Source organism: Geodermatophilus sp. URMC 65 (assembly GCF_053502545.1).
The window spans coordinates 3,569,177-3,626,708 of record NZ_CP199954.1; the positions used below are offsets into that span (position 1 = coordinate 3,569,177).

Consider the following 57,532-nt stretch of genomic DNA (forward strand, 5'->3'; position numbering starts at 1 on the left):
ACGACATCGCCGAGCGGCACGAGGCCGGGCAGCCGGTGCTGGTCGGCACGGCGAGCGTGGAGAAGTCCGAGGTCCTCTCCACGCTGCTGCTGCGCCGCGGCATCCCGCACGAGGTGCTCAACGCCAAGAACCACGCGCGTGAGGCGCACATCGTGGCCCAGGCCGGGCGGCTGGGCGCGGTCACCGTGGCCACCAACATGGCCGGCCGCGGCACCGACATCCAGCTCGGCGGCAACCCGGAGTTCATCGCCGACGAGCAGCTGCGCGCCCGCGGCCTGTCGCCGTCGGAGACGCCGGAGGAGTACGAGGCCGCCTGGGACAGCGCGGTCGAGAAGGCCAAGGAGCAGGTCCGGGCCGAGCACGAGCAGGTGACCGAGGCCGGTGGTCTCTACGTGCTGGGCACCGAGCGGCACGAGAGCCGGCGCATCGACAACCAGCTGCGCGGCCGCTCCGGCCGGCAGGGCGACCCCGGTGAGTCGCGGTTCTACCTGTCGCTGGGCGACGACCTCATGCGGCGCTTCAACGGCCCGATGCTCGAGTCGATGATGACCACGCTGCGGGTCCCCGATGACCAGCCGATCGAGTCGAAGATGGTCAGCCGGGCGATCCTGTCGGCGCAGACCCAGGTCGAGCAGCAGAACTTCGAGGTCCGCAAGGACGTCCTGAAGTACGACGAGGTGCTCAACCGGCAGCGCACCGTCATCTACGCCGAGCGGCGCAAGGTGCTCGACGGCCAGGACCTGCACGTGCAGGTCCGGTCGATGGTCGACGACGTCATCAGCGCCTACGTCGACGGCGCCACCGAGATGGGTTACGCCGAGGACTGGGACCTCGAGCAGCTGTGGACCGGCCTCAAGGCCCTCTACCCGGTGGGCCTGGACCGCGACGAGCTGATCGACCGCGTCGCCGACGGCGACCAGGCCGGACTCTCCGCCGACGTCCTCAAGCGCGAGCTGCTCGACGACGTGCACCGCGCCTACGAGGAGCGGGAGTCCTCGCTCGGCGCGGAGGTCATGCGCGAGCTCGAGCGGCGGGTGCTGCTGAGCGTGCTCGACCGCAAGTGGCGCGAGCACCTCTACGAGATGGACTACCTGCGGGCCGGCATCCACCTGCGCGCGATGGCCAACCGCGACCCGGTCGTGGAGTACCAGCGCGAGGGCTACGACATGTTCATGTCGATGCTCGACGGCATCAAGGAGGAGTCGGTCGGCTTCCTGTTCAACCTGGAGGTCAAGACCAAGGAGCAGCAGGACGCCGAGGCCCGGGCCAAGCAGGCCGAGGCCGAGGCCAAGGCGCTGGCGGCGGCCCAGGAGGGGACGGCGCGGGTGCTGGCCCGGCAGGCGGCCGCTGCCCGGGCGGCGCAGGCCGCGGCGGCTCCTGCTCCGCCGGTCGCACCCACCCCGTCGGTTCCGGCCCCGTCGGCCCCGGCCGCACCTGCTCCGGTCGCCGCCGCTCCGGCTCCGAGTGCGCCGGCCGCCCGACCGGCCCCCGCTCCGGTCGAGGAGAACGGGGCCGCCCCGGCACCCGCCGCCCAGGCCCCGGTCCCGGCGGCGCGCCGGACCTCCTCGGCACGGCGGGGGCGGCACGCCGCACCCGAGGTCGAGGCGTCGGCACCCGAGCTGGCGGAGCCGGTGTCCTCGGGCACCGGGCCGGAGCTCTCGGTCAGGGGCCTCGACGACCCCCACCGCAGCGACCAGCTCAGCTACTCCGCTCCCGGCCTGGACGCCTCGCCCAAGGAGAGCGGCCGGACCAAGGCGGCGAAGACCGCGACCGTGACCGGCACCAAGGAGCCGTCGCGCAACGCGCCGTGCCCCTGCGGCTCCGGGAAGAAGTACAAGTTCTGCCACGGAGCGGCTCACTGAGCCGCTGAGCTGCGGTCCGTTGCGGGGTCGTGGTCCATCGGTCGATCCCGCCGGGCTGACCACCGGGGTGCACCCGCCCACCGACAGCCGGGAGCGGGAGCTGGTGGTGCAACCGTCGAGCGGCCGCAGGCTGCCTCACTCGGCACCAGCCGGGACGCCAGGTCTCGCCACTCGGCTCCGGGACACAGGTGGATGGGCGGTAGCTCCCGCACCCGCACCGGCAGTCGTGCGCCGGATCACGCCGGCGTGCTCAGGAGGCGTGCAACGGCTCTACGGACCGGGTCCGTGATCGCGGGGACGCTCAGCGCTGCGTCGGACAACAGCAGGAAGGCGCCTGGGGGGAGGTGGGACTGGACTGCGGATCGGCGTCGCAGGAGGAGGTCACCGAAGCGGTCGTGGTCGACGTGGCGCGGCAGGTGCTCGAACCAGCGGGCGCTGTTGGCGGCGCTGCGCAGAGTGGTGCGCAGGGCCGCTCGGCGGCGCCGGCCATAGCTCTCCAGGGCCCGGTCGAGGTCGTCGCAGTCGGTGAGTGCGTCGGCGAGCGCCATCGCGTCTTCCAGGGCGAGGCGCGTTCCTGATCCGATGGTGAAGTGGGTGGTGTGCGCGGCGTCACCCATCAACACGACGGGGCCGCTGTGCCAGCGCTTGTTGGTGACCCCACGGAACTGCAGCCAGGGAGCGACGTCGCGTGTGCCCGCCTGCGGCTGCAGGGGGTGGCCCTCCAGCGGGTCGGCGAAGATCTCCTCCAGCCGACGCAGGGTCGTGTCGGCGGCCATCCGGTCGAACCCCAGGCCTCGCCAGGTCTCCGGGGTCGTCTCGACCACGAAGGTGCTGGTGTCGCTGTTGAACCCGTACGCGTGGGCCCAGATCCAACCGGCTCCGGTGCGCGTGAAGGGGAAGGTGAAGGAGTCGAACACGCGGCTCGTACCCAGCCACATGTACCTGTTGCTGCCCTGCACCACGGTCGTGCCGAAGCTGTCGCGGCCGCGAGCGCGCAGGGCGCTGTTGACCCCGTCGCAGGCGATCACCAGGTCGACGTTCCCCACGTCGGAGGGATCGCGGACCTCGTGCTCGTAGCGGATGTCGACGCCGAGGTCGGTGGCCCGTTCGGCGAGGAGCTCGAGCAGGGTCTGCCGGGCCATGCTGTAGCCGTGGCCGGGTGTGCGCACCAGGGCACGGCCGGAGACGTCGAGGAGTTGGTCCTCCCAGCGGTAGGCCCGAGCGCGGACCGCCTGCGCCGTCAGCGGATCGCGTGCATCGAGTTGGGCCAGCAGGTCGTTCCAGAAGACGACGCCCCACCCGTACGTGACTCCCGCCGGGGAGCGTTCGTAGACGGTGACCTGGTGGCCCTTGCCTAGTCGACTGGCCAGGATGCTGAAGAAGAGCCCGGCCGGGCCGCCTCCCACGCACGCGATTCGCATTGGTGATCATGCTGCCAGATCCCTGGCTCCAGGACCATCCCCGTGCTGCTGGGCGGGTGGAGCAGTGGGGTCGCCGTCCCCCCGCCTCCCTGGTGGACCTGCCTCCGGCGACCGCGTGTGACCTGCCGCGACCGGGGCCCGTGCGCCGCTCGCGTGCCGATTCCGGTGGAGACTCCCGGACTACTCCCCTCGGCGGGCTGCCGACCCGGCGCCGGACCCCCGGTCCGGACCGGGGTGCGACCGGCTGAGCGCCCGCACCGCGAGTTGCAGCCCTGTCGTCCTCGTTCGTCGGACGAGCCTGGCGGCTGGGCGCTCGATCCTGAGGTCCACCACTCGTCGAGGTGTGCCGCCGAGTGAGCGCTTGTAGGCCTCCAGGCCGGGCTCTCCACCGGTTTGTCCGAGGTCGAAGACCCGGCATCCGTAGGCTGCAGCGTCAGCAAGGGCTCGTGCTTGCACGAGGGTGTTCGCAGACACCGGTGCCGCGAGCTCCTTGATGCTGTAACTGCGCCAGCCTATTGCGTGGTCGCCGTGCACCAGGGTGATGCAGCCGGCCACCGGCACGCCTTGGTGCCAGGCGATGAAGGTACGGCACCGCTCACCCAGAGCCGTCGCGACAGTTGCGAACTTGTCGAACGATTCTTCGCGCAGCGCCATGTAGCGCGCCAGCGGGCGGGGGAGTTGCGAATGGCGGACCCAGCGGTCCACCCAGTCGCGGTAGAGGTTGTGGAACACCGGCACCAGTCGACCAGTGGTGTCGAGTTCGACGCTGACTCCGCGACGCTCTGCCTTCCTGAGGTGGTAGCGGACGCTGCGGGCGACGCGTTCGCGGAGATGCGCGTCCCAGCCGCGACTGAGGTCCACCACGTGCACCGACCGAGGTTCCTCGACCGTTCCTGCTCCTCGGAGGCCGGCCGCCCACTGGTCCACCGTGTGGTGCCCTCCACCGATGCGGATGGACAGCGCGCCGCGACACCGCAGGTCCTCCACCAGCGTTCGGACGTCCGATGACCGGAGGCCGCCGGAGGCGAGTGCGCTGCCGTGCCCGAGCCCACCCGGGTAGCCGGCCAGCACCTGCGCTCCGGGGATGGACTCGTGCCGAACGAGGGGCAGGACGATGCTCCGGCCGTCCGCGAGCTGGTACAGGAGGCTCGCATCGTGACCACCGGTGACCTCGCGGACCGCCGAGAAGTACTCCGGGGTCTGGAGCGCGGTTGCGCCGGGATCGCTGTCCAGTACGTCCCGCCATGCCCGCGGCGGTACCGGGGTGACGATCCTGACCGGTCGCGGGTGTGTCCCGACCCCGGAGTTCGCAGCTGCGTCCAACGTGTCAGCTTCTCCGTTCTGTGCCTCAGCGGTCGGAACTGCCGATGTCGCCAATGCAGGGCGCCGATTTCGGGGGCGTGACTGTACCTGGGCCTGTCAATCCGAAGGAGTCGGCCGAGCGGAGTCGTCGGTACGGGCCCTCCTGGACAGGGCGGTGGTCGGTGGCTCGTGGTCCTGTTCCCATCGGAGCTGGCCTGCTCCACGACCGCAGTGCTCCGGTGCTGCGGGCCACGCGGGAGGATCGACCGGTCGACCCGTTCCAGGGTCGCCGGCTCCATGTGATCGAGCCCGCGCCAGGCGCCCCGGTCGCGGATCCCTGCGCGAGCCGACGGAGGTTGCCACCCGATCCGGGTGAGCCGGAGTGCCCTCCCGCGCCCGGGTGCCGGCGGGTGCGGCCGGTCCCGGGTCGGCCCCGGCAGCGGCCCGCTGCGGATCTGCGAGTGGTGGGGGCGGGCGGTCGTTCACCCGATCTGGAGCGCGGTGCAGCGCCACCGGCCGTCGATGCCCTCCAGTCGCGCGGCGACGGCGTGCGCCCGGCCCGACCGGCGGGCCACCGCGCTCACCTCGGCGACCCCGTCGACCGGCTCGCAGACGCGGACCGGGCCGAGCAGCACCGGGGCGGTGCCGCCGGCGCACCACCGGGGTCGGCGGCCGCTGGTGAGCGCCGCGTAGACGCCCGGGGCGGTGAGCGGCTGCACCTGGCTCAGCGGACGGCGGCCGGCCAGCCCCTCGAGGGTGAGCAGCAGCAGCCGGCGTCCGGCGACGCGCGGGTCGGGGAGGTCCGCCCGGGCCGACCAGGTCGGCTCGGAGCCCGGCACGAACCCCGCGAGCGGCTCCTCCGGACGCGGCCGTGGACCCGGCCGGTGCGGTGCCCGCGGGACGGCGACACCGGGGAGCACCAACCGCAGCACCGGCTGCGGGTCCAGCGGCGGCTGCGGCGTCGGGACGACGGTGAGGCGCAGCGGGGCCGCGCACAGCGGCTGCGGGCCGGCCTCGGACGTGGTGTCGGGGGCGGCGGGTCGGACGGGGGCGGCGGGCGCGGTCATCACGGGCTCCGGGGTCCGGGGTGGGTGAGGGGCGGGCGGCGTCAGGACGCCGGGGGCGGGCGCAGCACCTGGCCCGGGAGCAGGAGGTCCGGGTCGGGGCCGATGACGGCGGCGTTGGCGTGCCACCAGGCGTCGACGGCCGTGGCCACCTCGTCGTCCGCCGGGCTTCCGCCGGTCCGCCGGGCGAGGTCGGCGGCGGCGATGTCCCACAGGCACTCGCCGCGCAGGACGACGTGCTCGTCCCGGACCGGTGCCGGCCAGTCGGGCACCGCAGCGGGGGCGCTCGCTGCCGGTGGGACCGGTGTCGGCGCGGGCGTCCCCGGCCAGTCGGCGACGGGGCCGGGTGCCGGAGCGGCGGGGCCCTCGGCGGAGGCGACGGCGACCGCCCGGGGGAGGGCGCCGGACGCCGGGGCGCAGCTGGTCACCAGCGGGGCGCTGGTGACCAGCCCGATGCCCAGGGCGAGGGCCGCGGCCCGCCGGGCGCCGGCGGGCAGCAGGAACCGTGTGAGGGCCCGCGCGATCGTGCCGGCGATCCCCGGCAGCGCGGAGAGCGCGGTGAGGGTCAGGCCGAGAGCGCCCCACAGCCAGACGGCCCAGGCGAGCGCCGCGACGCCGGCGAGCAGGACGGTCTCGGCGCCGGTCGTGTCGACGACGCGCTGCAGGTCCAGGCCGGCGTCGGCGACCTCCCCGAGGTCGGGGGTGACCGCGCGGAGGCCGGCGGCGGCAGCGGCCATCGCCGTCGCCGTTCCGCACAGACGCCGGATCGACATGTCTCCTCCTCGACTGGTCGACGATCGCCGCGTGACTAAATCAAGCAAACGCAAGCAAACGCAAGAGACAGCACCCAGTAGTGTGGAAACCGAGGAGGTGGCCGATGCGGTGGCAACGGCTCTTCGCCGACCTGCAGGCGGAGTTCGACGAGGCGGAGGCCGCGGCCGAGCGGGCCGAGGACGCCTCACGTCGGCGGGTCGAGACGGGCGCCGTCCGGCTGGCCGACCGGCTGGCCGGCGCCCTCGACCGGCCGCTCACCTTGCGGTGTGCCGGCGCCGGCGACGTGACCGGTGTCCTCGTCGAGGTGGGCGCCGACTGGCTGCTGCTGACCGACGACAGCCGGCGGGAGGTGCTCGTGGCGCTGTCGACCGTGCGGACGGTCGCCGGGCTGGGACGCGCGACGGCTCCGGCCGCGGACGCCGGTCAGGTGCGGGCGCGGCTGGACCTGCGGCGGGCGCTGCGCGGGCTGGCCCGCGACCGCAGCGTCGTGCAGGTCGTCCTGGACGACGGCGCGGTGTACGTCGGCACCGTGGACGGCGTCGGTGCCGACCACGTCGAGCTGGCCGAGCACGCCGCCGACCAGCCGCGCCGGGCGGCAGCCGTGCGAGGGGTGCGGGCGATCGCCCTGCCGGCGGTGGCGGTCGTGCGGACGCTGGTGCCGGGGCTGGATTGACCGCGCGGCTCCGGTCGGGGACCACGAGCCGGGTCTACCCGGGCGCCGTGCGGGGTCAGGCTCCGCCCGGCGCCGTGCGGGCTCAGCCCCGGCTGCGCCCTCCGGGGCCGGTCGACGCGTCGTCCTGCTCGGCCTGCTCCTCGGCGGCGGACTCCGCGGGCACGGTACCGGCGCGCGCCTCGGCGTACTTCTGCGCGATGAAGCGCTCGAGTTCCTCGTTCTCGACCCGCCACTGGCCGCGACCACCGATCTGGATGGCGATCAGCTCCTTGCGGCGCACCAGCGCGTAGGCCTGCGACCACGAGACGTTGAGGATCTCGGCGACGTCGTCGAGGGTCAGGAACCGCGGTGTGGGCATCAGGTCTCCGTCCGGTCCCGGACAGTCTGGCAGCCCCGTCCGGGTGGCATGCGCGCTGTCCACAGCCCCGAACGTGTGGACAGCGCCTGCACGCAGCGGCGTACCTGTCCCATCATCTCCGTCCGACCGTGGGCCCATCCGGGCCGTCCACGGCTCCCGCGCAGATGGAGGACCGCCGGCTGTGAGCGCCACGCGCACCGTGCCCACCGCCCCGGGGGCGACCACCCCGGGCCCCGCCGCCCCCGTGCCGGGGTCGGCACCGCGACGGGTCCGGCCGCCGCGCTGGCTCGACCTCCGGCTGGTGCTCGGCGTCCTGCTGGTGCTCGGCTCGGTCCTGCTCGGGGCCCGCGTGGTCGCCGCCGCCGACGCGACGGTGCCCGTGTGGTCGGCCGCGGGCGACCTCGCGGCCGGCACGGTGCTCACCGCCGGGGACCTCGTGGCCGTCGACGTCCGGCTGGACGACGTCGCCGGCGCCTACCTCGCGACCAGCACGCGACCTGACGGCCGGACCCTCGCCCGTGCGGTGCGCAGCGGGGAGCTGCTGCCCCGGACGGCGCTGGAGGAGCCGGCCGAGCTGGTGCAGCTGGCGCTGCCGGTGCAGGCCGGCCACGTGCCGCCGGGGCTGGATCGCGGACAGGTCGTCGACGTCTACGCCGTCGCCGATCCCGCGGCCGGTGCCACCGGGGCCGGTGACGTCAGCGTGGCCCTCGTCGTGGCCGCGGCTCCGGTGCAGGCGATCTCGGGCCGCACGGAGGGGGTGCTGTCGACGGCCACGACCACCGTGCAGGTCGTCGTCTCGGTGCCGGCCGATCGGGCAGCCGCGGTGCTCGGCGCGATCGGTGGCCGCCCCCTGGTCGTCGTCGTGCACGGTTCGGTGGATGGCACCGGCGGTGCGGCGTCGGGCCCGACGACCGCCGCGCCGTCCGTCACACCGTCGACCTCCACGCCCGCGCCGTCGACCTCCGCCCCCGCGGCGACCCCGTCGGCCGCCGCGCCGGCCCGGTCCGCGGCCGGGTCCGCGCCGGCGGCTGGAGCTGCGGGGCCGGCCCCGGGCGTGGCTGTGCCGTCGGCCGCGTCCTCCGCCGCCCCGCCGTCCCAGCAGGGCGCGCAGGCGGGCAGCGTCCCGACGGCCGGGACCCCCTGATGGCGCTGCAGGTCTTCACCGCCGTCACCGGTGCCGGGTGGGAGTCCGCGCTGGTGGGCGCCCTCGACCGGGCCGACCACGGCGTCACCGTCGTCCGCCGGTGCGTGGACGTCTCCGAGCTGCTGGCCGCTGCGGCCACCGGGACCGCGCAGGCCGCGCTCCTGTCGGCCGACCTGCGCCGCCTCGACGGGGACGCCGTCGCCCAGCTGGCGGCGGTCGGCGTGGCCGTCGTGGGACTGGTCGACCCCGGCGACGAGCGCGCCACCGACCGGCTCCACGGCTTGGGGATCGGCCGGGTCCTGCCGGCCGACGCCGAGCCCGAGGCCATCGCCCGGGCCTTGCGCGAGGCGGTGGCCGGGGGGCCGTCCGCCGGCCGGGACATCGCCGACCCGCGGGCCGCCCTGCCCGCGCACGGGCTGCCGGAGCCGGCGCCGGAACGGTCGGCGGGCCGAGGCCGCGTGATCGCGGTCTGGGGTCCGACCGGCGCCCCCGGCCGCACGACGGTCGCCGTGGGGCTCGCCGACGAGGCCGCCCGGCTGGACGTGTCGACCCTGCTCGTCGACGCCGACGTCTACGGAGGCGTGGTGGCCCAGGTGCTCGGCCTGCTCGACGAGTCGCCCGGGCTGGCCGGCGCGGCGCGGCAGGCGGCCGCCGGGACCCTCGACGAGGCGGCGCTCGGCCGGCTGGCCTGGGCGGTGCGCCCGCGGCTGGGCGTCCTGACCGGGCTGGCGCGCGCGGACCGCTGGCCCGAGCTGCGGCCGCACGCCGTGGCCGCCGTCCTGGAGGAGGTGCGCCGCAGCGTCGAGCTCACCGTGGTCGACTGCGCCTTCAGCCTCGAGGAGGACGAGGAGCTGTCCTTCGACACCGCGGCGCCCCGGCGCAACGGCGTGACGCTCACCGTCCTGGAGGCCGCGGACACCGTGCTCTGCGTGAGCGGGGCGGACCCCGTGGCGCTGCAGCGCAGCATCCGGGCCCTCGGCGAGCTGCGCGACGTGCTGCCCGACGTCGAACCGGTCGTGGTCGTCAACCAGGTGCGGCGTGGACCGGTGCCCGGCGACCCCCGCCGCGAGATCGGTGACGCGCTGCAGCGCTTCGCCGGCCGCCAGGTGGGCTTCTTCCTGCCCGCCGACCGTCCCGCCACCGACGCGGCCCTGGCCGATGGACGCGCGTTGGCCGAGGTCGCGCCGAGCTCTCCGCTGCGCACGGAGCTGCGGGCGATGGCCGCCGCGCTCACCGGCGTGCCGGTGCCGGCGTCCGGCCGGGGGCGTCCGCGGCTTCGCCGACGTGCCGGGTGAGACGACGGGCGCCACTGCACGCGGGGCTGTCGGTCTGGCGGTGCCGCGCCGTAGCGTGAGCGCACCGACCGGGAGGAGACCGAAGGTGGAGCGCCTGACCACCCTGGACGCGTCGTTCCTCTACCTCGAGAAGCCGGACAACCCGATGCACGTGGCCGGCGTCCTCGTGCTCGAGCCGCCGGCGGGCGGTCTGGACGCGATCGCCGCTCTGATCGAGGCCCGGCTCCCGCTGGTGCCGCGCTATCGGCAGCGGGTCCTCGAGGTGCCCGGGCACCTGGCCAACCCGGTGTGGGCCGACGACCCGGACTTCGACATCGAGTACCACGTCCGCCGGTCCGCGGTACCCCGGCCGGGGACGCAGGCCCAGCTGCTGGACCTCGTCTCCCGGGTGGTCGCCCGCCCGCTGGACCGGGGGCGGCCGCTGTGGGAGGTCTACCTCGTGGAGGGCCTGGCCGAGGGCCGGGTCGCGGTCATCACGAAGACGCACCCGGCGCTGGTCGACGGACTGGGCACCGTCGACATCGGCCAGGTCCTGCTCGACGACTCGCCGGACGCGACGGTCCCCGCGCCCGGCCCGTGGCGACCCCGCCGGCTGCCCGGCGCGCTGCAGCTGGTCCGCGAGGCCGTGGCGGAGTACGCGGCACGCCCGACGGCGGTCGTCGAGACGGCGCGGCACGCCGTGACCGACGCGCGGGCCACCGGCGCCCGACTGACCAGCGCGGCCGAGGACGCCGTGCGGGCGGCGCGGTCGGCGTTGTTCCCGGCTCCGCACACGCCCCTCGACGCGACGCACGGCAGCCAGCGCCGGGTCGCGGTGGCACGGGTCGATCTCGACGACGTCAAACGGGTCCGCAAGGCACACGGCGGAACGGTCAACGACGTGCTGCTGACCGTGGTGACCGGAGCACTGCGGGACTGGTTGCTGTCGCGGGGGCAGGCCGTCGTGGGGTCGACCTCGGTGCGGGCGTTGGTGCCGGTGTCGGTCCAGGGCGAGGAAGAGGAGGCGTCGGGCAACCGCGTGTCGAGCTACCTGGTCGACCTCCCCGTCGGCGAGCCCAACCCTCGGGTGCGGCTGACGCGGCTGAGCTTCGCGATGCGCGGCGTGAGCCAGCACGGCCGGTCGGTCGGCGCGGACGCGCTCATCGCGCTCACCGGCTTCGCCCCGCCCACGCTGCACGCCCTCGGCGCGCGGGCGGCGCGTGGCCTGTCCCGCCGGATGGCCAACCTGGTGGTCACCAACGTGCCGGGGCCGCAGGTCCCCCTGTACGCCGCCGGCGCCCGGATGCTCGAGGTCTTCCCCGTGGTCCCGCTCGCGCCGGGGCAGGGGCTGTCGGTGGGCATCACCAGCTACGACGGTCGTGTCTTCTTCGGCCTGAACGCCGACCGCGACGGCGTCGGGGACGTCGACGTGCTCGCCGACCTCATCGAGCAGGAGCTCGCCGTCCTGGTCGAGACCGCGGGCTGAGCCGCGGCCCGCGGGGCCGTGGCCGCGCCGGGATACCGTCGTGCGTCCCCTCGGCGCGAAGGAGCCAGCCCGGTGCGTGTGTACCTGCCCGCCACGACCAACGTCCTGCGGACGCTCGTGGACGAGGGGAGCCTGACCGGGCCGCTCACCGCCTTCGCGGTCACCCTGGGCCTGCGCGAGTTCTACGCCCTCAGTGACGCCGGGGCCGACGAGGAGGAGCTCGAGTACGCCGCCCTCCTCGCGGCGGCGCGGGCCAGCCTCCGGCTGGTCGACGTCGACCCCTCCGCCGCTCGACGCCGCGTCGTGCTGGCCGCCGACGTCCCCGACTCCGCGGTCAGCGAGGTCGAGGACCCGGACGCCGACCGCGGTGCCGTCCGCATCACCGGGGACGTCACCCTGGCCGCGGTCGCCAGCGCGCACGTCGACGGTGCGGAGGCCGAGGACGACGTCCGGGCGGCGGTCGGCGTCGTGCTCGAGGCCGACCTCGGCAGTGAGGACGCCCAGTTCGTCGTGGACCAGGCCGAGGGTCACGAGCTCGCCTGGTACGCCACCCAGGAGATCGGGACGCTGCTCGAGCTGCTGTGATCCCGGGACTGGCGGCCGGTTCACCACGCTGCACCGCAGGTTCCGGTGCCCACCGCGGCCGGGACCCGGTCCGGGGGCGGGTCACGACGGGCGACCTGCACCCGCTCGGCCGCACCGGCCACCACCAGCCAGCCCGAGCCGGGGCGTGCGGGGACCGGTGTGCGGGGGAGCCGGATGCCCAGCAGGTCGGCGTCCCCCTGCCCCGGCGACAGCAGCAGGCCGCTGCGTCGCCGCCGCAGCGCGGGCACCGGGCCCCGGTAGGCCGCTGACAGCTCGGCCGCCGTCCCGGCCACGAGGAGGACGACGTCCGACCCGGCCTCGGCCGCGGTGAGCGCGCCGAACACAGCGGAGTCCGCCAGGTCGGCGGAGTCGTCGACGACCACGGCGCCGGGGGTACCGCGCAGCCCGGCGAGCCACTCCTGCCAGCCGGCGAGGTCCGTGGCGGCCAGCCGAGACAGGGCGGGGGTGCTCCCCGCGGAGGCGCGGTCGGGGTCCCGGACGACCTGCAGGACGGCGGCCCCCGCAGCGGCGAGGTGGCGCGCCGAGCACGCCAGCGCCGTGGTCCGTCCGCTACCGGGCGGCCCGGCGACGAGCAGGCCGCCGGTGCGGGCCAGGTCGACGGTCAGCACGCCGCCGTCGTCACCGCCGGGCCCGACCGGCAGCAGCAGCGGGTGCCCGCCGCCGGTCGGCCTGGGCAGCGGCAGGACGGGGGCGGTCGGGAGCTCGGGGATCGACAGCGGACCCCCGTGGCGGGGTGCGCCGAGCCCGGTCCTCGGCAGCTCCCGGGGCAGGACGAGCTGGCACTCCCGGGCCTCCTCCCCGACCAGCGCCCGGCCGGGTGGCCGGTGTCCGGGCACGTCGCGGGCCGGGATGCCGGCGACGGCGTAGTCGGCGCGGTCGGGCAGCGGCAGGACCAGCCGGGTGCCGACGGCGGTGGCCAGCCTGCCGCCCGGGACGGCGCGATCGGCAGTCAGCAGGCACGTCAGCCCGGCCGCCCCGCCGTCCCGGACCAGGCGCAGCAGCGCCACCGACCCCCGGCCGGGATCGGACTCGTCGAGCTGCGTCATGACCGACTCGACGCCGTCGACGAGCAGCAGCAGGTGCGGGCGAGGCCCACCGGGCGGTGCCGCGCGCCGTGCCGCGACCTCCTGCGTCAGCCGGTCCAGCAGCCGCACGGTCCGCAGGGCGTCGTCCCCACCGACCGCGGTGCCGGTGTGCGGGAGGCCGGTCACCGCCGCGGCCAGTCCGCCGCCGCCGTGGTCGAGCACGTGCACGTGCAACCGGTCGGGGCCGAACGCGGTGACCGCCTCGGCGAGCGCGGACCGCAGGAACGTCGTCCGCCCGCTGCGCGGACCGCCGACCGCGAGCCAGCCGCCGGCTCGGTCCAGGTCCAGCTCCAGCGGCTCCTGTGTCTGCGCGTCCGGGCGGTCGAGCAGTCCCAGCCGCAGTCGGGGGCTCGGACCGCCACCCGCGAGGTCCCGCAGGTCCACGGCGGACAGGCGGTCGGGCAGGGCGGGACGCCACGGCCGGTGCGGCCGCGGCAGTCCCGTCTCGTCGGCCCGGCGCGCCAGCTCCGCGGTGAGCCGGGCCAGGTCGCTGGACCCGGCCGGCACCTCCTCCGCCACCAGGACGGGTGCCGGCCAGCCCCACGGCCTAACCTGCGGCCCGGTGTCCCGGACACCGTCCGGCCCGCCGCTGACCCGTGCCGCCTGGAACGGCACGGGCGGGCCGCCACCGGTCCGCAGGTAACCGCGGCCGGGGACGTCGACCGGCAGCACGGCGGCGTGTGCCGAGCCGAGCACGTCGCGGGACTCGGCCTCGTCGGTCGTCCGCAGGCAGATGCGCAGTGTGCAGTTGGCGCGGATCTCCGGGGAGACGACGCCGCCGGGACGCTGGGTCGCCAGCACCAGGTGCACGCCGAGCGAGCGCCCCCGCTGCGCGATGCCGACGAGCCCCGACAGGAAGGCAGGCAGTTCCTCGGCCAGCCCGGCGAACTCGTCCACGACGATCACCAGGCGGGCCAGCTCCACCGACTCGGGCAGGGCCGCCAGGTCGGGGACGCCGTGAGCGGCGAGGAGTGCCTCGCGGCGGGTGAGCTCGGCGGTGAGCGACCGCAGCGCCCGGGCGGTCGTCGCGCCGTCGAGGTCGGTCAGCAGACCCACGGTGTGCGGGAGCTCGGCCGCCTCGGCGAACGCCGCTCCACCCTTGTAGTCGACGAGCAGGAACGAGCACCGGTCTGGCGGGTGGGTCAGCGCCAGGCCGATGATCAGCGTCTGCAGCAGCTCGGACTTGCCCGAACCCGTGGTCCCGGCCACCAGTGCGTGCGGGCCGTGCCGGCACAGGTCGACCGACAGGTCCCCGGTCGCGGTGCGGCCCAGCGTCGCGACCAGCGAGTCGCGCGCCCGGGACCACCCGCCGACCGCGGCGGCCGCCAGGTCGAGCAGTCGGACCTGACGGGGGAGGGCGGCGTCGGAGGCAGCGGGCGCGAGCACGGCCAGGTCGCGCGCCAGCTGTGCGGCGACCCGCCGCGGCAGCCGGTCGACGACCGCCACCGGCTGTTCGCCTGCACCGGACCGGAGCAGGGTCGCCCGCTCGCCGGTCTCGCCGCCGAGCAGCAGGACGGCGTCCCCGAGCCCGGGGAGGTCCGCTGCCGAGGAGCCGCAGCCGAGGACGACGACCCGGACGGGGTGCACGCTGCGCAGCGCGGCCAGCACCCGGGGGCCGACCGGCCGGTCGACCAGCACGGCGACCCAGCCGGGGGCACCGTCCTCTCCGCTCGCCCGCCGGGAGACGAGGGCGGTGAGCCACCGGAGGGTCTCCTCGTCGGCGTCGTCGGCCGGGGGAGCGGTGCGGACGTGCACCGACCCCGCGGCGAGGTGGGGCAGCCACCGCAGCCAGGCCCAGTCGGCCAGCCGGTCGGGTGTGGTGAGCAGGGCCAGCTCCACCTCGCCGGGCGCGTGCAGCGCCGCGAGCTGACCCAGGACGCCGGCGAGGACGCCCACCGCCGGTTCGCGCGGACCGGCGACGCCGAGCCCCCTGGTGGCGGCCAGCTCGACGACGACGGGCAGCCGGTCCGACCACTCCCGGCCACGGGAGCCGTCGGGGTCCACCCGCACCACGCGGGCCTCTCCGGGGCCGGTACCGATCCGCACGGCCAGCGCGTCGGCGTCCCCCCGACGTCGCTGCCAGAGGTCGGTGGACCGGCGGCGGGCCGCGGTGGCCAGGGCGGCCAGGTCCGGGGAGGCGGCCTCGGCCGCGCGCTCGTCGGCGCGGAGGGCGGCTGCCAACCGGTCCTCGGCCTCGGCGAGCTCCCCGGCGTGGGCTGCCCGGGCACGTCGCGTCGTGCGCCGGCCCGACCACCGGTCGGAGAGCCACGTGCCCACCGCCACCACCGGACTGAGCAGGGCGAAGATGAGGAAGTGCGGAGAGTCGAGCGCCCAGGCGAGGGCCACGCCACCGACCGCCGGGAGGGCCATGGCCACCCACGCCAGCCGCCGAGGTGGTGTGGGGGTGGGCGCGACCGGGAGTGCGATCTCGACGTCCTCGCGCGGCTGGTGCAGACGCGGGTGCGGACGCAGCTGCAGCCGTCCACCACCTCCCGGCCGGACGGCGGCGCGAGCGCTGCCCGGTCCCGTCGTCCGCAGCGTGCTCGACCCCAGCCGGAGCAGTGCCGCGGACGGCCACGGCCGCGGCTGCCCGTCGAGGGGCGCGCCGTCCAGCCGGCTGCCGTTGCTGGAGCCGAGGTCGCGGACGGTGAGGTTCCCGGCGCCGACCTCGACGAGCACGTGCCGGCGGGAGACATCGGGGTCGGTCAGCCGGACGGTGGCGTCACTGCTCCGGCCGACGACGTGCCGGCCCCGGTCCAGGGGCAGCGCCGTCCCGGCGTCCGGGCCGCCCACCACGTGCAGTTCCAGCGCGCTGGACCCCGCCGCGGCGCCCGGGCGTGGCCCGGGCCGTCCGAGGCCCAGCAGTGCCCCGTGCAGCAGCGCAGGGTCGGTGAGCGGGAGCTCGGGAGCCAGCCGGGTGCTGCCGGACCAGAGTTCTGCGGACGGCAGGCGCAGCGCGGCGACCAGCGGGGGCAGGACCGCGCCCAGCCGCTCGTCGTCGCAGGCGGAGATCGCCACGTCGAGGGCGCCGCTGGACGTGACGAGGGTCCAGCAGCGGGTGGCGGGGGAGCGGGCGGGCACGTCCCGACCCTGGCCCGAGCGCTCCGCCGCCCGGGGGTCCGCCTCCGGATCTGTGGACGGCGGCGGGGCTGTGGACGACCGGGGTGGGCAGGAGGGGTCGGGCACCTAACGTCCGCCCCGACCGGGAGGGACCCGGACCACGAGGAGGACACGTGAAGGTCGAGATCGCCACCCTGGAGTCGCTGGCCGGGCAGTGCCGCGCCGAGGCCGCCGAGACCACCGCCCGGCACACCACCCTGTCGAGCAGCGTGGACGCCTCGGTGCTCGAGGGGTGGACCGACAGCCAGGCCGCCGCCCGGTTCACCGAGCTCTACGAGCAGTGGCGGCTCAGCGCCCAGGGCGTCAGCGACGCGCTCACCGGCATGGGCGGTCTGCTCAGCAGCGTGGCGGCGTCCTACCAGCAGCACGAGGCGGACATGGCGGCCCGCATCGGTGCGCTGATCTGACCGGGCCCGTAGCCGGCACAGCGCGCGTGCCGGCTCAGTCCGGGAGTGCGGCCCCGGCCGGGGAGACCTCGGCCGGGCGCCCGCTGCCGGTCCGGGCGCGCAGCCGGCGGGTGGCGTCGGGCAGCCGCTCCCACGGCAGGATCGACAGGATCGCGACGCAGTGCGGCAGGAAGATGATCGCCACGCTGGCGTAGACGGACAGGTGGAAGCCGAGCAGGAAGACCACCAGCGCGACCCGTGCGCGGGCCGACCGGACGAGCAGCATGAGCGGTGCGGCGAACTCCAGCGCGAGCATCGCCCACTGGGCGGCCACCAACAGGCCGGGCGTCTCGAGGGTCCAGTCCGACAGCACGGTGCCGCGTCGCACCATGGCCCGGGCCAGCGTGGAGCCGGTGGCCCAGTCCCAGCCGCCGAAGCGCATCTTGGCCCAGGCGGCCAGGAAGTAGGTGAGCATGACGGCGACGAAGACCGCCGCCATGGCCCAGCCGGCCGCTTCCGAGGAGCGCTTGTCGCGCCACCGCACGCGCCCGATGGTGGGCAGCACCGCCAGCGCGACGAGGTAGGCGATCCGGTCGTGGTCCACCTTCCCGTAGCTCATCGCGATGACCATCCACTCGAAGTAGAGGAGGAACACCGCGGTGCCCAGCAGGCGGGGCGCCCGGCCGGTCGCCGCCACCAGGGCGGTCCCGACGAGGGCCCACTGCACGACGAACACGACCGCCGGGGTGGGCGTCGGCAGGGGCAGCAGCCGGCCGATGGTCAGCGGCGCGTACCACTCGGTGGGGACGTCGGCGTGCGCCCGCACCCAGGCCGTGGTCAGGAAGACGTCGATCGGCACGAACAGGTAGGCGATGGTCCGGAACACGGCGACGCGCGCCAGCGGGACGGGCCGGAACCACCAGTCCGACCACCTGCGGTAGCCCGTGGGTGACGGCGCAGCGGCGGTCGCGCCGGCACCGGGGGAGGCGGTCGTGCTCACGGGGTGCCCTCCCGGTCGGTCGCGACGGCGTGGTCGACGAGCACGCCCTCGGTGACCTCGCCGGTGCGCCGGCCGCCGTCGAGTGCGTGCCGCCGCTGCACCACCTGCACCGCCACGAGCGGCTCAGCTGCGGGGTGGCGGTCGGCGTAGGACTCGGCGAGCAGACCCAGCAGCTGCGGCTCCTCGACGAGACGGGACATCTGCCCCTCGAACTCGGCCCGGCGCAGGCCCACCTCACCGCCGGAGAGCCGCACCTCGTCGCCGTCGGCGGTCACGCCCACCACGCTGGTGGAGACCACCGGGCGGTCGGGGTCGGCGCGGGTCGAGTACATCCGGAACGGGCCGAACGGGAACTCGGAGTCGTTGCCCCACAGCGTGCCGCCGAGCAGCAGCGCGAGCACGACGGCGGTGGCGGCGAGCCGGACCCGGCGGCCGGTGGGCGAGAGCGTCAGGACACCGGGCTCCCCGGGGTCCGGAACGGGGGGAGCCGGTACCACGGGCGCATCGTAGGATCGGCGGCCGTCCAGAGGGGTCACCGACGCGTGGTGGGCAGCTGGCCCCCCGGGCGCGGTGGGCCCGTGCCCAGCGACCGGCCGGTGCCCCGATGTCAGCGTCGACACCGCGGAGGCAGCACGTGCAGTTCGGTCGGTACTACGAGGAGTTCGAGGTCGGTGCGGTCTACAAGCACTGGCCGGGCAAGACCGTCACCGAGTACGACGACCACCTGTTCTGCCTCCTCACGATGAACCACCACCCCCTGCACCTGGACACCCACTACGCGGCGGAGACCACCGACTTCGGCAGGAACGTCGTCGTCGGCAACTACGTCTACTCGCTGCTGCTCGGCATGAGCGTCCCGGACGTGTCGGGCAAGGCCATCGCCAACCTGGAGATCGAGTCGCTGCGGCACGTGGCGCCGACCTTCCACGGCGACACCATCTACGGCGAGACGACGGTGCTGGACAAGACCGAGTCGAGGTCGAAGGACGACCGCGGCGTCGTCCACGTCGAGACCATCGGCTACAAGCAGGACGGCACCGTGGTCTGCGTCTTCCGGCGCAAGGTCATGGTGCCCAAGCGCTCCTACGGCGAGGCCCGCGGCGGCGAGCAGCCCGGCCGCCCGGAGCCCAGGCCGCGCAGCTGACCGGCGGGCGTGCTGCCGGGCCGGCTCAGGACGGCAGCACGCCCCAGCCGCGCAGCGTCTCCAGCAGCCGCGGTGTGCAGGTCAGCCGCTCGAGGTCGGCCGCGTCGGCGAAGGTGACGTCGTCCGCGTCGTCGCCGGCCACCGGGACGGCTGCCGGGTCCAGCAGCGTGCAGGCCAGGTCTACGACGTCATAGACGACACCGCGGCCCGGAATCCGCACCCGGCCCACCTCGGCGCCGGCCCGCACCGCCAGGCCGGTCTCCTCGCGCACCTCGCGCTCGACCGCCGCGGCCATCGACTCACCGGGCTCCACCCGGCCGCCGGGCACCGACCACAGCCCGCGGCTGGGCTCGTGACCTCGCCGGATGAGCAGCAGCCGGCCCCGGGCGTCGAGCACCACCGCCCCGACGCAGGCGACCACGGGCAGCGCAGCGTCGGCGGCGGGAGGCACGCCCCGAACGGTACGCACGCACCCCGCAGGGCTCAGCGCTTGACGAACCCGTCCGGTCACAGGACGGTGATGCCCGATGACTGCGACCACGGTCTGTCCCCGCTGCGGCGAACGCGTGGTCGTCCGCCCCGGGAACTCGGCTCAGGCCTGGTGCCACGTGCACGGTGCGGTGACGCCGCTGCACCACACGCTGCTGGTGGCGCACGACGCCATCGCCGCGGTGACCGCCGACGCCCGGGTGCCCGCGTGGGTGCCCGACCCGATGCCGCCGGGCTGGACGGTCACCGGCCTGGCGTGGGGCGGGGAGCCCGGGGCGCGCGCGATCGTCGTGGACTGCGCCGGACCGGCGCCGCTCGGCGGCTCGGCCGAGCTGGTGCTCGTCGCCGAGGAGCCGGGCACCGGCGTCGGCTGCGGGTACGCCGGGCTGCCCGGCCTCGACCCCGGCGACGTCATCAACGGCCCATCGTCGGCCGACGTCGAGGCCGCCGGGCAGCGGGCGCCGCTGTGGGCCGTGCCGACCTCCGACGACCGGGCAGCCTTCGTCGGGGAGGCCTACGGCGTCTGGTTGTGGCTGGTCATGTGGCCGATGTCGGCCGCGTGGCTGCTCGCCGAGCGACTGACGCTGCTCGACCTGCGCGAGCGGCTCTACCCCGACCTGCCGCTCGGTCCGCCCAGCGAGCACCTCCTGCCCGGGCCGTGACGGATCGGACCGACCCGCATCCCCGGCGGCGTGTCCCGGGTGGGGGCCCTGTGCCGTGTGTTACGCATGGGGCTCGCCGTGCGGGCGCCCCCGTCCGCGCGTCCGTCCGACAGCCACCGCGGAGGTGACGGTGAAGAAGGTCCTCACCTGGCTGGCGCTCGCCTTCGTCGTCTTCTACGTCATCTCGGCGCCCGAGAGCTCCGCCGACTTCGTCCGCACCGCCGGCCACGCCCTCGGCGACGCGGCATCCTCGCTGGCCGAGTTCTTCGACTCCCTCGCCTAGGCCGGCGTGGGCGGCCCGGCGACACCACCTCCCGACGGCCGCCGGCCGCGGTGGAGCAAGGACGCCGACAAGTACCTGCTCCCGCACGAGAAGCCGCCCGTCATCGCCACCCGCCGGCACTGGGCAGTGCTCATCGTCCCGGTGGCCAAGGCGTTGCCGGTCCTGGCCGTCGGCCTGGGGCTGATGGTGCTCGACCCGGAGAACCGGGTCACCGCCAGCGTCGGTCTCATCGTGCTGGTCGGTGCCCTGGGGTACCTGGTGCTGCGGATCGGCGAGTGGTGGATGCGGCACTTCATCGTCACCAACCGCCGGGTGCTGCTGACCACCGGGATCATCGTCCGGACCGTGGCCCTGCTGCCGCTGCGCCGCATCACCGACCTCACGTACAAGGAGACGCTGCTCGGCCAGCTGCTCGGCTACGGCACGTTCCGCTTCGAGTCGGCCGGCCAGCAGCAGGCGCTCTCGGAGATCACCTACCTGCCGCGGGCCGGCGTGCTCTACCGCGACGTGAGCGACCTGCTGTTCGGCGGCAACGGTGCGGACAAGGGGGACGACGAGGGCGAGGCCGAGCCGTCACCGCGGCAGCCGCGCCGGCCGTCGCCCCAGTCGTCGGACCGCCCCGCGCGGGACGCCCCCACCGACGGACGGCGGGACACCCAGCCGATCCCGCCGCTGCCGCCGCGGCGTCCCCGCTCGCCGCGGGTGGCCGGCCGCAGGATGCGGCAGGCTGGGCGCTGATGCGGATCGACCTGCACACGCACTCGTCGGTGTCCGACGGCACCGACAGTCCCGCCGAGCTGCTCACCGCGGCGCGGGAGGCGGGCCTGGACGTCGTCGCGCTCACCGACCACGACACCACCGCAGGCTGGGCCGAGGCCGAGCGGACCCGCCCCGAGGGGCTGACCGTCGTCCCGGGGATGGAGCTGTCCTGCCGCTGGTTCCCGGCGCAGGCGCCGCCGATCAGCGTGCACCTGCTGGCCTACCTGTTCGACCCCGAGCACTCAGGCCTGGCCGCGGAGCGGGCGCGGCTGCGCGAGGAGCGGCTCGGTCGCGGCGAGCGGATCGTCGCCGGGCTCGCCGGGGCCGGGCACCCGGTCGTCTGGGACGAGATCGTCGAGCGCGCCGGCGGCGGGGTGGTGGGACGGCCACACGTGGCCCGCGCGCTGGTGGAGGCCGGCGTCGTCGACTCGGTCGACCAGGCCTTCGCCACGCTGCTGCACCACCGCAGCCCCTTCTACGTCGCCAAGGCCGACACCGACGTGCTCGACGGCATCGCCCTCGTGCGTGCGGCCGGCGGGGTGCCGGTGTTCGCCCACGGCCTGGCCACCCGGCGCGGCCGGGTGGTCGGCGACGAGGCGATCGCGGCGATGTCCGAGGCCGGGCTGCTCGGCCTGGAGGTCGACCACCCCGACCACGACCCGGACGAGCGCGCCCACATGCGGGGACTGGCCGGCGAGCTCGGGCTGCTGGTCACCGGCTCCAGCGACTACCACGGCAACAACAAGACGACCCCGATCGCCGCCTGCACGACCGCGCCGGACCAGTACGAGGCGCTGCTGGCCGCCGGGACGGGCGCCGTGCCGTTCCCCGGGACCGGCGGCACCGCCGGTTAGCGTGACCGGCGTGGGAGGCGCACAGCTGGAGATGCCCGGCATGCCGCGGCGACTGTTCCCGGCGACGCCGAGCAAGCTGGCCGCCTTCAGCGACTGCCCGCGCCGCTACCGGCACGCCTACGTCGACCGGCCCACCCCGCCCAAGGGCCCGGCGTGGGCGCACAACAGCGTCGGCTCGGCGGTGCACGCCGCGCTGCGCTCGTGGTGGGAGCTGCCGCTGCCGAAGCGCACGCCGGCCGCGGCCCGACAGCTGCTGTACGGGGTCTGGTCGACCGCGGGCTTCCGCGACGCCGAGCAGTCCGAACGGTGGCGCGCCCGGGCCGCGGGCTGGCTGACCGACTACGTGAGCGGCCTCGACCCCGCCGACGAGCCGGTCGGCACCGAGCGGCAGGTGGCCGCCACCACCGAGCGGCTGGCGTTGTCCGGCCGGGTCGACCGGATCGACCAGCGCGGCGACGAGCTGGTCGTCGTCGACTACAAGACCGGCCGCTCGGTCTGCACCGACGACGAGGCCCGCGGGTCACCCGCGCTGGCCGCGTACGTGCTGGGCGTGCGTCGCACCCTGCACCGGCCGTGCAGCCGGGTCGAGCTGCACCACCTGCCGTCGGGCACGGTGGCCGCCTTCGACCACACCGACCGGTCGCTGGCCAACCACGTCCGCCGGGCGGAGGACGTCGCCGCCGACATCGCCGCGGCGACCGCGGCTGTCGACGGCGGGGAGGACCCGGACGTCGCGTTCCCCGCGGTCCCCGGCCGGCAGTGCGGCTGGTGCGACTTCCGGCCCAGCTGCGCGGTCGGCCAGGCGGCCACCCCGCCGCGGGAGACGTGGAGCTTCCTCGCCGAGGAGGCGACCGCCGGCGCCTGAGAAAGGACCCCCTTGCCTCCCACCGCTGGCAAGCTCGTGGCGGGACCCCGCAAGGGGGCCGGGGTCCTTTCCTCGAGGGGGGGAGGACGGGGTCCTCCTTCAGGCGGTGCGCGGCTCGGCCGAGGCGACGCGCTCCCGGGCCGCCCGCACGATGGGCGACTCCCGGATCTGTGCCGGCACCGCCAGCGCCGCGTGGCGGAACGCCCGCACGGCGGCGGTCGCGGCGGTGTCGGTCAGGCCGTAGCCCGGCAGTCCGTACAGCCGGCGCGCCCACCGGGGCAGCGTCGCGGCACCCATGGCGGCCAGGGTGCTCCACGCGGGCCGTGCAGGGGTCAGCAGCTGCACCCACCCGGGCATCGGGGGCACCAGGACGAAGCGCGAGGCGTCCCGTGCCGCCGGGGTGACCGCCAGCTCGGGGCGGGTGCGCTGCAGGTAGACATCGAGCCCGGCCACGCTCGCCGGCACGTCGTCGGCCTCGCAGCCGATGAGCACCGCGGCGACCACCTGCTCGGCGACGTAGCGGTCGGCCTCCTCGTCGGTCAGCGGCACCCCGGCGCGGCGGGCCACCGACAGCAGCGAGTCGACCTCGCAGCAGTGCACCCACAGCAGCAGGTCGGGGTCGTCGACGGCGTAGCTGCGGCCGGTGGTTCCCTCGACCGCCGTGTTGCCGCGGTGCATCCCGCGCACCCGGCGCACCGAGCGCAGCGCGTCCCGGCGGGTGCCGAAGGTCAGCGTGGCCACGTACTCGGCCGTGCGGGTCAGTCGCGCCCACGGATCGTCGGTGAAGGCGGTGGAGAAGCGCGCGACGCCGTCCATCGCCACCGGGTGCAGGGCCTGCAGCAGCAGCGCCCGGATGCCACCGACGGAGAAGGCGGGGTCGGCGTGGATGCGCCAGCTGACGCTGTCGGGGCCGAAGAAGCCGAGCAGGTCCTCCTCGGCGGTGAAGTCACGGATCGACGGCGTCGGGTTCACCGCAGCGCCCCGGCGTCCTCGGCGGAGCGGCCGGCAGCGGGGACCGAGGCCCAGAAACCCAGCAGGACCTCCACCGTGCGGGCCGGGTTCTCGATGGCGGGGGAGTGGATCGCGCCCGGGATGACCTCGTGCCGGGCGCCGAGCCGGTGCGCCATGTCCTCCTGGACGGCCGGTGTCCACGCGTCGTCCGCCACCCCGTGCGCCACCAGCACCGGGACGCCGGTGGCCGCGAGCTCGGCGACCCGGTCGGGCTCGCGGGTCATCGCGTCGGCCATGCCGCGCAGGCCCGCCGCGCTGTTGGCGAGGAACCGCCGGGACAGGAACGCGCGGGTCGGCTCGGGCACCTGCTGCGCCTTCGGGTCGGTCATCGCCAGCTGCTCGAGCGTCTCGTGCACCAGCGGCACGCCCCCGGCGTCCAGCAGCGGGGTCAGGTGCTCGAGCAGCTCCGCCCGGGCGCCGCCCAGCCGGGACGGACCGGAGCCGAGCAGGGTGAGGCTGGTGAACGCCGCGGGCTCGGCCAGGACGGCGGCCCGGCTGACCAGCCCGCCGAAGGAGTGCCCGAGCAGGTGCAGCGTGCCGGCGCCCTCGGCGCGCAGCTGCCGGGCGACGGCGACCAGGTCCTGGCCCAGTTCGGCGACCGAGTAGCGGGCCGGGTCGTCGGGGCCGGGGGACTCGAACTGGCCGCGCTGGTCGAGCGCGACGACCCGGTGGCCGGCGGCGCACAGCGGACGCAGCAGCGGTGCGAAGTCCTCCTTGCTCCCGGTGAAGCCCGGGACGAGCAGGACGGTGCCGCGCTCGCCGTCGCCCCCGGTGTCCAGCGCCGTCAGCGGACCGGCGCCGCCGTCGAACGTGCGGTGCCGGGCGTCGTGGTCGGCGAGCTGGCGGAGGTCGTCGGGGGCGATCGAGAGAGGAGCGCGGTCGTCCGGGCCGCCGGGCATCACCATGCCCACCAGTCAACCTCGGCGGCGGCCCCCCTGCAGTCGAAGGACCCCGTCCTCCCCGCCCGTCGCGAGCTCAGGGCGGTGCCCTGGACGGGGCCGAGGGCGAAGTGCTCCTTCAGTGGTGGGCGAGAACCTGGTCGGGCAGCTGGTGGACGACGACCGGGCCGGCCACGGTGAGCAGCCCGCCGGCCGGCAGCGGTGGGGTCTGCACGCGCTGCAGCTCCTCGCCGGTCGCGAGGTCGCGGAGGACGACGACGTCGCCCTCGGGCACCGGCACCGACGTCCCCGCGGCGAGCAGCGCCCGGTCGACGGTGCTGACGGGCAGGCCGGTGGCCGGCGTGCGCCAGGACACCGCACCGGTGCCCTGGTCGACGACGGTGAGCGTGCCGTCGGCCCACACGAGCGCGCTGGTACCGACCGCGGTCACCAGCACCTCGCTGGCGGCGGTGTCGTCGGGGGACGTGGCGACGGGTGTGCCCACCGGGGCACCGTCGGCACCGGCGAGCAGCTGCACGCCGTCGTCCCCGCTGACGACGACCGCCTGCTCGACGCCGGCCAGCGCCGTCCCCTCCGCCGTGTCGCGGGTCCACCGCGGGGTGCCGTCGTAGCCGTCGAGCAGGCGCACCCGCGTCGACCCGCCGCACTGCTCGAGGACGGCGACGCCGGCCCCGCCGACGTCCCCGTCGGCGAACGTGCAGCCCTCCTCCGGGGCGGCTCGCCAGCGGATGCTGTCGCCGACCGGGTCGAGGGTGAGGACACCGGTCGGGCTGGTGGCCAGCACGATGCCCTCGGTGCTGGTGAGGACCGCGTCGGGGCGCAGGTCGAGATTGCGGGTCCAGAGCCGCACGCCGGTGTCGACCGACAGCGCGACCGCCTCGTCGCAGCGGTCCTCGGTCCCGGAGACGGCCACGATGCGGCCGCCGACGAGGGTCCAGTCGCAGAGCCGGGCGTTGGCGCGGGTGTAGTGCCAGGCCTCCTCGCCGGTGACCACGTCGAGCACGCGCACCCCGTGCTCGTCGCCGACGACGACGCGGCCACCGTCCACGGTCGCCCGGGTCGCACCGCCGGACGCCGTGGTCGGCGCGGTCCAGGCGGCGGAGACGGCACCGGCCGGCGTCCCGCTGGGGACGTCGGCCGGTGCTGCGGTGGTGCTGTCGGTGGCCGCCGCGTCGGAGCCCCGCCAGAGCGCAGCGGCGACGGCCACCAGTGCGAGGGTGGCCGCCGTCCACACCCACACCCGCAGCGGCGGACGCATCATCGGCGGGCTGACCTCCTGCAGGAGGGCACGGCGGCCCTGTTGCAGGGTCCCGCCGCGAGCTTGCGAACGGTGGGGGGCAAGGGGGTTCCTCAGGCGGCGGGCTCGGCCGAGCTGCGACCGGACCCGCCGCGGCGGCGCCGACGGCGCTTGCGGGCCGCGCCCTCGCCGGACGCGGCGCCCTCACCGGAGGACACCTCGACGGGCGCGTCGGTCGCGGCAGCGGCACCGGTCGCGGCCCCACCGCCGCTCCGCGTGCGCCGGCGCGGGCGGCTCTTGCGGGCCGCGGCCGGCTCCTCGCCGTCCGACCGGGCCGGCCCGTGGCCGCCGCCGGAGCGGGTGCGCTTGCCGGTCTCGCCGAGGTCCTCGAGGGTCTCGGCGTCCAGACCCTCGCGGGTGCGCTGCGCGCGGGGCAGCCGGCCGGTCGCGCCCTCGGGCACGTCCAGGTCGCTGTAGACCCACGGCGAGGTGGAGTAGGTCTCCGGCGGGTCGGTGAACTCCAGGTCCAGCGCCTTGTTGATCAGCTGCCACCGCGGGATGTCGTCCCAGTCGACGAGCGTGACCGCGACGCCGGTGCTGCCGGCGCGGCCGGTGCGGCCGATCCGGTGCACGTAGGTCTTCTCGTCCTCGGGGCACTGGTAGTTCACGACGTGGCTGACGCCGGTGACGTCGATGCCACGGGCGGCGACGTCGGTGGCGACCAGGACGTCGACCTTGCCGCTGCGGAACGCGCGCAGCGCCTGCTCGCGGGCGCCCTGGCCCAGGTCGCCGTGCACGGCGGCGGCGGCGAAGCCGCGCTCGACCAGCTCGTCGGCGACCTTCTGCGCGGTGCGCTTGGTGCGGCAGAAGACCATGACCAGGCCGCGGTCGCGGGACTGCAGCACCCGGGACAGCAGCTCGGGCTTGTCCAGGTTGTGCGCCCGGTAGACGAACTGGGTGGTCTGCGGGACCGTCGAGCCCTCGTCGTTGCCGTGCGCCCGGATGTGGGTCGGCTGGGTCATGAACGACCGCGACAGCGTCACGATCGGGCCGGGCATCGTCGCCGAGAACAGCATGGTCTGCCGCTGCTCCGGGACCATCGCGAGGATCCGCTCGATGTCGGGCAGGAAGCCCAGGTCCAGCATCTCGTCGGCCTCGTCGAGGACCAGCACGCGGACCTTGCCCAGGATCAGGTGGCCCTGCTGCGCCAGGTCCAGCAGCCGGCCGGGCGTGCCGACGACGACCTCGACGCCGCTCTGCAGCGCCTGCACCTGCGGCTCGAAGGCCCGGCCGCCGTAGATGGCCTGGACGCGGACGCCGCGCTTGGCACCGGCGGTGGCCAGGTCGCGGGCGACCTGCACGCACAGCTCACGGGTGGGGACGACGACCAGCGCCTGCGGCACGCCGTCGCCGCCCTCGGCGGCGGGGACGACCCGCTGCAGCAGCGGGACGCCGAAGCCGAGGGTCTTGCCGGTGCCGGTGCGCGCCTGGCCGATCAGGTCGTTGCCGGCCAGGGCCAGCGGGAGGGTGAGCTCCTGGATGGCGAAGGTCCGGGTGATGCCGACCTCGGCCAGCGCCGCGATGACGTCGGGGTGGACGTCGAAGTCGCTGAACAGCGGGGCGTCGTCGGCGACGGGGGCGCCGCCGAGGGCCTCGACGGTCTGCTCGACCTGCTCGGGAGCCGGCGCGCCGGTCTCGGCGTGGTCGATGTCGGGTGTGGTGGGGGTGTTCTCGGTGGAGGTCAGTGCTCTCGCCTCTGGTCTGCTGGGGGACCGGCTCCGGGGCGCGCTCGCGCCGCTCCGCAGCCGTCCCGGTCGGGTGTCGCGGGATCAGTTCCAGCGCCGACGCGGCCAGCAGGGACCGGGCCGCACCTCGGTGTCGGCCCAGGAGGAGACCCCTCGGGGCGTCGTCTCCAGCGGTCGTCAGCGCACAGATACACAGCGAACCGGAGGGCTCGCCGATTCCCAGTCTAACGCGCGCGGCGGTTAGCCTCCCTCCGCCGCGCTGTCCGGACCCCCCGTGCCACCCGTCCGGGGCAGTCGCCGACCGTCCCACCGACCCCGGGAGCCGCCAGTGGACACCGTCGACGAGCAGGCCGTCATCGACCTGCTGGGCGTGTTGTCCTACGCCGAGCTGACCGCGTTCGACCGGCTGGCCGAGGACGCCCGGCTGGCGCCCACCTTGGACGGCCGGGCCGCGCTGGCGCAGATGGCCGCCGCGGAGATCGACCACCACCGCCGGCTGACCGCGCGCCTCACCGAGCTCGGCGCCGAGCCGACCGCGGCGATGATCCCGTTCGTCCCCGCGCTCGACGCCTTCCACGAGAGCACCCGGCCGCGGACCTGGCTGGAGGGCCTGGTCAAGGCCTACGTCGGGGACGGGCTGGCCTCGGAGTTCTACCGGGAGATCGCCGGCTTCCTGCCCGACCCCGACCGCGGCTTGATCCTCGACGTCCTCGCCGACACCGGGCACGCCGACTTCGCCGTCCGTGAGGTGCGGGCGGCCATCGCCACCGACCGCACGCTCTCCGGCCGACTGGCCCTGTGGGGACGGCGGCTGGTGGGGGAGGCGATGCGGCAGGCGCAGGCGGTCATCGCCGAGCGCGACCAGCTCGCCGAGCTGATCCTCGAGGGCACCGGGGACCTGTCCGGCATCGGGCGGCTGATCGAGCGCATCACCACCGCGCACACCGAGCGGATGAAGACCCTCGGCCTCAACCCCTGACACGACGACGGGGCGCCCCCGCTGCTGCGGGGGCGCCCCGTCGGGACGTGCGGGTGCCCGTCAGGCGCCGGCGATGAAGCCCACGCGCCGCTGGTCGGCCTGCGCGATCTCCACGTAGGCGATGCGGTCGACGGGCACGAGCACCCGACGTCCCCGCTCGTCGACCAGGGTCAGCAGGCCGTCCTTGGTCGCGCCGGACATGGCCCTCGCCACCTCGGTCGCGATCTCGTCGGGGGACTGGGGGCTGTCGATGACCAGCTCCCGGGGGGAGTGTTGGACACCGATCTTGACTTCCACGGGGGATGCCTCCTCAGAGTTGCGCGGCTGTTCCCCACGCTAGTGCAGCCGACGAGCCGCCGACCTGCGGTGCAGGTGCGCCGTCAGCGAACGAGGCCCCGCTGCCGGCCCCGTCCAGGGCACCGCCCCGAGTGTGCGAGGGGTGGGGAGGACGGGGTCCTTCCATGGTGGGGCAGCGGGGTCCCTTCTTCAGCGCGGTGTGCCCTCGCCGCCCTCGACCCGCGGGAAGCCGGAGATGCCGCGCCAGGCCAGCGCCGTCAGGAGGGCCACCGCCTCGTCGCGGGAGACGGTGCCCTTGCGGGGCAGCCACCAGCGGGCGCTGGTCTCGGACAGCCCGGTCAGGCCCGAGGCCAGCAGCAGGGCCCGCTCGCGGTCCAGGCCGGTGTCGGCGGCGATGACCTCGCCGATGGCCTCCACGCACGCCCGGTGCCCGCGGTCGGCGAGCTCGCGGACGTCGTCGTCGTTGTTGAGGTCGGACTCGAAGACCAGCCGGAACGCGGCGCCGTCGGCGTTGATGAAGTCGAAGTAGGCGCCGACTGCCCCGTTGACGCGGGTGCGGTTGTCGTCGGTGCCCTCCATCGCCTCGCGCACGCGGTCGGTCAGCAGGGTGACCTGCTGCTCCAGCAGTGCCAGGTACAGCTCCCGCTTGCCGGGGAAGTGCTGGTAGAGCACCGGCTTGCTGACCCCGGCCCGGTCGGCGATCTCGTCCATCGCCGCGGCGTGGAAGCCGTTGGCGACGAACACCTCCTGCGCGGCCTGCAGCAGCTGCGCCCGGCGGGCGCCCCGCGGCAGGCGGGACGAACGGCGGACGGGCGCAGGAGCTGGGCGGGATGGGTGCATGGCGGGCAGATGTTACCGACCGGTCACCCGGTCGCGCGCCGTCGTGCGCGCTGACCTACCGTCGGCCGGGTGCCCGAGGGTCCCGCAACCCCCATCGCCCCGGAGAGCCGCTCGGCCCGGCTGTCGACGGTCGCGCTGCCCAGCGCCGATGCCGTCCCGCCGCCGTGGCCGGGCGAGCAGGTCGCCGTCCGCGGGGGAGAGGTGTTCGTCCGGCGGACGCCGTGGACCGGCCCGGTGGACGGCTCCCGCGAGGGTGCGCCGCAGGAGCGGGCGCTCTACGTGCACGGGCTGGGTGGTACCTCGACGAACTGGACCGACCTGGCCGCGCTGCTCGCCGTCCGCTTCGACGGCTGGGCCCTCGACCTGCCCGGCTTCGGTCGCTCGCAGCCACCGGCCCGCACCTCCTACTCGGTGCGCGGGCACGTGGCGGCGGTCGTCGACGTCCTGGAGCGGATCGTCGCCGAGCCCGGGGAGGCCGCCGGACGGCCGGTGCACCTGCTGGGCAACTCCCTCGGCGGCCTGGTCGCGCTGTTCGTCGCCGCCAGCCGCCCCGACCTGGTGGCCACGCTGACGCTCGTGTCGCCGGCGATGCCGGTCTACCGCGTGCCCAGCGCCTTCAACCGCACCCTGCTGCTGCTCCTGCTGCCCGGCGTCCCCGCGCTGGCCGAGCGCCGGCTCTCCGGCGTGACGCCCGAGCAGCAGGTCCGGGGCATGGTGCAGATGTGCTTCGGCGACCCGCGCCGGGTGCCCAGGGTGCGGCTGGAGCAGGCGCTGGAGGAGATGCGCGAGCGCGCCGAGCAGCCGTGGGCGACGCAGGCGCTGACCCGGAGCATGCGCGGCCTGATCACCTCCTACCTGCGGGTGGGCCCGCGCAACGCCTGGCGGCTGGCCCGGTCGCTGCGCCCGCCGACGCTGGTCGTCTGGGGCGACCGCGACCGGCTCGTCGACCCGGCGCTCGCACCGCGGCTGGCCGACGCCGTCCCCGACGCGCGGTTGCAGGTCCTCGAGGGGGTCGGGCACGTCGCCATGCTCGAGGCGCCCGAGCCGACGGCGCGGGCAGTGCTGGCGCTGGCCGAGGACGCCGCCGAGGCGGTCCTGGACCCCGGCGACCGGGTCCGGGCCTCCTGACCCAGCCGCGTACACGCCGTCACCGCACGGTCTCCGCCGGGACCGCCGGGGCGTGAGAGCCTGCTGGGGTGAGTCCCGCGGACGCCTCTCCCGGCCGCGGACCGAACGGGCGCACCCGACCGGCTCCGGACGCCGACCCGCCCGGTCGTCCTGCGCACGCCGTGGACCCCGTGCGCGGGCTGCCGCGCGTGCCCCCGCCCGCAGCCCGCCGCGCCCAGCCGCACGAGTCCCCGCGGTTCGCCGACACCAACCCGGTCGTGACGCGGGAGGGGTCCCCGAGCCGCACGGACCGTCCGCAGGGCCGCCGTCCCGCGGCGACCGGTCCCGCGCCCGGTCGGGGACCGGACGCGCCGCGCACCGGCGGCACCCGCGTCGTCGTCCGCGACCGCACCCGGTCGGGACCCCCGAGCGGCGGAGGCGGCCGGTTCCGCCGCTTCGTGACCCGCTGGGGATGGCGCGCCTACGCCATCCCGCTGCTCGCCCTCGCCACCGTGGTCACCCTCGTCGACCTGGTGCTCAGCGACACCGGCACGACCGGGTCGGCCACCGCTGCGCCGGAGCCGTCCGTCGCCGCCGTGGCCCCGGGCGCCGTCGGGCCCGAGACCTCGGCGACGCCCACCGGGACGCCCACGGCGCCGGTCGAGGTCGACGCCGCACCGATCGAGGCCCCGGAGACCGCGATGGGAGCCCCCGGCTTCGTCCAGCGGGGCGCGGGCAGCGTGACCGTCGTCCCCGGCAGCTCGCAGGTCTACGGCACCGGACCGCTCCAGCGCTTCGTCGTCGAGGTCGAGGACGGCATCGAGGTGGACGGGCCCTCGTTCGCCGCTGCGGTCGAGGAGACGCTGGGCGACCCGCGCTCGTGGGGCAACGGCGGGCGGATGTCGTTCCAGCGGGTGGGCGAGGCCGCGGCCGGGGACTTCGCGTTCAGGGTCACCCTGATCAGCCCCGGCAACATGGAGCGGTACTGCCCGGGCGTGGGCACCGGCGGCTACACCTCCTGCCGGTACGGCGACCGCGCCGTCATCAACCTGGCCCGCTGGGCGACCGCCGTCCCCGACTACCAGGGCGACATCCCCACCTACCGGCACTACGTGGTCAACCACGAGGTGGGCCACGCCCTCGGCAACGGCCACCAGGAGTGCCCCGGTCCCGGCCGGCCGGCCCCCGTCATGCAGCAGCAGACCCTCGGGCTCGAGGGCTGCGCCAAGAACGCCTGGCCGTACCCCTGACACGGTCGGCCCACCGGCCGGCACCGCCACACGTGCGCGTCCGCGCGCCCGTCCCCGGGTAGCGGGCGGGCATGGACGCAATCTCGTTCGGCAAGGCCGGTCTGCAGGGCTGGCGTGCGAAGCTGGCCGACGCGGTGGCCGATCCGGTCGCCCGCAACTCCGGTCTCACCGACGACCAGGTGAGGGCAGCCGTCGGCGCTGCCTTCTTCGTGCTCTCGGTCGTCTACGTGGGCCAGACGCTCAAGCGGCTGGCCACCAGGAGCTGAGGCCCGGGCGCCTCGTCCCACCCCCTGCTGCGCTGAGCGCCTCCCGCGCACTGGTCGGCCACCGTCAGTCGTCCGACACGGGGAGGCCGACGGCCACGACGGCGTTAGTGGTGGGGCCCCGGCCGCCAGGACGGCGTCCTGCACCCGGGTCACGACCTCGTCGGGCGTCGCGCACTCGACGAGGAGGCCGAGAGCCGGTCCGGCGGCAGGACGGCGTGTAGCGAGTCCTTGGTGCTCCTCGTCCCCGGTGGGGGGTCCACCGGTGCCGGCAGCCTCGTCCCTGCCCTCGGGGGAGGGTCGACCGGCAGGAGCCGACGACGGTGTGCGCTGGTGCGCACGTCCCGCCGTCGGATCTGCGCCTCCACGCAGACCGTCGGGTGCGACAGCCCGCCCTGCCGTGGGAATCGTCCTGCGTGCCAGGCTGTTGACCCGACGAACGCCGGCCTGCGCTGGGCCGCTGTCGAGTACTGAGGAGCAGCTCGTGTCCCTGCCACCCCTGGTGGAGCCCGCCGAGGACCTGACGATCGACGAGGTCCGCCGGTACAGCCGTCACCTGATCATCCCCGACGTCGGGATGGACGGGCAGAAGCGACTGAAGAACGCCAAGGTGCTCGCCGTCGGCGCCGGCGGCCTCGGCTCACCCGTGCTGATGTACCTGGCCGCGGCCGGCGTCGGCACGCTGGGCATCGTCGAGTTCGACGTCGTCGACGAGTCGAACCTGCAGCGCCAGATCATCCACGGCAAGTCCGACGTCGGCCGGTCCAAGGCCGAGAGCGCGCGCGACTCCATCGAGGAGATCAACCCCTACGTCGACGTCCGCCTGCACGAGACGCGGCTGGACAGCGACAACGTGATGGAGATCTTCAGCCAGTACGACCTCATCGTCGACGGCACCGACAACTTCGCCACGCGCTACCTGGTCAACGACGCCTGCGTGCTGCTGGGCAAGCCGTACGTGTGGGGCTCCATCTACCGGTTCGACGGCCAGGTCTCGGTCTTCTGGAACGAGCACGGCCCGAACTACCGCGACCTGTACCCGGTGCCGCCGCCTCCCGGCATGGTGCCCAGCTGCGCCGAGGGCGGCGTGCTCGGCGTCCTGTGCGCGACGATCGGCGCCATCCAGGCCACCGAGGCGGTCAAGCTGATCACCGGCATCGGCGAGACGCTGCTCGGCCGGCTGATGGTCTACGACGCCCTGGAGATGACCTTCCGCACCATCAAGGTGCGCAAGGACCCGGAGGCCGAGCCGATCACCGGGCTCATCGACTACGAGACCTTCTGCGGCGTCGTCTCCGACGAGGCCCAGCAGGCCGCCGCGGGCTCGACGATCACCGTCGACGAGCTCAAGGACATGATGGACGCCGGCAAGGACTTCGAGCTGATCGACGTCCGGGAGCCCAACGAGTACGAGATCGTGTCGATCCCCGGCGCGAAGCTCATCCCCAAGGACGAGATCCTCTCCGGCCGGGCGCTGTCCCAGCTGCCGCAGGACAAGCCGATCGTGCTGCACTGCAAGACCGGCGTCCGCTCGGCCGAGGTGCTCGCCGCGGTCAAGAACGCGGGCTTTTCCGACGCCGTCCACGTGCAGGGCGGCGTGACGGCCTGGGCCACGCGGATCGACAAGACGCTGCCCACCTACTGAGGCCGAGGAGTGGGGGCCGGAGGCCTCCTCGACGAGTCCCCGGCAGGGCTCATGCCGCAGGGCACGGCACCTGGACGCGGTGTCGTCCGGCAGGACGACGGTGTGAGGGCCCGGTCCGCCCCCCCCGTACGGGGGCGGACCGGGCCCTCGCGCTGTCTACTGATCGCATGCCCGAATTCGCCCCCACCGAGCTGCTCGCGCTCTTCCAGCGCGCCCAGGCCGCGTTCACCGACCGGGTCGACGCGGTCGAACCGGAGCAGTGGGACGACGAGGCGCTGCCCGGGTGGACGGTCGCCGACCTCGTCGCGCACCTGGTGAGCGAGGCGCTCTGGACGCCGCCGCTGCTGGCCGGTGAGCCCTTCGACCTCATCGACGGCCGCTTCCCCGACGACACCAGCGACCTGCTCGGCGACGACCCCCTGACCGGCTGGGAGTCCGCCGCCGACGGTGCGCTGGCCGCCTTCGCGCAGGACCGGGCGCTGCTGCACACCGTCCACCTGCAGCGCGGCCCCACCTCGGCGGCCGAGTACATCGAGGAGCTGACCGCCGACCTCACGGTGCACTCCTGGGACCTCGCCCGCGCCACCGACGGCGACACCGAGCTGGACCCGGCGCTGGTCACCGCGGCCCTGGTGGTCGCCGACCGGCTGCCCGCCGACGGTGTGCCGGGCCTGTTCGACCCGCCGCTGGACGTGCCGCGGACCGCCTCGCCGCAGGCCCGACTGCTGGGCAGGTACGGACGCCGGGGCTGACCCCCGGCGGTCGGTACGAGAGGTGGACGACGACCTGCGGCCCCGTACCCGCAGCAGCGACGGGCCACCGTCCCCGCGTCCCTCGCCGCTGGACGTCGACGAGGCGGTGTTCGACGTCGTGGAGCGCATCCCGCCCGGGCGGGTGAGCACCTACGGCACGATCGGCCGGCTCGTCGGCGTCGGGCCGCGGCGGGTCGCCCGTGCGCTGTCCCAGGGTGGGGGAGCGGTGCCCTGGCACCGGGTGGTCCGCGCCGACGGCTCGGTCGCCGAGCCGGTCCGGGTGCGGCAACTCGCCCTGCTCGCCGCCGAGGGGGTGCCGGTGCGCTCCGGCCGGGTCGACCTGGCCGCCGTCGGCTGGCCCTGAGCCGGCCCCGACGCAGCCGTCCGGGGCCGCGCCGTGTGACCCGACCCATCCGGAGATCGTCGGCCGCTCGTGGTGTCATCGAGGTGTGGCACTGCGGGGGGACGAGTCGACGCCGGTCTACCGCCTCGTGCAGCCGGCCGTGGCGTCGGTGCCACGGCCGCGGCTCGACCCCACCCAGCAGGCCGTCGTCGACCACCCGGGCGGCCCGCTGCTGGTGCTCGCCGGGCCCGGCACGGGCAAGACGACGACGATCGTCGAGGCGGTCGCCGCGCGGATCGACCGCGGCGTCGACCCCGAGCAGATCCTCGTCCTGACCTTCAGCCGCCGGGCTGCGGCGGAGCTGCGCGACCGCGTCACCGCGCGGGTGGCGCGCACCATCCGGGAGCCGCTGGCCCGCACCTTCCACTCCTACGCCTACGGCGTGCTGCGACGGGTAGCGCTGCTGCGCGGGGAGGCGCCCCCGCGGCTGCTCACCGCCGCCGAGCAGGACGCCGTCGTCGCCGAGCTGCTGCGCGGTGACCTGGCCGGGGAGGGCGCGGTCCGCTGGCCGGAGTCGCTGCTCCCGGCGCTGAGCACCGCCGGTTTCCGCGGCGAGCTGCGCGAGCTGATGCTGCGCGCCACCGAGCGCGGGGTCGACCCCGAGCTGCTGGCCGCCTGGAGCCGTGAGACCGGCAACGAGGCGTGGCTGCACGCCGCGGCCTTCCAGGAGCAGTACGAGGCGGTCACCGCCTTCTCCACCGCGGGCGGGGGTGACGCGTCGGGTTACGACCCCGCGGAGCTGGTGCGGGCCGCGATCGCCGAGCTCGAGGACGACCCGGAGCTGCTGCGCGCCGAGCGCGAGCGGGCCCGCTGGCTGTTCGTCGACGAGTACCAGGACACCGACCCCGCACAGGTGGAGCTGCTGCAGCTGCTCGCCGGCGGCGGGGGCGACCTGGTCGTCGTCGGCGACCCCGACCAGGCCATCTACGCCTTCCGCGGCGCCGAGCCACGCGGCATCGTCGAGTTCCCGGAGCGGTTCCGCACCGTGACCGGCCGGCCCGCACCGCGGCTGTCGCTGGGCGTGTGCCGGCGCTCGGGTCCGGCGCTGCTGGCGGTCAGCCGGAGGGTCGCCGAGGCGCTGCCCGGACCGTGGGAGCACCGTCGGCTGGCCGCGGTCGAGGGTGCCGAGGACGGTGCCGCCGAGGTGCGCGTCTTCGGCTCGGCGGCGGTCGAGGCCGCCTACGTCGCCGACACCCTGCGCCGCGCGCACCTGGTCGACGGCGTCCCGTGGTCGGAGATGGCCGTCGTCGTCCGCACCGCCCTGGCCATCGGGCCGCTGCGGCGAGCGCTCACCTCGGCCGGCGTCCCGGTCGAGGTCGGCACCGACGAGCTGCCGCTCGCCGCCCAGCCGGCCGTCGCGCCGCTGCTGGCCGCGCTCAGCGCACTGCTGCCGCGGCCGGGCGCCGAGCCGGGCACGCCGGCCCTCGACGAGCCCGGCGCCGAGGCGCTGCTGACCTCCGCGCTGGGCGGCGCGACCGTGCTGGACCTGCGCCGGCTGCGCCGCGCCGTGCGGATCGCGCAGGCGCAGCGCGGTGTCGACGCCGACGAGCGGGGCGCGCCGCTGGCCACCGCGCTCACCGACGAGGCGCTGCTGGAGGAGCTGCCCGAGGCCGTCGTCCGCCCCGCGCGCCGGGTCGCCGACGTGCTGGCCGCCGGCCGGGTGGCGCTGGCCCGCGACGGCTCCGCGGAGGACGTGCTGTGGGCGATGTGGCAGCGCAGCGGCCTGGCCGGCCGGTGGGCGCGGGCCAGTGCCGCCGGCGGGGCGGCCGGAGCGGTCGCCGACCGCGACCTGGACGCCGTCGTCGCGCTGTTCGACGCCGCGGCGGGCTTCGTCGACCGGCTGCCCTCGGCCACCGTCGGCGCGTTCGTCGAGCACCTGTCGGCACAGGAGCTACCCGGGGTCACCGGTGCGGGCCGGGAGTCGGTGACCGACGCCGTCCGGCTGCTCACCGCGCACGCGTCCAAGGGCCTGGAGTGGGACGTCGTCTGCGTGGCCGGCGTGCAGGAGGGCATCTGGCCCGACCTCCGCGACCGCGGCACCCTGCTGGGCACCGAGCTGCTGGTCGAGCGGGTGGCGGGCATCGACGGCGCCGTCCTCGACCGGCGCGTGCAGATGCTGGCCGAGGAGCGGCGGCTGTTCTACGTCGCCTGCACCCGTGCCCGCCGCCGGCTGGTGGTCACCGCCGTCGAGGGTGCGCTGGACGGTCCCGACGCCGGCGCCACCGCCTCCCGGTTCCTCGACCTCGTCGCCGCCCCGCCCGACGAGGGCCGGCCACTGACGCCGCTGCCGCGCTCGCTCACGCTGCCCGCGCTGGTCGCCGAGCTGCGGCGGGCGGTCAGCGACCCGCAGACCGGGCCGGCCCGCCGGTCGGCCGCCGCCGCGGTGCTGCGCCGGCTCGCCGACGAGGGCGTGCCCGGCGCCTCACCGGCCGACTGGTGGGGCCTGGCGCCGCTGTCCGACGACGCCCCGCTGGTGCCCGACGGCGAGGCGGTGCGGGTGCGCCCGTCGGCGATCGAGACGTTCCAGCGCTGCCCGCTGAAGTGGGTGCTCGGCGCGGTCGGTGCGGAGGCCTCGCCGGACACCACGCGCACCGTCGGCTCGGCGGTGCACGCCGTCGCGCAGCAGGTGGCCGAGGGGCTGGCCGCCGCCGAGGCACCCGCGGCGCTGGCCGAGGAGCTCGACCAGCTCGACCTCGGCCCCGGCTGGGCCGACCAGCGGCAGCGGGCCGCCGCCCGCGACATGCTCGACCGGTTCCTGCGCTGGCACGCCGCCAACGGCCGCGAGCTGGTGTCCGCCGAGGCCGACTTCGACGTCACCGTGGGGCGGACCCGCATCCGCGGCCAGGTCGACCGGCTCGAGCGCGACGGCGCCGGCCGGCTGGTCGTCGTCGACCTCAAGACCGGCCGCACCGTCGCGCGCGACATCGACACGCACGGGCAGCTGGCCGCCTACCAGGTGGCCGTCGCCGCCGGAGCGTTCGGCGACCACGGGAACGCGCCCGGCGGGGCGGCGCTGCTGCAGGTCGGCTCGGGCACCAGGGCCAAGGAGCAGGCGCAGGACCCGCTGCCCGCCGACGTCCCGGTGGGGGAGACGTGGGCCGGGGAGCTGGTGGCGCAGGTCGGCGACGGCATGGGCGCGGCCATCTTCGAGGTGCGCACCGGCAGCCACTGCTCCCGGTGCCCGGCCCGGCGCAGCTGCCCGCTGCACGAGCGCGGCCGGCAGGTCACGTCGTGAGTCGGCGGACACCGACCCCGGAGGCGCAGCTCTCCTTCGACGACGCCCTGTTCGGGGCGGCGCCCCAGCCGGTGCGGGAGCGCCGGCTGCTCACGCCGGCCGAGGTCGCCGCCCGGTGCGGACTGTCCTACGCGCCCTCCGACGAGCAGGCGCGGGTGGTGTCGGCGCCGGCCGACCGGCCGCTGGTCGTCGTGGCCGGGGCCGGGTCGGGCAAGACCGAGACGATGGCCGCCCGCGTCTGCTGGCTGGTGGCCAACGAGCTGGTCGCCCCCGACGCGATCCTCGGGCTGACCTTCACCCGCAAGGCCGCGAGCGAGCTCAACGAGCGCATCCGGATCCGGCTGGGCGCGCTGTCCCGGCACCCGGAGACCGAACCGGAGCTCAGGGAACGGCTGGCCGTCGCGATGCCGACTGTGTCGACCTACCACGGCTACGCCGCCTCGCTGGTCAGCGAGCACGGGCTGCGGATCGGCGTCGAGCCCGGCGCCGGCGTGCTCGGGCCGGCCATGTGCTGGGGGCAGGCGTCCTCCGTCGTCTCCGGGTGGACCGGCGACATGGACGACGTCCAGCTGAGCCCGCTGACCACCGTCGAGGACGTGCTGGCGCTGGCCGGCGAGCTCGGCGAGCACGACATCTCCGCCGGCCAGTTGCGTGCGTGGACCGCGCAGCTGGAGCGGCGGATCGCCGGCTACCCCGACGCGAAGGGCAAGCGCGGCCCGTACAAGCCGGTGCTCGACATGCTGGCCCGCCAGCGCGCCCGCGTGGCGCTGCTGCCGCTGGTCGAGGCGTTCGAGGCGCGCAAGCGGGCCGCCGGGGCGATCGACCACTCCGACCAGGTGGCGCTGGCCGCCCGGGTCGCCGTCGGCGCGCCCGAGGTCGGTCGCCGCGAGCGGGCCCGCTGGCGGATCGTGCTGCTCGACGAGTACCAGGACACCAGCGTCGGCCAGCTGCGGATGCTCGAGGCGCTGTTCGGCCGCACCACCGGGCACGCGGTGCTCGCCGTCGGGGACCCGAGGCAGTCGATCTACGGCTGGCGCGGCGCGTCAGCGGGGACGATCGAGCGCTTCGCCCGCACCTTCCCCGGTGTCCGCGGCCGGGAGGCGCAGCGGCTGACCCTGGCCACCAGCTGGCGCAACGACGGCGCCGTGCTCGCCGTCGCCAACGACGTCGCCGGGCTGCTGCCGGCGCCCGAGGTCCCGCTGCCCGACCTCGCGCCGTCGCCCACCGCCGGGCGCGGGCTGGTCACCGCCGGCCTGTACGCGACCGTGGCCGAGGAGACCGAGGCGCTCGCCGACCGGCTGGCCGCCTGCTGGCGCGGCGAGGACCCGGCCCTGCCGTCGCGCGCCGACGGCCGCCCCCCGACGACGGCGGTGCTGGTGCGCACGCGCAAGCAGCTGCCCGGGATCGCCGCCGCGCTGCGCGCCCGCGGCCTGCCGGTGACCGTCGTCGGCCTGGGCGGGCTGCTGGAGGTGCCCGAGGTCTCCGACGTGGTCGCCACGCTGACCGTGCTCGTCGACCCCACCGCCGGCGACGCGATGGGCCGGCTGCTCACCGGCGCCCGCTGGCGGATCGGTCCGCGCGACCTCGCCGCGCTCGAGTCCCGCGCCCGCGCGCTGGTGCACTCCCGTCGTCCCGGACGCGAGGACGACGACGACCCCGTTCCCCGCCCGTCCGAGCGCGGCAGCATCGTCGAGGCGCTCGACGACCTCGGGGACCCGTCGGCCTACTCGCCCGCGGCCCACCGGCGGCTGCGCCGGCTGGGCGCGGAGCTGGCGCACCTGCGCGGCCGGCTGGGGGAGTCGCTGCCCGACCTGGTCGACGAGGTCGCGCGGGTGCTGGGCCTGGAGACCGAGCTGGCCAGCGCGCCCGGCGTCAGCCCCGGCTCGGCGCGGGCGCACCTCGACGCGCTGCACGCGGTCGCCGCGGAGTTCACCGAGCTGGCCGAGCTGCCCTCGCTGCCGGCCTTCCTCGGCTACCTGCGCGACGCCGAGGAGCGCGAGCGGGGCCTCGACCCCGGGGAGGTCGCGGTCGACCCCGAGTCGATCCAGCTGCTGACCGGCCACTCGGCCAAGGGCCTGGAGTGGGACGTCGTCGCCGTGCCGGGCATGACGGCCGACCAGTTCCCGGCCCGCACCGACACCAGCGACTCGTGGGTCAAGGACCCCGGCGCGGTCCCGGTCGACCTGCGCACCACCGACCGCGCGGAGCTGCCGCAGCTGCGCCTGCCGGTGCCCGGCTCCGGCGACCAGGCGGTGGTGCGCGCCGCGCTCGAGGACTACGTCGAGGAGTGGAAGCGCTTCGGCGAGGCCGAGGAGATCCGGCTCGGCTACGTCGCGGTCACCCGGGCCAAGCACCTGCTGCTGTGCTCGGGCAGCTGGTGGCGCGACGGCGTCAAGCCGTGCGGGCCCTCGGTGCTGCTCGACACCGTCCGCCGCGCGTGCGCCGCCGGCGCCGGCGTCGTCGTCGCGTGGGCCGAGCGCCCCGAGGAGGGCGCCACCAACCCGGCGCTGGAGGAGTGGCCGGTCGGCGTGTGGCCGGCCGACCCGCTCTCGCCTCCGCGCCGCCGGGCGCTCACCGCCGCCGCCGAGCTGGTGGCCGGCGCCGCTCCACACCCGCTGGACACCGGGGCCGCGCTCGGCACCGGGGACCCGGAGGTGGAGCGGTGGGTGCGTGACGCCGACCTGCTGCTGCGCGAGCGGCGCCGCACCGCCCACCCCACCGTCGAGGTGCCGCTGCCCAGCCACCTGTCGGTGTCCGAGCTGGTCACGCTGCGCCGCGACCCGGCCGAGCTCGCCCGGCGGCTGCGCCGGCCGATGCCCGCCGCGCCCGCGCCGCTGGCCCGCCGCGGCACCGCCTTCCACGCCTGGCTGGAGGAGCGCTTCGGCGTCGCCCGGCTGCTCGACCTCGACGAGCTGCCTGGCTCCGGCGACGAGTCCGCCGCCCCCGACGGCGCGCTGGCCGCGCTGCAGGAGGCGTTCCTCGCCAGCCCCTGGGCCGACCGGCAGCCGGTCGAGGTCGAGGTGCCCTTCGAGACGCCCCTGGGCCCGCTCACCCTGCGCGGGCGCATCGACGCGGTCTTCGACGACGGCGACGGTGGCTTCGAGGTCGTCGACTGGAAGACCGGCCCGCCGCCGTCGGGCGCAGAGCTCGCCGCCGCGGCGGTGCAGCTGGCCGCCTACCGGCTGGGTTGGTCGCGGCTGACCGGCGTCCCGGTCGAGCGGGTCAGCGCCGGCTTCCACCACGTCGCCGCCGGCGTCACCGTGCGCCCGGTCGACCTGCTCGACGAGGCCGGCCTGCTCGCCCTGGTCACCGGCACCACCGACGAGGAGCCGGAGGAGTACTGACCCGCGCGGTGCGGCCCCGTCCCGAGGCTCACCCCGAGCCTGCGAGGGGTCGGACGGCCCCGGTCAGGGCACCGCCGCGAGCCTGCGAGGCGGGGGGCGGGGTCCTTCTCGGGGTCCTCGATCAGGTCGAGGCGATGCGGTCCAGGACGGCCACGGCCAACTGCTCGGGGGCCTGCTCGGGGACCCAGTGCGAGATCCCGGTCAGCTCGACGAAGCGGTAGTCGCCGGCGACGTGCTCGGCGCAGCCCTCCGCGGCCCTCCGTCCGATCGCGACGTCGTCGTCGCTCCAGACGTAGGTGGTCGGCACGGTCACGTCGTCGACCGGCGTGGCCGAGCTCATCGCCCGGTACCAGTTGAGCGCCGCGGTCAGCGCGCCCGGCGCCGACAGCACGGCCACGTACTCGTCGACCGCCTCGGCCGGGACGGCGTCCCCGAACATCCGCCGCATCCGCCGGGCGTCGTCGGCCAGCAGCACCTCCTCGGCCTTGCCCTCCTGCCAGAACAGCCGGATGTAGGCCGAACGCTCCTTCTGCTCCGGGTCGGAGCGGAAGGCCGTGGTGAACGCCGTGGGGTGCGGCACCGAGACGGCGGTCAGCGAGCGCACCCGGTCCTCGTGCCACGCGGCCAGCGCCCAGGCGACGTTGGCGCCCCAGTCGTGCCCGACGACGTCGGCCACCGGCACGTCCATCGCGGTCATCAGGTCGGCGGTGACCTGTGCCAGGTTGGTCAGCGCGTAGGCCTCGACCTCGGCCGGCCGGGCGCCGGGGGAGTAGCCCAGCTGGTCGACGGCGTAGGTGCGCAGCCCCGCCTCGGTCAGCCGAGGCGTCACCGCGGCCCACGACGCCGACGTCTCCGGGAAGCCGTGGAGCAGCAGCACCGGGCGGCCGTCGTCCGGCCCGTCGGCCCGGACGTCGAAGGTGAGGTCGCCGACGTCCACCCGCAGCAGCTGTCCCGGCATGCTGCCGACGCTACCGTCGGCAGCCGTGAGCAGCCCGGAACGCGACTTCGTCACCGCACACCTCGACGACCTGCACGCGGACCTCGACGCGTGGTTGCGGATCCCGTCGATCTCCGCCGACCCGGCCCACGCGCCCCACGTCGCCGCGAGTGCGCAGTGGCTGACCGACGCGCTGCGCCGCACCGGCTTCCCGGTCGTGGAGGTGGGGGGGACCGGCGGGGCGCCGGCCGTCTACGCGGAGTGGCCGTCGGCGGACGACGGCGCGCCGGTGGCCCTCGTCTACGGCCACCACGACGTGCAGCCGGTCGACCCGCTGGAGCTGTGGGAGCACCCGCCGTTCGAGCCGACCCGCGTGGAGGGCCCCGACGGCCCGGAGCTGCACGCCCGCGGCGCCATCGACGACAAGGGCAACGTCGCGATGCACCTGCTCGGCATGCGCGCGCACCTCGCCGCCACCGGCCGGGACACCCCGGCGGTCACCGTGAAGGTGCTGGTCGAGGGCGAGGAGGAGTTCGGGTCGCCGCACTTCGCCGCGCTGCTGCGCGAGCGCACCGACCGGCTGCACTGCGACGTCGTCGTGGTCAGCGACACCGGGATGGCCGCCCCCGACGTCCCCAGCGCCGTGGTCGCCATGCGCGGGCTGGCCGACGCCGAGATCACCCTGCACGGGCCGGCCGTCGACCTGCACTCGGGCTCCTTCGGCGGCGGCGTCCCCAACCCGCTGCACGCGATGGCCACCCTGCTGGCGAGCCTGCACGACGAGCACGGGCGGGTCACCCTGCCCGGCTTCTACGAGAAGGTCAGGGAGCTCACCGACCGCGAGCGCGAACTCATGGCGCGCGTGCCCTTCGACGAGGCCGCCTGGCTGGCCGGGCCCGCCGCCTCCCGCGTCGCCACCGGCGAGGAGGGCTTCACCACCCTGGAGCGGATCGGCGCGCGGCCCACCGCGGAGGTCAACGGCATGTGGGGCGGCTACACCGGCCCCGGCCACAAGACGATCATCCCGGCCGAGGCGCACGCCAAGATCACCTTCCGGCTGGTCGCCGACCAGCGCCCCGCCGACCTCGCCGACCAGGTGCGCGGCTGGGTGGCGGCGAACCTGCCCGCGGGCATCGAGGCCGACGTGCACGTCCCGGCCGGCGGCGTCTCGCCGTGCGCCAGCGACCTGGACTCCCCGGCGATGGCCGCGCTGCTGGCCGCGATCGGTCAGGCCTTCGATCGCGACCCCGCCGACGTGCTGTTCACCCGGGAGGGCGGCAGCGGACCGGAGGCCGACCTGGTCGACGTCCTCGGCGCACCGCTGCTCTTCCTGGGCGCCGGGTTGCCCACCGACCGCATCCACTCGCCGAACGAGCGGGTGCTGCTGCCGATGCTGTACCGCGGCGCCGAGGCGGTCGCGCACCTGTGGCGGGAGCTCGCGGCCGTGCCGCTGCGCCCACGGTGACGGCGCAGCAGGACGGCGGTCGGTTCGGCCCCTACCGGGTCCTCGGCGTGCTCGGCTGCGGCGGCATGGGCCAGGTGCTGCGGGCGCACGACGACGACCACGAGCGGGACGTCGCCTTGAAGGTGATGCACCCGCAGTGGGCCCAGGACGAGGGGTACCGCGACCGCTTCCGCCGCGAGGCGCGCATCGCCGCCCGCCTGACCGAGCCGCACGTCGTCCCCATCCACCGCTACGGGGAGATCGACGGCCAGCTCTTCCTCGACATGCGGCTGGTCGAGGGCGAGGACCTCGACTCGCTGCTGCGGCGCACCGGCCCGGTGGACCCCGCCCGCGCCGTCGACCTGGTCGGCCAGGTCGCCCGCGCGCTCGACGCCGCCCACGCCGGGGGACTGGTGCACCGCGACGTCAAGCCGTCCAACGTGCTGCTCGTCGGCCGCGCCGACGGGCGCGACCTGGCCACCTCGGCCGCCGGCGAGGACTTCGCCTACCTCGCCGACTTCGGCGTCGCCCGCGGTGCCGACGACGGCCCCGGGCCGGCCCTGACCGCCGTCGGCACCGCGGTCGGCAGCACCGAGTACATGGCCCCCGAGCGGTTCGGCCCGACGCCGCCGGACGCTCGCGCCGACGTCTACTCCCTTGCCTGCCTGCTCTTCGAGCTGCTCACCGGCCGCCGTCCGTTCGCCCCCGGCGACCCGGCGCGGGTGATGGCCGCGCACCTGCACGAGCCCCCGCCGGCGCCGTCGTCCCTGCGCCCGGGGCTGCCCGCGGCCCTCGACGACGTCGTCCTGCGCGGTCTGGCCAAGGACCCGGACCGGCGCTGGCAGCGCGCCGGCGACCTGGCCGAGGCGGCGCGGGGAGCGCTGACGGGCAGCGGCGTCCCGGTGCCCCGGCCGGACGACGCCCCGACGGCGGTCGGCCCCCTCCCGGCGGACGGCGGCCGCTCGACCACCCGGCAGGTGCCGGCCGCCGCCCCGGCGCCGTCCGCGCCGACCCTCGTCGGCGCTCCTCCCGCCGGTCGGTCCCGGCGCCGGGTCGGCTGGCTGCCGTGGGTGCTCGCCGCGGCTGCGACGGTCGCGGCGCTGGTGCTCGCCGGGCTCCTCGTCGCCGCCGACCGCCGGGCCGACGCGGCCGCCGGCGAGGTCTCCGGCGTCGCCGAGCGCCTGCTCGTCCTGAGCCTGCCCGAGGAGCTCGACCCCGCCGGATGCACGGCCGCACCCGGGGACGGCCGAACGCTGGCCCGGCTCGACTGCCCGGCCGGGGACCCCGACGAGGACGGCGCCCCGGCGAGCACCCACACGCTCCACGCCGGGGACGGCGCCGCCACCGCCTTCGCCGCCCACGTCGAGTCTCAGGGGCTGCGCCTCCTCGACAGCGAGCGCGAGTGCGGCCGCGGCGAGGACCCGGAGGGCTGGCTGCAGCTGCGCGACGACGACCGGGTGGTGGGCCGGTTCGCCTGCTCCCTCGGCTCCGAGGGCGACGCGCAGCTGCGCTGGACCTGGGACGACACGGGCACCCTCGCCGTCGCCGAGGTGCGCGGCGGCGGGGACGACGGCCTGCGCGAGCTGGTCTCGTGGTGGGACGACGCCGCCGACCGTCGCTGACCGGGGCTCACAGCCGGCGGACCTAGGGTGGCGCCGTGACCGGTACGTCGAGCGCGCCACCGGGGTGGTACCCCGACCCCGACGGCGCCGCCGGGATGGTGCGCTGGTGGAACGGCGGCGGGTGGTCCGACGTCACCACCCCCGTCGGTCCGGGCGTGGCCGTGCAGGCGCCCGCCGTCCCACCGGCCCGCGGGCCCGAGCCGGCCGCGCCGCCCCCGCCGCCCGGCCCGGGACGGCCCCCGCGGCGCACCGGGTGGGTGGTCGGGCTGTCGGTGCTCGGGCTGGTGCTCGTCGTCCTCGTCGGCTTCCTCGTCGGCCGGCCCAGCGGCTCCGTCGACGACACGGGCCCGACCGCGGTGCCGGCGCCCGGCGGGTCGGGGTCGGCCTTCCCGCCCGGCACGCTCCGGATCGTCGACGAAGCCGCCGGCATCGCCTACCCCTACCTGGGCCAGGGCTGGCTCGAGTACGACCTGGAGGACGTCGCCGAGACGACCTCGGTCGCCGGGCAGTACCTGGTCGCCCAGGAGGTCACGCCCGACGGCGGGTCGTTCATCGCCCAGTGCACCTCCGGGCCGCTGGCGCCGCTCTTCGTCCCCGGTGCGGGCGGCCTGCAGCCGACCCTCGCCCAGGTCGCCGACAGCGTGCGGCTGAACTACTACCCGAGCCCCAACGAGCGGGAGGTCCTGCGCGACGAGGCCCGCACCGTCGACGGCGCCCCCGCGCACCTGTTGGAGTTCGACCTCTCCTGGGACGTCGGGGGCTACGAGGCGACGGGGGAGCGGGCCGCGCTGCTGCTCGTCGACGTCGGCCGGCCCGCCCCCGCGCTGCTCTACCTCTCCATCCCCAACACCCACGCGGAGCTGTACGGGGTCATCGACCGCGTCATCGACGGCATCGACGTGCTGTGACACGGCGGTCCTCCGGACCGCACCGCGACCACGTGCCGTCCCCGGTTGCCGTTGAGCCCGAGAGCCCCGTCCCTGCTCGGGGGACCCTCCGGGCCCCCGCTCCCGGGGACCCGCTCCGCGACCACGTGCCGTCCCCGGTTGCCGTTGAGCCCGAGAGCCCCGTCCCTGCTCGGGGGACCCTCCGGGCCCCCGCTCCCGGGGACCCGCTCCGCGACCACGTGCCGTCCCCGGTTGCCGTTGAGCCCGAGAGCCCCGTCCCTGCTCGGGGGACCCTCCGGGCCCCCGCTCCCGGGGACCCGCTCCGCGACCACGTGCCGTCCCCGGTTGCCGTTGAGCCCGAGAGCCCCGTCCCTGCTCGGGGGACTCTCCGGGCCCCCGCTCCCGGGGACCCGCTCCGCGACCACGTGCCGTCCCCGGTTGCCGTTGAGCCCGAGAGCCCCGTCCCTGCTCGGGGGACCCTCCGGGCCCCCGCTCCCGGGGACCCGCTCCGCGACCACGTGCCGTCCCCGGAACGCACCGCGACCAGGTCCGTCCGCGGCGTCCACCGTGACTCTCGCGCGGTCGCCCTCGCGTTCGCGCTGGTGCAACGGCGCGGGAGCGGGTGCAACGGCGTGGGAGCGGGAGGAGGCTCGCGGGTCGCCACCGCAGCACCCGTGATCGTCACCCGGCCGCCCGGGGCGGGGCCGACGGGGCGCGGTTAGTGTCGGGCACGTGACTGCAGCTGGGGCCGACCTCACCCTCCGGCACCCGGTGGAGCGCTTCCGACTCGAGAACGGGCTGCGTGTCGTGCTGGCGCCGGACCGCAGCGTCCCGGTGGTCGCCGTGACCGTCTCCTACGACGTCGGGATGCGCAACGAGCCCCAGGGCCGCACCGGGTTCGCCCACCTCTTCGAGCACCTGATGTTCCAGGGCTCGGCCAACGTCCCGAAGATGGAGCACGCCCGGCTGGTCCAGGCCGCGGGCGGCACCTTCAACGGCTCGACCCACCAGGACTACACGAACTACTACGAGGCCCTCCCCGCCGAGGCCCTCGAGCGCGCCCTCTTCCTCGAGGCCGACCGCATGGCTGCGCCCGCCATCACCGGGGAGAACCTCCGCAACCAGATCGACGTGGTGAAGGAGGAGATCCGGGTCAACGTGCTCAACCGCCCCTACGGCGCCTTCCCGTGGCTGCAGCTGCCCGTGCTCGCCTTCGAGAGCTTCGCCAACACCCACGACGGCTACGGCTCGTTCGTCGACCTCGAGTCCTCGACCGTCGACGACGCCGCGGACTTCTTCCACCGCTACTACGCGCCGGGCAACGCCGTCCTGTGCCTCGGCGGCGACCTGGACGTCGGGGAGGCCGAGCAGCTGGTGCGCCGCTGGTTCGGTCCCATCGCCGCCCGCGAGGTCCCGCCGACGCCGCCCACCGGCGAGCCCTCGCCGACCACCGTCCGCTCCGGCGTGGTCGAGGACCCGCTCGCCCCCGCGCCCGCGGTCGCCCTCGGTTGGCGGGTGCCCGACCCGGTCGGCGACCTCGACACCTACCTCGGCACGGTGCTGCTGGCCGAGCTGCTCAGCGAGGGCGACGCCTCCCGGCTGGAGCGGCGGCTGGTCCACGACGACCAGCTCGCCATCGCGCAGAGCAGCTACGTGGGCCTGTTCGGCGACCCCTTCGACGTCCGGGACGCCACGCTGCTCACCACGCAGGTGCACCACCCGGCGTCGGTCCCGACGGAGAAGGTGATCACCGCGGTGCACGAGGAGATCGGCCGGGTCGCCGAGGACGGCGTCGCCGCCGACGAGCTGGCCCGGGTGCAGGCCCGCACCGAGGCCCAGCTGCTGCGCCAGGCCGACTCGGTGCTCGGCCGCACGCTGGCCTTCGCCACCGCCGAGCTCATCCACGGCCGCGCCGAGCTGGCCGGCGAGCTCGCCGCCCGGCTGGCGGCCGTCACCCCCGAGCAGGTGCGGAGCGCCGCCCGAGGCCTGGACCCCGGCACCGTCGCGGTCCTCGAGCTGCGCGCCACGGGAGGACGTCGATGAGCGAGCTCGCGAGCTCATCCGTGAACACAGCAGCGCCGCGAACGCGGCCGACGAGCGTCAGCGAGGAGGGCTCGTGAGCGCCCCCGTGCTGATCCCGGCGCTGGGCGAGCCCCGGCCCCAGCCGGAGCTGGCCGTCACCGAGGAGACGCTGCCCAACGGCCTGCGGCTGGTCGTCGTCCCGCGGCCCGGCGTCCCGCTGGTCGAGCTGCGCCTGCGGGTCCCCTTCGCCGCCGCGACCGCGCGCGCCGCCGCCCAGCACACCGCCCGCGCCTCGGTGCTCTCCGGCGCCGTCCTGCTGGGCACCGGCGCGCACGACGCCACCGGCATCGCCGAGGCGCTGCAGGCCCACGGCGGGGAGCTGTCGGTCTCCACCGACCCCGACCGACTGCTGTTCGCCACCACGCTGCTCGCCGAGGGCCTCGCCCCCGTGCTCGGCGTGCTGGCCGAGGTGCTCACCGACGCCACCTACCCGGCCGACCGGGTGGAGGCCGAGCGGGCGCGCGTCGCCGAGCGGATCTCCATCGCCCGCTCCCAGCCCGGCGTCATCGCGCGCACCGCGCTGGCCGCCCGCCGCTATGGCGCCCACCCGTACGCCGAGCAGCTCCCCGCCGCCGAGCTGGTCACCGCGGTGCGCAGCCAGACGCTGCGCAAGCTGCACCGCGAGCGGGTGCTGCCCGCCGGCAGCACGCTGGTGCTCGTCGGCGACCTCGACCCGGCCGCGGCCGTCGACGCCGTCGCCACCGCGCTGGCCGGCTGGACCGGCGAGGGGACGGCGGTCGCCGCCCCGCCGGTGCCGCAGCTGGCCCCCGGGGCGCTGCAGGTGGTCGACCGGCCCGGCGCCGTGCAGTCCAACCTGCGCCTGGGTGGCACCGCGCCCAGCCGCACCGACCCCGACCTGCCTGCGGTCCGGCTGGCCAACATGGTCTACGGCGGCTACTTCTCCTCCCGGCTGGTGGAGAACATCCGCGAGCGGCGTGGCTACAGCTACAGCCCGCGCAGCTCGGTCGACCACCTCGCCGCCGCCTCCTCGTTCCTCGTCGAGGCCGACGTCGCCACCGAGGTCACCGGGCCGGCGTTCCTCGAGACCTGGTACGAGCTGGGCCGCATGGCCCTCACGCCGGTGGCAGAGGATGAGCTGGACGCCGCCCGTCGCTACGTGCTCGGCAGCATGGCGCTGTCCACCGCCACCCACGCCGGGCTGGCCAGCACGCTGTCGGCGCTCGCGGGTTCGGGCCTGCCGCCGCAGTGGCTGGCCGAGCACCAGCAGGCGCTGGCCCGGGTCACCGTCGAGGAGGTGCAGGAGGCCGCCCGCCGGTTCCTGCAGCCCGGCGGGCTCACCGCCGTCGTCGTCGGTGACGCCGGGCAGGCGGCCGAGCCGCTGCGCGCGTTCGGCCCGGTCGAGGTCGTCTCGTCGGCGGACGCGGCATGAACGTCCCGGCCGGCGGCAGCACGCCGGCGGACAACCCGCCGCCGTCGGGCGACGGCGTCTCCCGGCCGGAGAGCAGTCCCTCACCGGCCGGTGCGGTCCCGGTGCTGTCCCGCTCCGCGCACGACCGCAGCCACCTGGCCCGGTCGCTGCCCGACCCGACCGGCGGCCGGCCGGTGCTGGTGCTCACGGTCGACGAGCGGCGCACCGTGCCGGTCGAGGAGGACGGGGGCCGGCCGCGGCTGCTGTGGGAGGAGCGGACCGGGCTGCCCGAGGGCGCGATCTACCTCGGCGAGGCCGACGGCGTGCCCTACGCCGCCGTCCGCGGCGACCGGCGGCTGACCGTCGGCGGCCGCCCGGTGGACACCTGGGCCGGCCTGCGCGACCTCGGTGCCGACCTCGACGACCTCGACGCCGGCCTGCTCGCCGAGGCGGTCGCCATGGTCGAGTGGCACGCGCGGCACCGGTTCAGCCCGCTGTCGGGCGCACGGACGACGGTCGAACGGGCCGGCTGGGTGCAGCGTGACCCGGAGACCGGCGCGGAGCTGTTCCCCCGCACCGACCCGGCCGTGATCATGCTCGTCCACGACGGCGGCGACCGCTGCGTGCTGGGCCGCCAGGCGGTGTGGCCGCCGGGCCGCTTCTCGATCCTCGCCGGCTTCGTCGAGCCGGGGGAGTCCGCCGAGGGCGCGGTGGCGCGGGAGGTGGCCGAGGAGGTCGGCCTGCGGGTCACCGACATCCGCTACGTGGGCAGCCAGCCGTGGCCGTTCCCGCAGTCGCTGATGCTCGGCTACACCGCCCGCGCCGAGGGTGACCTGACGCTGCGGCTGGACCCGACCGAGATCGAGGAGGCCCGCTGGTTCACCCGCGCCGAGCTGCGCTCGGGCGCCGGCCCGCAGGCGCTGCCCCCGGCGGTCTCCATCGCCCGGCACATCATCGACCGCTGGATCACGGAGGATCTGTGAACCCTCGGCCCCTCTGCAGGGTCCCGCCACGAGCTTGCCAGTGGTGGGGGGCAGAGCGGTCCTTCCTGAAGCGGCCCTGGAGCACCAGCGCGGGGTGGTCGGGGGAGTCGGCCAGCACCACGGCGTCGGCCAGCGCCACCGGGTCCACCTCGTCGTCGTAGCGGTCGAACGCCGGCAGCTCCCAGGCCTGCTCGGCGGGCGTGCGACGGCGACGGGCAGCCGGGGCCACCCGCAGGTGGACGACGACGTCGAAGGCCAGCCCGAGTCCCTGCAGCAGCGCACCCGGGACGAGCAGCACCCCCCGGGGTGGCATCGGCCGGGGGACGGCCCGGGCGGCCCGGTCGCGGTCGACGTCCCACAGCACCGGCAGGTACTCCCCGGAGCCGCCGGGACCGACCGGGTCGAGCACCTCGCGGGACAGCGCGCCGGAGTCCAGCCAGTCGGTGTAACGGGCGTCGGGGTCGGTGCGGCCGTGCTCGAAGCGCAGGGACGCCGGACGCAGGAACCCGCCGGCGGGGACGACGACGGCAGGGCGCCCCAGCGGCGGTAACCGCTCGGCGACCGCGGCCACCAGCTCGGCGGGCGCGGCGACGTCGGGCCCGTCCACCGCCACGCGCAGGGCGGCCGCCCCGGGCTCGGGGTCGGTCCCGGCGAGCAGTGCGGCCAGCCGGTCGGCCAGTGCCTCGGGGGTGAGCGGCTCCGGTCGGGTCAGGACCGGCCCTCCGCGGGACCGCATCCGGCCCGGCTGCGGGTGCGGGGCGCCCGGCCGGGTTCCCGCACCCGGGTGCGCGGCACCGGCGGCAGGGGGGTCGGGACCTCAGCGCCCGCCGGGGCGGACCCGGCCACCAGGTCGTGGAGCACCTCGCGGGCGAGCTCGGGCACCGGCCGTCCCTGCGAGCGGGCGTTCCGCCGCAACTGCTCGAAGGCGGCCTGCGGCGTCGTGCCCTGCCGTTCGGCGAGCACTCCGATGGCGCGCTCGGTGGAGACCCGGGCGGCCAGGGCGTGCTCGAGCTGGGCGACGGTGCGCTCGAGCGCGGCCAGCCGGACGTCCCGCGGGTCGGCGTCGGGGTCGGCGCCGCCGGCGGCACCGCGGGCGGCCCGACGCGCGCCGCGGTCGGGTTCGACCTGCGCGCCCAGCTCTTCGCTGACCAGGTCGGCGAGGGTCATGCCCTCGACGAGGTCGTCGACGTCCTCGGCGCGGCCGGGGGCGAACACCGACCAGCCGCGGCCGGTCCGGGCCACCACCACGGTGGGCTCCGCGACCGACGGGTCGTCCGCCGTTCCGTGCTCCAGCCCGGGATTCACGAGGTCTCCTCGGAACCGGACGACGTCGATGTCGGCGGGCACTGCGCCGGGGTGGTGCGCTCACTCACTGGGCGGCCTCCGCGAGGGGCTGGGCCCGGCGGGTAGCCGGGGACGAGGGGCTACGGCAACGAGCCGTCCTCGACGACTATGCCCCCTCGCGGAAGGCAGCGGAGGGACCACCCGCCGTCATGCCCCGGCGGACTGCTCCAGCTGGGCCTTCACCTGGTCGATGCTGGGGTTGGTCAGGGCGCTGCCGTCGGGGAAGAGCAGCGTGGGGACGGTGCGGTTGCCCCCGTTGGCCTGCATGACCAGCTCGGCCGCGGCCGGGTCGCGCTCGATGTCGACCTCGGCGTACTCGATGCCCTCGCGCTGCATCAGCTTCTTGAGCCGCACGCAGTACCCGCACCAGGGGGTGGTGTACATGGTCACGGCGGCGGGTGCGGCGGTCATCGAGGCGTTCCTCCTGGTCGATCGGGGGTCCGGGCACGCGTGCCCGGCCGTCACGGGGCCACAACGCCGCGTCCCCGGGGATGCTTCCCCCGTGTGTCGGGGGTGGCTGGGAGGATGGGCCCTGGCCATCGACGGGAGACGGGGAGGCCGATGTCGCAGATCGCCGGTGCGCCCGGGGACGTCCGGGTGCAGGGCGCCGAGGCGGTGCTCGCGCAGCTGGACGACGAGCAGCGCGCCGCAGCCCAGGCGGTGTCCGGGCCGGTCTGCATCCTCGCCGGTGCGGGCACCGGCAAGACCCGCACGATCACCCACCGGATCGCCTACGGCGTGCACACCGGGGCGTTCGTGCCCGAGCAGGTGCTGGCCGTCACCTTCACCGCCCGCGCCGCGGGTGAGCTGCGGAGCCGGCTGGCCGGGCTGGGGGTGGGCGGTGTCCAGGCGCGCACGTTCCACGCCGCGGCCATGCGCCAGCTGCGCTACTTCGCGCCCCGGGTGCTCGGCGGGCCGATGCCGGAGCTGGTCGAGAACAAGCTGCGGCTGGTGGCGGCGGCCGCCTCCCGGTCCCGGTTGTCCACCGACCGCACCAGCCTCCGCGACCTCGCCAGCGAGATCGAGTGGGCCAAGACCACGCTGGCCACGCCTGACGACTACCCGGCGCGCGCCCAGGCCGCCGGCCGCGAGCCCCCGTTCGAGCCCGCAGCGGTGGCGCGGGTCTACGCGAGCTACGAGTCGGCCAAGCAGCGCGACGGCGCGCTGGACTTCGAGGACCTGCTGCTGGTCACCGCCTTCGCCCTCGAGGAGCACCCGGACGTCGCCCGCCAGGTGCGCGGGCAGTACCGGCACTTCGTGGTCGACGAGTACCAGGACGTCAACCCGCTGCAGCAGCGGCTGCTCGACGCCTGGCTGGGGGGCCGCGCCGACGTCTGCGTGGTCGGCGACCCCAACCAGACCATCTACTCGTTCACCGGTGCCGACCCCGACTACCTGCTCGGCTTCGCCGACCGGTACCCGGACGCCGAGGTGGTCAAGCTGGAGCGCGACTACCGCTCCACGCCGCAGGTCGTGGCCCTGGCCAACAAGCTGATCGGGCAGGCGCCGCCGCGCAAGGGGCTGCCCGGGCTCCGGCTGCTGGGCCAGCGCGCCGAGGGCCCCGAACCCCGCTTCTTCGAGCACCCCGACGAGCCCACCGAGGCCGCGGCGGTCGCCCAGGCCTGCCGCGCCCTCGTCGAGGCCGGGACGCCGGCCGCGGAGATCGCCGTCCTGTTCCGGATCAACGCGCAGTCCGAGGTCTACGAGAACGCGCTCGCCGCCGTGGGCGTGTCCTACGTGCTGCGCGGCGGCGAGCGGTTCTTCGAGCGTCCGGAGGTGCGCGAGGCCATCCTGCTGCTGCGCGGGGCCGCAGCCGGCGGCACCGAGCCGGGCGCGCTGGTGCCCACCGTGCGCGACGTGCTGGCCTCCACCGGCTGGGTGGAGCACCGCCCGCCGCCCGGGGGAGCGGCCCGGGACCGCTGGCAGTCCCTCGCCGCGCTGGTCGACCTCGCCGTCGACCTGGTCGCCGAGGACCCGACGATGGACCTCGCCGGCTTCGTGTCGCACCTGGCCGCCCGCGCCGACGCGCAGCACGCCCCCACCGTGCAGGGCGTCACGCTGGCCTCGATGCACGCGGCCAAGGGCCTGGAGTGGGACGCCGTCTTCGTCGTCGGCCTGGTCGACGGCGTGCTGCCGATCTCGCAGTCGCTGTCCCGGCCGGACGCGGTGGAGGAGGAGCGGCGGCTGCTGTACGTCGCCGTCACCCGCGCCCGGGAGCAGCTGACGCTGTCGTGGTCGCTGGCCCGCAACCCCGGCGGCCGCCGGTCCCGGCCGCGCAGCCGGTTCCTCGACGGGCTGGTCCCCGGTTCCACGCCGACCGCGGCACCCCCGCAGCGGCGGCAGAAGCGCGCCAAGGTCGTGCTCGAGGGCGAGGCGGGGGAGCTGTTCGAGCGGTTGCGCGCCTGGCGCAGCGAGACGGCCGCGTCGGCGTCGGTCCCCGCCTACGTCGTCTTCACCGACGCGACCCTGCAGGCCATCGCGGAGACCCGGCCGGCGTCGCTGCGCGAGCTGGCAGCCCTGCCCGGCATCGGCTCTCGCAAGCTCGAGCTCTACGGCGAGGACGTGCTGAGCACCCTCGGCCCCTGAGTCGTCGCGCTCTGTCACGGCAGTCGGACGTCCGGAGCCACCCGGACACGGGCCGGTTAATTGCGTTGACCGCCTCCGCGGCGGCCCCCTACTGTCCTGATCGCGTTCGCAGGACACCTGGAGCGCGCCAGGACCCGAGACCGGCCGAACGGCCGCGATCCGACCCCCGGAGGAGGTGGGCGACGTGATCAGCACGATGTGGACCCTCGCCCCCGCCGGGGCTCGTGGCCCGGTGGGCCTCGCCGTGCGCACGGCTGCCTGCGCCATCGAGTCGCCCGTGGCCGCGCGTCTGCGCGCCCTCCCGCTGACCCCGGCCGTTCCCACGCGCCCCGGCACCCGTGTCCCCGGCCTCGACTTCCCGGGCATCGACGTCTTCGTGACCCCGGCAACCGTCGCCTCCGGCACCACCGGCTACGCGCAGCAGGTCAGCACGAGCACCACCACCGAGCACAACGGCACCACCCTCGGGATCCACTCCTCGGGGAGACCCTCGAGCTAGCGCTCGACAGGACCTCCTCGAGGCCGCGGAACCCGAACCGGGTTCCGCGGCCTCTCTCATCTCCGCCGCGGTACCCGCCCCGACTCCCGGTCGGCGGGCTCCCGCCGGTCGCAGACGACGAGTACGAGGAGGAGCGGCAGTGCAGTCGACGGCCGACCGTCCGACATCCCACCGCCGAACCGGGCTCCCCCGGACCGGCGGCTCCCTTCCCCGACGGCCGGCGCCCTCGCCGGCGCCGGCACCGGTGCGGCGTCCCCTGCCGTGCCGGGTCGACCCGGACCTGTGGTTCGCCGAGACCCCGGCCGGGCTGGAGGAGGCCAAGGTCCGCTGCACGGACTGTCCGGTCCGTGACGCCTGCCTGGCCGGGGCGCTCCGCCGCGGCGAGCCGTGGGGCGTCTGGGGCGGGGAGATCTTCGAGCGGGGTGTGGTCATCCCGCGCAAGCGCCCGCGGGGTCGCCCCCGCAAGGTGGCGGCCGCCTAGGAGGAGGACCCCGTCCCGGGTCCCGCCCCTCGCAGGCTCGGGGCGGGACCCGGGACGGGGTCAGCACGAGCGGCACCTACGACCTGGTCCGCCGACGCGCGGGCCACCCACGACGACGTGAGGACCAGACGTGTACAGCTTCGAGTACGACCTGGCCGTCGACCGGTTGCGCGACCTGCGCGCCGAGGCCGACTCCGCAGCGCGCGCCCGCCGAATGCGCGCCGCCCGCCGCTGGGCCCGCCGTGCCGAGTACGCCACGCGGCGTGCGGCACGGGCCAGCGCCGCCGTCCGCTGACGCAAGGGCCCCGCTGCCCCCACCATGGACGGACCCCGTCCTCACGCCTCGTCAGAGGACCCCCTGCCCCTCGCCACTCGCAGGCTCGTGGCGGGACCCTGCAGGGGGCCAGCGAGCCTCGGGACGAGGCCGGCGGTGGGCCCCTGCAGCGGGGCCTCCCGACGTCTGCGGCTCCGCGGCAGGTGGGAGGACCCCGTCCTCCCCGACTCTCCGAGAAGGACCCCGTCCTCCTCACCGCTCGCAAGCTCGCGGCGAGCCTCTGGACGGGGCCAGCGGGACCCGGGACGGGGCCGGTGAGGACGGGGTCCCTACTCGGCGAAGCCGGGCAACCACGCCTCGAGGACGCTGCGGTAGTCGTCGCCCGCGTCGAGCTGGCAGAGCACCCCGATCGACCCGATGGTCACCCGGTGGATGAGCAGGTAGGCGGGCGGCAGGTTGAGCATCCGGCCCAGCCGGTTGGCCTCGCTGCGCGGATCGGCCAGGCGGGCGGCCTGCTCCTGCATCCAGGCGCGGGTGAAGCGGAAGTAGGGGCTCTGGATGGGCTCGAGCAGCGGCAGCAGGTAGTCGAGGACACCCTGGGCGTCCACCTCGACGCCGGGCCGGACGAAACCCTCGACCCGCAGGTCGGCGAGCACGTCCTCCGCCCGACCCTCCAGCGCCCAGCGCACCAACCGCCCGATCGGCTCGGGGAGGCCGTCGGGCAGGCGCGCGGTCGCGCCGAAGTCGATGACGCCGAGCCGCCCGTCGTCCAGCAGCCGGAAGTTGCCCGGGTGCGGGTCGGCGTGCAGCAGCCGGGCGCGCTGCGGTCCGGAGAAGTTGAGCACCGCCATGAGGTGGCCGGCCCGGTCCCGCTGCTCCCGGGTCCCGGTGGCGATGATCCGGGACAGCGGCGTCCCCTCGAGCCACTCGGAGACGATCACCTTCGGCGCGCTGGCCACCACCCGGGGGACGACGATCTCGGGGTCGTCGGCGTACGCGGCGGCGAAGGTCCGCTGCGCGTCGGCCTCCAGGCCGTAGTCCAGCTCCTCGACCACCCGGGCCTTGAGCTCGGTGATGAGCGGCTTGACGTCCAGGCCGGGGAACAGCGCGGCGAACAGCCGGGCGAAGCGGGCCAGCTGGTTGAGGTCGGCCATCAGCGCGGTCGCCGCACCCGGGTACTGGATCTTCACGGCCACGTCCCGGCCGTCCCGCCAGGTCGCCCGGTGCACCTGCCCGATGCTGGCCGCGGCCGCCGGCGCGTCGTCGAACTCCTTGAAGCGCGTGCGCCACGTGCCGCCGAGCTGCTGGGCGAGCACCGCGTGGACGGTGCGCACCGGCATCGGCGGCGCCTCCTCCTGCAGCTTGACCAGCGCCTCCCGGTAGGGGGCGGCGACCTCCTCGGGCAC

General features: G+C 76.0%; 52 protein-coding genes (2 of these 52 cut by a window edge). 32 read left to right on the forward strand and 20 right to left on the reverse strand.

The genetic code is table 11. The annotated features are described in order from the left end of the window. Positions 1-1,862, forward strand: partial view of a preprotein translocase subunit SecA gene (secA, locus tag ACWIX7_RS17355; RefSeq protein ID WP_448617672.1) — the 3' portion only. Its footprint begins 1,291 nt before the window's first position; only the last 1,862 of its 3,153 coding nucleotides appear in the window; its start codon lies beyond the left edge, outside the window; it ends in the stop codon at positions 1,860-1,862. A gap of 236 nt (positions 1,863-2,098) precedes the next feature. Here the strand turns inward: secA and ACWIX7_RS17360 are convergent, their stop codons facing one another. The 4 genes from ACWIX7_RS17360 to ACWIX7_RS17375 all read right to left on the reverse strand — a co-directional run bounded on the left by ACWIX7_RS17360 (position 2,099) and on the right by ACWIX7_RS17375 (position 6,422). Then, on the reverse strand, positions 2,099-3,283 hold the full coding sequence (locus ACWIX7_RS17360; protein ID WP_448617673.1) for an FAD-dependent monooxygenase: 1,185 nt from the start codon (positions 3,281-3,283) through the stop codon (positions 2,099-2,101). 180 nt (positions 3,284-3,463) lie between these two features. Next, entirely contained in the window at positions 3,464-4,606 is a 1,143-nt protein-coding gene (locus ACWIX7_RS17365) for a GNAT family N-acetyltransferase (RefSeq protein WP_448617674.1), read from the reverse strand. Positions 4,607-5,067: 461 nt separating this feature from the next. Next, entirely contained in the window at positions 5,068-5,652 is a 585-nt protein-coding gene (locus ACWIX7_RS17370) for an Rv3235 family protein (RefSeq protein WP_448617675.1), read from the reverse strand. Positions 5,653-5,693: 41 nt separating this feature from the next. After that, positions 5,694-6,422, reverse strand: a complete 729-nt coding sequence (locus tag ACWIX7_RS17375; protein WP_448617676.1) for a hypothetical protein — start codon at positions 6,420-6,422, stop codon at positions 5,694-5,696. Between the two features lie 104 nt (positions 6,423-6,526). Here ACWIX7_RS17375 and ACWIX7_RS17380 point away from each other — a divergent pair, with 104 nt between their 5' ends. Beyond that, positions 6,527-7,096 carry a hypothetical protein gene (locus ACWIX7_RS17380; RefSeq protein WP_448617677.1) on the forward strand — a complete coding sequence of 190 codons (570 nt, stop codon included), beginning with the start codon at positions 6,527-6,529 and terminating at the stop codon, positions 7,094-7,096. Between the two features lie 82 nt (positions 7,097-7,178). On the opposite strand, the gene ACWIX7_RS17385 is transcribed toward ACWIX7_RS17380, so the two are convergent. Beyond that, a complete protein-coding gene (locus ACWIX7_RS17385; protein ID WP_448617678.1) occupies positions 7,179-7,454 on the reverse strand; it encodes a helix-turn-helix domain-containing protein in 276 nt (91 codons plus the stop codon). 181 nt (positions 7,455-7,635) lie between these two features. Here ACWIX7_RS17385 and ACWIX7_RS17390 point away from each other — a divergent pair, with 181 nt between their 5' ends. The 4 genes from ACWIX7_RS17390 (at position 7,636) to ACWIX7_RS17405 (ending at position 11,943) form a co-directional block, all read left to right on the forward strand. Further along, positions 7,636-8,598, forward strand: coding sequence for an SAF domain-containing protein (locus ACWIX7_RS17390; protein WP_448617679.1), 963 nt, complete (start codon positions 7,636-7,638; stop codon positions 8,596-8,598). After that, on the forward strand, positions 8,598-9,893 hold the full coding sequence (locus ACWIX7_RS17395) for an AAA family ATPase (RefSeq protein WP_448617680.1): 1,296 nt from the start codon (positions 8,598-8,600) through the stop codon (positions 9,891-9,893). Before ACWIX7_RS17390 ends, ACWIX7_RS17395 begins: the two co-directional genes overlap by 1 nt. Positions 9,894-9,978: 85 nt before the next feature. After that, positions 9,979-11,358, forward strand: coding sequence for a WS/DGAT/MGAT family O-acyltransferase (locus ACWIX7_RS17400; RefSeq protein WP_448617681.1), 1,380 nt, complete (start codon positions 9,979-9,981; stop codon positions 11,356-11,358). 72 nt (positions 11,359-11,430) lie between these two features. Further along, positions 11,431-11,943: a DUF6912 family protein gene (locus tag ACWIX7_RS17405; protein ID WP_448617682.1), complete on the forward strand. Its 513-nt coding sequence runs from the start codon at positions 11,431-11,433 to the stop codon at positions 11,941-11,943. A 20-nt stretch (positions 11,944-11,963) separates the two neighbouring features. On the opposite strand, the gene ACWIX7_RS17410 is transcribed toward ACWIX7_RS17405, so the two are convergent. Then, positions 11,964-16,130 (reverse strand): FtsK/SpoIIIE domain-containing protein, encoded by a 4,167-nt coding sequence (locus ACWIX7_RS17410; RefSeq protein ID WP_448617683.1) that lies wholly within the window; start codon positions 16,128-16,130, stop codon positions 11,964-11,966. Between the two features lie 152 nt (positions 16,131-16,282). Here ACWIX7_RS17410 and ACWIX7_RS17415 point away from each other — a divergent pair, with 152 nt between their 5' ends. Further along, positions 16,283-16,576 carry a WXG100 family type VII secretion target gene (locus tag ACWIX7_RS17415; protein WP_448617684.1) on the forward strand — a complete coding sequence of 98 codons (294 nt, stop codon included), beginning with the start codon at positions 16,283-16,285 and terminating at the stop codon, positions 16,574-16,576. A 34-nt stretch (positions 16,577-16,610) separates the two neighbouring features. Here the strand turns inward: ACWIX7_RS17415 and ACWIX7_RS17420 are convergent, their stop codons facing one another. After that, entirely contained in the window at positions 16,611-17,555 is a 945-nt protein-coding gene (locus tag ACWIX7_RS17420) for an HTTM domain-containing protein (protein WP_448617685.1), read from the reverse strand. Continuing rightward, a complete protein-coding gene (locus tag ACWIX7_RS17425; RefSeq protein WP_448617686.1) occupies positions 17,552-18,052 on the reverse strand; it encodes a hypothetical protein in 501 nt (166 codons plus the stop codon). The genes ACWIX7_RS17420 and ACWIX7_RS17425 overlap by 4 nt, the downstream gene beginning before the upstream one ends. A gap of 137 nt (positions 18,053-18,189) precedes the next feature. On the opposite strand from ACWIX7_RS17425, the gene ACWIX7_RS17430 reads away from it, so the two are divergent. Beyond that, the gene (locus ACWIX7_RS17430; protein ID WP_448617687.1) at positions 18,190-18,699 is read left to right on the forward strand and encodes a MaoC family dehydratase; all 510 of its coding nucleotides are present in this window, start codon (positions 18,190-18,192) and stop codon (positions 18,697-18,699) included. A 25-nt stretch (positions 18,700-18,724) separates the two neighbouring features. On the opposite strand, the gene ACWIX7_RS17435 is transcribed toward ACWIX7_RS17430, so the two are convergent. Continuing rightward, the gene (locus ACWIX7_RS17435) at positions 18,725-19,150 is read right to left on the reverse strand and encodes an NUDIX domain-containing protein (protein ID WP_448617688.1); all 426 of its coding nucleotides are present in this window, start codon (positions 19,148-19,150) and stop codon (positions 18,725-18,727) included. A gap of 76 nt (positions 19,151-19,226) precedes the next feature. Here ACWIX7_RS17435 and ACWIX7_RS17440 point away from each other — a divergent pair, with 76 nt between their 5' ends. From ACWIX7_RS17440 to ACWIX7_RS17460, 5 genes are all read left to right on the forward strand, one after another. Beyond that, positions 19,227-19,850, forward strand: a complete 624-nt coding sequence (locus ACWIX7_RS17440; RefSeq protein ID WP_448617689.1) for a DUF6758 family protein — start codon at positions 19,227-19,229, stop codon at positions 19,848-19,850. 130 nt (positions 19,851-19,980) lie between these two features. After that, entirely contained in the window at positions 19,981-20,133 is a 153-nt protein-coding gene (locus ACWIX7_RS17445; RefSeq protein ID WP_448617690.1) for a hypothetical protein, read from the forward strand. 6 nt (positions 20,134-20,139) lie between these two features. Beyond that, positions 20,140-20,871 carry a PH domain-containing protein gene (locus ACWIX7_RS17450; RefSeq protein WP_448617691.1) on the forward strand — a complete coding sequence of 244 codons (732 nt, stop codon included), beginning with the start codon at positions 20,140-20,142 and terminating at the stop codon, positions 20,869-20,871. Then, on the forward strand, positions 20,871-21,746 hold the full coding sequence (locus ACWIX7_RS17455; protein ID WP_448617692.1) for a PHP domain-containing protein: 876 nt from the start codon (positions 20,871-20,873) through the stop codon (positions 21,744-21,746). Before ACWIX7_RS17450 ends, ACWIX7_RS17455 begins: the two co-directional genes overlap by 1 nt. A gap of 10 nt (positions 21,747-21,756) precedes the next feature. Then, positions 21,757-22,611 carry a RecB family exonuclease gene (locus tag ACWIX7_RS17460; protein WP_448617693.1) on the forward strand — a complete coding sequence of 285 codons (855 nt, stop codon included), beginning with the start codon at positions 21,757-21,759 and terminating at the stop codon, positions 22,609-22,611. A gap of 99 nt (positions 22,612-22,710) precedes the next feature. Here the strand turns inward: ACWIX7_RS17460 and ACWIX7_RS17465 are convergent, their stop codons facing one another. The 4 genes from ACWIX7_RS17465 to ACWIX7_RS17480 form a co-directional block, all read right to left on the reverse strand. Then, on the reverse strand, positions 22,711-23,583 hold the full coding sequence (locus tag ACWIX7_RS17465; RefSeq protein WP_448617694.1) for an oxygenase MpaB family protein: 873 nt from the start codon (positions 23,581-23,583) through the stop codon (positions 22,711-22,713). After that, the gene (locus ACWIX7_RS17470; RefSeq protein ID WP_448622163.1) at positions 23,580-24,527 is read right to left on the reverse strand and encodes an alpha/beta fold hydrolase; all 948 of its coding nucleotides are present in this window, start codon (positions 24,525-24,527) and stop codon (positions 23,580-23,582) included. The genes ACWIX7_RS17465 and ACWIX7_RS17470 overlap by 4 nt, the downstream gene beginning before the upstream one ends. A 112-nt stretch (positions 24,528-24,639) precedes the next feature. Continuing rightward, the gene (locus ACWIX7_RS17475) at positions 24,640-25,782 is read right to left on the reverse strand and encodes an outer membrane protein assembly factor BamB family protein (RefSeq protein WP_448617695.1); all 1,143 of its coding nucleotides are present in this window, start codon (positions 25,780-25,782) and stop codon (positions 24,640-24,642) included. 89 nt (positions 25,783-25,871) lie between these two features. After that, positions 25,872-27,374 (reverse strand): DEAD/DEAH box helicase, encoded by a 1,503-nt coding sequence (locus ACWIX7_RS17480; protein ID WP_448622164.1) that lies wholly within the window; start codon positions 27,372-27,374, stop codon positions 25,872-25,874. A gap of 457 nt (positions 27,375-27,831) precedes the next feature. On the opposite strand from ACWIX7_RS17480, the gene ACWIX7_RS17485 reads away from it, so the two are divergent. Continuing rightward, positions 27,832-28,482 carry a ferritin-like fold-containing protein gene (locus ACWIX7_RS17485; protein WP_448617696.1) on the forward strand — a complete coding sequence of 217 codons (651 nt, stop codon included), beginning with the start codon at positions 27,832-27,834 and terminating at the stop codon, positions 28,480-28,482. A 60-nt stretch (positions 28,483-28,542) separates the two neighbouring features. On the opposite strand, the gene ACWIX7_RS17490 is transcribed toward ACWIX7_RS17485, so the two are convergent. Continuing rightward, complete coding sequence (locus ACWIX7_RS17490) at positions 28,543-28,779, reverse strand: DUF3107 domain-containing protein (protein WP_448617697.1); 237 nt, start codon at positions 28,777-28,779, stop codon at positions 28,543-28,545. A 189-nt stretch (positions 28,780-28,968) separates the two neighbouring features. Further along, the gene (locus ACWIX7_RS17495; RefSeq protein ID WP_448617698.1) at positions 28,969-29,619 is read right to left on the reverse strand and encodes a TetR/AcrR family transcriptional regulator; all 651 of its coding nucleotides are present in this window, start codon (positions 29,617-29,619) and stop codon (positions 28,969-28,971) included. A 69-nt stretch (positions 29,620-29,688) separates the two neighbouring features. On the opposite strand from ACWIX7_RS17495, the gene ACWIX7_RS17500 reads away from it, so the two are divergent. The 8 genes from ACWIX7_RS17500 (at position 29,689) to ACWIX7_RS17535 (ending at position 41,618) form a co-directional block, all read left to right on the forward strand. After that, a complete protein-coding gene (locus ACWIX7_RS17500; RefSeq protein WP_448617699.1) occupies positions 29,689-30,747 on the forward strand; it encodes an alpha/beta fold hydrolase in 1,059 nt (352 codons plus the stop codon). Positions 30,748-30,935: 188 nt separating this feature from the next. Beyond that, a complete protein-coding gene (locus ACWIX7_RS17505) occupies positions 30,936-31,976 on the forward strand; it encodes a DUF3152 domain-containing protein (protein WP_448617700.1) in 1,041 nt (346 codons plus the stop codon). 71 nt (positions 31,977-32,047) lie between these two features. Further along, positions 32,048-32,242 (forward strand): hypothetical protein, encoded by a 195-nt coding sequence (locus tag ACWIX7_RS17510; protein WP_448617701.1) that lies wholly within the window; start codon positions 32,048-32,050, stop codon positions 32,240-32,242. Between the two features lie 481 nt (positions 32,243-32,723). Continuing rightward, positions 32,724-33,884: an adenylyltransferase/sulfurtransferase MoeZ gene (gene moeZ, locus ACWIX7_RS17515; protein WP_448617702.1), complete on the forward strand. Its 1,161-nt coding sequence runs from the start codon at positions 32,724-32,726 to the stop codon at positions 33,882-33,884. A gap of 167 nt (positions 33,885-34,051) precedes the next feature. Further along, entirely contained in the window at positions 34,052-34,636 is a 585-nt protein-coding gene (locus ACWIX7_RS17520) for a TIGR03086 family metal-binding protein (protein ID WP_448617703.1), read from the forward strand. 22 nt (positions 34,637-34,658) lie between these two features. Further along, positions 34,659-35,000, forward strand: coding sequence for an MGMT family protein (locus ACWIX7_RS17525; RefSeq protein ID WP_448617704.1), 342 nt, complete (start codon positions 34,659-34,661; stop codon positions 34,998-35,000). Between the two features lie 85 nt (positions 35,001-35,085). Beyond that, complete coding sequence (locus tag ACWIX7_RS17530) at positions 35,086-38,274, forward strand: ATP-dependent helicase (RefSeq protein WP_448617705.1); 3,189 nt, start codon at positions 35,086-35,088, stop codon at positions 38,272-38,274. Beyond that, entirely contained in the window at positions 38,271-41,618 is a 3,348-nt protein-coding gene (locus ACWIX7_RS17535) for a UvrD-helicase domain-containing protein (protein WP_448617706.1), read from the forward strand. The genes ACWIX7_RS17530 and ACWIX7_RS17535 overlap by 4 nt, the downstream gene beginning before the upstream one ends. A 121-nt stretch (positions 41,619-41,739) precedes the next feature. Here ACWIX7_RS17535 and ACWIX7_RS17540 read toward each other — a convergent pair whose 3' ends face one another. After that, the gene (locus ACWIX7_RS17540) at positions 41,740-42,576 is read right to left on the reverse strand and encodes an alpha/beta fold hydrolase (RefSeq protein WP_448617707.1); all 837 of its coding nucleotides are present in this window, start codon (positions 42,574-42,576) and stop codon (positions 41,740-41,742) included. A 25-nt stretch (positions 42,577-42,601) separates the two neighbouring features. On the opposite strand from ACWIX7_RS17540, the gene ACWIX7_RS17545 reads away from it, so the two are divergent. The 6 genes from ACWIX7_RS17545 to nudC all read left to right on the forward strand — a co-directional run bounded on the left by ACWIX7_RS17545 (position 42,602) and on the right by nudC (position 50,942). Then, positions 42,602-44,020, forward strand: coding sequence for a M20/M25/M40 family metallo-hydrolase (locus tag ACWIX7_RS17545; protein ID WP_448617708.1), 1,419 nt, complete (start codon positions 42,602-42,604; stop codon positions 44,018-44,020). Beyond that, entirely contained in the window at positions 44,017-45,621 is a 1,605-nt protein-coding gene (locus tag ACWIX7_RS17550; RefSeq protein ID WP_448617709.1) for a serine/threonine-protein kinase, read from the forward strand. Before ACWIX7_RS17545 ends, ACWIX7_RS17550 begins: the two co-directional genes overlap by 4 nt. A 35-nt stretch (positions 45,622-45,656) precedes the next feature. Then, positions 45,657-46,529 (forward strand): DUF2510 domain-containing protein, encoded by an 873-nt coding sequence (locus ACWIX7_RS17555; RefSeq protein ID WP_448617710.1) that lies wholly within the window; start codon positions 45,657-45,659, stop codon positions 46,527-46,529. A 711-nt stretch (positions 46,530-47,240) separates the two neighbouring features. Next, positions 47,241-48,551 (forward strand): M16 family metallopeptidase, encoded by a 1,311-nt coding sequence (locus ACWIX7_RS17560; protein WP_448617711.1) that lies wholly within the window; start codon positions 47,241-47,243, stop codon positions 48,549-48,551. A 73-nt stretch (positions 48,552-48,624) separates the two neighbouring features. Then, on the forward strand, positions 48,625-49,980 hold the full coding sequence (locus tag ACWIX7_RS17565; RefSeq protein ID WP_448617712.1) for a M16 family metallopeptidase: 1,356 nt from the start codon (positions 48,625-48,627) through the stop codon (positions 49,978-49,980). Continuing rightward, positions 49,977-50,942: an NAD(+) diphosphatase gene (nudC, locus tag ACWIX7_RS17570; RefSeq protein ID WP_448617713.1), complete on the forward strand. Its 966-nt coding sequence runs from the start codon at positions 49,977-49,979 to the stop codon at positions 50,940-50,942. Before ACWIX7_RS17565 ends, nudC begins: the two co-directional genes overlap by 4 nt. Here the strand turns inward: nudC and ACWIX7_RS17575 are convergent. The 3 genes from ACWIX7_RS17575 to ACWIX7_RS17585 all read right to left on the reverse strand — a co-directional run bounded on the left by ACWIX7_RS17575 (position 50,926) and on the right by ACWIX7_RS17585 (position 52,697). Then, positions 50,926-51,678, reverse strand: a complete 753-nt coding sequence (locus ACWIX7_RS17575) for a uridine kinase (RefSeq protein WP_448617714.1) — start codon at positions 51,676-51,678, stop codon at positions 50,926-50,928. The genes nudC and ACWIX7_RS17575 overlap by 17 nt on opposite strands. Further along, a complete protein-coding gene (locus ACWIX7_RS17580) occupies positions 51,651-52,247 on the reverse strand; it encodes an ANTAR domain-containing protein (protein ID WP_448617715.1) in 597 nt (198 codons plus the stop codon). Before ACWIX7_RS17580 ends, ACWIX7_RS17575 begins: the two co-directional genes overlap by 28 nt. 186 nt (positions 52,248-52,433) lie before the next feature. Continuing rightward, entirely contained in the window at positions 52,434-52,697 is a 264-nt protein-coding gene (locus ACWIX7_RS17585) for a mycoredoxin (protein WP_448617716.1), read from the reverse strand. 150 nt (positions 52,698-52,847) lie between these two features. On the opposite strand from ACWIX7_RS17585, the gene ACWIX7_RS17590 reads away from it, so the two are divergent. The 4 genes from ACWIX7_RS17590 to ACWIX7_RS17605 all read left to right on the forward strand — a co-directional run bounded on the left by ACWIX7_RS17590 (position 52,848) and on the right by ACWIX7_RS17605 (position 56,147). Beyond that, a complete protein-coding gene (locus tag ACWIX7_RS17590; protein WP_448617717.1) occupies positions 52,848-54,872 on the forward strand; it encodes an ATP-dependent helicase in 2,025 nt (674 codons plus the stop codon). Between the two features lie 184 nt (positions 54,873-55,056). Then, positions 55,057-55,371, forward strand: a complete 315-nt coding sequence (locus tag ACWIX7_RS17595) for a hypothetical protein (protein WP_448617718.1) — start codon at positions 55,057-55,059, stop codon at positions 55,369-55,371. 244 nt (positions 55,372-55,615) lie between these two features. Next, the gene (locus tag ACWIX7_RS17600) at positions 55,616-55,852 is read left to right on the forward strand and encodes a WhiB family transcriptional regulator (RefSeq protein ID WP_448617719.1); all 237 of its coding nucleotides are present in this window, start codon (positions 55,616-55,618) and stop codon (positions 55,850-55,852) included. Positions 55,853-55,982: 130 nt separating this feature from the next. Then, positions 55,983-56,147, forward strand: coding sequence for a hypothetical protein (locus ACWIX7_RS17605; protein ID WP_448617720.1), 165 nt, complete (start codon positions 55,983-55,985; stop codon positions 56,145-56,147). A 308-nt stretch (positions 56,148-56,455) separates the two neighbouring features. Here the strand turns inward: ACWIX7_RS17605 and ACWIX7_RS17610 are convergent, their stop codons facing one another. Then, positions 56,456-57,532, reverse strand: the 3' portion of a protein-coding gene (locus ACWIX7_RS17610; protein WP_448617721.1) for an ABC1 kinase family protein. The gene runs 246 nt beyond the window's last position; 1,077 of the gene's 1,323 nt are visible here — the last part of the coding sequence; the start codon falls outside the window, past its right edge — the gene reads right to left on this strand; it ends in the stop codon at positions 56,456-56,458.

Bases quoted from the DNA above. Each gene is read 5' to 3' on its own strand.
- ACWIX7_RS17475 (WP_448617695.1), bottom strand. From the start codon at position 25,782: ATGATGCGTCCGCCGCTGCGGGTGTGGGTGTGGACGGCGGCCACCCTC.
- ACWIX7_RS17385 (WP_448617678.1), bottom strand. From the start codon at position 7,454: ATGCCCACACCGCGGTTCCTGACCCTCGACGACGTCGCCGAGATCCTC.
- nudC (WP_448617713.1), top strand. From the start codon at position 49,977: ATGAACGTCCCGGCCGGCGGCAGCACGCCGGCGGACAACCCGCCGCCG.
- ACWIX7_RS17510 (WP_448617701.1), top strand. From the start codon at position 32,048: ATGGACGCAATCTCGTTCGGCAAGGCCGGTCTGCAGGGCTGGCGTGCG.
- ACWIX7_RS17440 (WP_448617689.1), top strand. From the start codon at position 19,227: ATGACTGCGACCACGGTCTGTCCCCGCTGCGGCGAACGCGTGGTCGTC.
- ACWIX7_RS17470 (WP_448622163.1), bottom strand. From the start codon at position 24,527: ATGGTGATGCCCGGCGGCCCGGACGACCGCGCTCCTCTCTCGATCGCC.
- ACWIX7_RS17380 (WP_448617677.1), top strand. From the start codon at position 6,527: ATGCGGTGGCAACGGCTCTTCGCCGACCTGCAGGCGGAGTTCGACGAG.
- ACWIX7_RS17575 (WP_448617714.1), bottom strand. From the start codon at position 51,678: ATGCGGTCCCGCGGAGGGCCGGTCCTGACCCGACCGGAGCCGCTCACC.
- ACWIX7_RS17495 (WP_448617698.1), bottom strand. From the start codon at position 29,619: ATGCACCCATCCCGCCCAGCTCCTGCGCCCGTCCGCCGTTCGTCCCGC.
- ACWIX7_RS17455 (WP_448617692.1), top strand. From the start codon at position 20,871: ATGCGGATCGACCTGCACACGCACTCGTCGGTGTCCGACGGCACCGAC.
- ACWIX7_RS17370 (WP_448617675.1), bottom strand. From the start codon at position 5,652: ATGACCGCGCCCGCCGCCCCCGTCCGACCCGCCGCCCCCGACACCACG.
- ACWIX7_RS17375 (WP_448617676.1), bottom strand. From the start codon at position 6,422: ATGTCGATCCGGCGTCTGTGCGGAACGGCGACGGCGATGGCCGCTGCC.
- ACWIX7_RS17520 (WP_448617703.1), top strand. From the start codon at position 34,052: ATGCCCGAATTCGCCCCCACCGAGCTGCTCGCGCTCTTCCAGCGCGCC.
- ACWIX7_RS17360 (WP_448617673.1), bottom strand. From the start codon at position 3,283: ATGCGAATCGCGTGCGTGGGAGGCGGCCCGGCCGGGCTCTTCTTCAGC.
- ACWIX7_RS17585 (WP_448617716.1), bottom strand. From the start codon at position 52,697: ATGACCGCCGCACCCGCCGCCGTGACCATGTACACCACCCCCTGGTGC.
- ACWIX7_RS17395 (WP_448617680.1), top strand. From the start codon at position 8,598: ATGGCGCTGCAGGTCTTCACCGCCGTCACCGGTGCCGGGTGGGAGTCC.
- ACWIX7_RS17540 (WP_448617707.1), bottom strand. From the start codon at position 42,576: ATGCCGGGACAGCTGCTGCGGGTGGACGTCGGCGACCTCACCTTCGAC.
- ACWIX7_RS17590 (WP_448617717.1), top strand. From the start codon at position 52,848: ATGTCGCAGATCGCCGGTGCGCCCGGGGACGTCCGGGTGCAGGGCGCC.